The sequence below is a fragment of the uncultured Methanobrevibacter sp. genome (genome assembly GCF_902764455.1).
Classification (GTDB): Archaea; Methanobacteriota; Methanobacteria; order Methanobacteriales; family Methanobacteriaceae; genus Methanocatella.
In genome coordinates, this window is record NZ_CACWVY010000021.1 from 1 (window position 1) to 47,330 (window position 47,330).

At 33.1% G+C, this 47,330-nt stretch carries 27 protein-coding genes; 4 read left to right on the forward strand and 23 right to left on the reverse strand.

Annotated elements, in window-relative coordinates; genetic code table 11:
- The 5 genes from QZU75_RS07910 to QZU75_RS07930 form a co-directional block, all read right to left on the reverse strand.
- The coding region (locus QZU75_RS07910; RefSeq protein WP_296882836.1) for a right-handed parallel beta-helix repeat-containing protein at window positions 1–6,372 on the reverse strand (6,372 nt) is incomplete at its 3' end.
- Window positions 6,373–6,745: 373 nt separating this feature from the next.
- Window positions 6,746–7,513, reverse strand: coding sequence for an Ig-like domain-containing protein (locus QZU75_RS07915; RefSeq protein ID WP_296882838.1), 768 nt, complete (start codon window positions 7,511–7,513; stop codon window positions 6,746–6,748).
- Window positions 7,494–7,850, reverse strand: coding sequence for an Ig-like domain-containing protein (locus QZU75_RS07920; RefSeq protein ID WP_296882839.1), 357 nt, complete (start codon window positions 7,848–7,850; stop codon window positions 7,494–7,496). Before QZU75_RS07920 ends, QZU75_RS07915 begins: the two co-directional genes overlap by 20 nt.
- Window positions 7,784–13,990 (reverse strand): Ig-like domain repeat protein, encoded by a 6,207-nt coding sequence (locus tag QZU75_RS07925; RefSeq protein ID WP_296882841.1) that lies wholly within the window; start codon window positions 13,988–13,990, stop codon window positions 7,784–7,786. The genes QZU75_RS07920 and QZU75_RS07925 overlap by 67 nt, the downstream gene beginning before the upstream one ends.
- Before the next feature lie 128 nt (window positions 13,991–14,118).
- Window positions 14,119–22,311, reverse strand: a complete 8,193-nt coding sequence (locus tag QZU75_RS07930; RefSeq protein WP_296882843.1) for a C1 family peptidase — start codon at window positions 22,309–22,311, stop codon at window positions 14,119–14,121.
- A gap of 80 nt (window positions 22,312–22,391) precedes the next feature.
- On the opposite strand from QZU75_RS07930, the gene QZU75_RS07935 reads away from it, so the two are divergent.
- A complete protein-coding gene (locus QZU75_RS07935) occupies window positions 22,392–22,814 on the forward strand; it encodes a DUF123 domain-containing protein (protein WP_296882844.1) in 423 nt (140 codons plus the stop codon).
- Here QZU75_RS07935 and QZU75_RS07940 read toward each other — a convergent pair.
- The 14 genes from QZU75_RS07940 to QZU75_RS08005 form a co-directional block, all read right to left on the reverse strand.
- Window positions 22,804–23,295, reverse strand: coding sequence for a hypothetical protein (locus QZU75_RS07940; RefSeq protein ID WP_296882846.1), 492 nt, complete (start codon window positions 23,293–23,295; stop codon window positions 22,804–22,806). The genes QZU75_RS07935 and QZU75_RS07940 overlap by 11 nt on opposite strands.
- A gap of 8 nt (window positions 23,296–23,303) precedes the next feature.
- Window positions 23,304–24,905 (reverse strand): helicase HerA-like domain-containing protein, encoded by a 1,602-nt coding sequence (locus QZU75_RS07945; RefSeq protein ID WP_296882847.1) that lies wholly within the window; start codon window positions 24,903–24,905, stop codon window positions 23,304–23,306.
- A gap of 6 nt (window positions 24,906–24,911) precedes the next feature.
- Complete coding sequence (locus QZU75_RS07950) at window positions 24,912–27,503, reverse strand: DEAD/DEAH box helicase (protein WP_296882849.1); 2,592 nt, start codon at window positions 27,501–27,503, stop codon at window positions 24,912–24,914.
- Between the two features lie 483 nt (window positions 27,504–27,986).
- Window positions 27,987–28,124, reverse strand: coding sequence for a hypothetical protein (locus QZU75_RS07955; RefSeq protein WP_296882851.1), 138 nt, complete (start codon window positions 28,122–28,124; stop codon window positions 27,987–27,989).
- Between the two features lies 1 nt (window position 28,125).
- Window positions 28,126–28,779 (reverse strand): SHOCT domain-containing protein, encoded by a 654-nt coding sequence (locus QZU75_RS07960; RefSeq protein ID WP_296882852.1) that lies wholly within the window; start codon window positions 28,777–28,779, stop codon window positions 28,126–28,128.
- 308 nt (window positions 28,780–29,087) lie between these two features.
- Entirely contained in the window at window positions 29,088–29,906 is an 819-nt protein-coding gene (locus QZU75_RS07965) for a DUF368 domain-containing protein (protein WP_296882874.1), read from the reverse strand.
- A gap of 147 nt (window positions 29,907–30,053) precedes the next feature.
- Entirely contained in the window at window positions 30,054–30,827 is a 774-nt protein-coding gene (locus QZU75_RS07970; protein WP_296882853.1) for an MIP/aquaporin family protein, read from the reverse strand.
- Window positions 30,828–30,836: 9 nt separating this feature from the next.
- Window positions 30,837–32,336 carry a DUF2193 domain-containing protein gene (locus QZU75_RS07975; RefSeq protein ID WP_296882854.1) on the reverse strand — a complete coding sequence of 500 codons (1,500 nt, stop codon included), beginning with the start codon at window positions 32,334–32,336 and terminating at the stop codon, window positions 30,837–30,839.
- A gap of 216 nt (window positions 32,337–32,552) precedes the next feature.
- Window positions 32,553–32,891 carry a P-II family nitrogen regulator gene (locus QZU75_RS07980; RefSeq protein ID WP_296882856.1) on the reverse strand — a complete coding sequence of 113 codons (339 nt, stop codon included), beginning with the start codon at window positions 32,889–32,891 and terminating at the stop codon, window positions 32,553–32,555.
- Window positions 32,892–32,908: 17 nt separating this feature from the next.
- Window positions 32,909–34,117, reverse strand: a complete 1,209-nt coding sequence (locus QZU75_RS07985; RefSeq protein WP_394350237.1) for an ammonium transporter — start codon at window positions 34,115–34,117, stop codon at window positions 32,909–32,911.
- A 124-nt stretch (window positions 34,118–34,241) separates the two neighbouring features.
- Complete coding sequence (gene uvrA, locus QZU75_RS07990; RefSeq protein ID WP_296882858.1) at window positions 34,242–37,130, reverse strand: excinuclease ABC subunit UvrA; 2,889 nt, start codon at window positions 37,128–37,130, stop codon at window positions 34,242–34,244.
- Between the two features lie 117 nt (window positions 37,131–37,247).
- Window positions 37,248–39,215, reverse strand: a complete 1,968-nt coding sequence (gene uvrB / locus QZU75_RS07995; protein ID WP_296882860.1) for an excinuclease ABC subunit UvrB — start codon at window positions 39,213–39,215, stop codon at window positions 37,248–37,250.
- 5 nt (window positions 39,216–39,220) lie between these two features.
- Window positions 39,221–39,511, reverse strand: a complete 291-nt coding sequence (locus QZU75_RS08000; RefSeq protein WP_296882861.1) for a hypothetical protein — start codon at window positions 39,509–39,511, stop codon at window positions 39,221–39,223.
- A gap of 1 nt (window position 39,512) precedes the next feature.
- Window positions 39,513–40,427 (reverse strand): ribose-phosphate diphosphokinase, encoded by a 915-nt coding sequence (locus tag QZU75_RS08005; protein WP_296882863.1) that lies wholly within the window; start codon window positions 40,425–40,427, stop codon window positions 39,513–39,515.
- Window positions 40,428–40,517: 90 nt separating this feature from the next.
- On the opposite strand from QZU75_RS08005, the gene QZU75_RS08010 reads away from it, so the two are divergent.
- A complete protein-coding gene (locus QZU75_RS08010; protein WP_296882864.1) occupies window positions 40,518–41,036 on the forward strand; it encodes a hypothetical protein in 519 nt (172 codons plus the stop codon).
- Between the two features lie 14 nt (window positions 41,037–41,050).
- On the opposite strand, the gene QZU75_RS08015 is transcribed toward QZU75_RS08010, so the two are convergent.
- On the reverse strand, window positions 41,051–41,425 hold the full coding sequence (locus QZU75_RS08015; protein ID WP_296882865.1) for a zinc ribbon domain-containing protein: 375 nt from the start codon (window positions 41,423–41,425) through the stop codon (window positions 41,051–41,053).
- Window positions 41,426–41,454: 29 nt separating this feature from the next.
- Window positions 41,455–41,964 (reverse strand): GNAT family N-acetyltransferase, encoded by a 510-nt coding sequence (locus tag QZU75_RS08020; protein ID WP_296882867.1) that lies wholly within the window; start codon window positions 41,962–41,964, stop codon window positions 41,455–41,457.
- A gap of 88 nt (window positions 41,965–42,052) precedes the next feature.
- Here QZU75_RS08020 and QZU75_RS08025 point away from each other — a divergent pair, with 88 nt between their 5' ends.
- Together QZU75_RS08025 and QZU75_RS08030 are read left to right on the forward strand one after the other, a co-directional pair.
- Window positions 42,053–42,958 carry an ADP-ribosylglycohydrolase family protein gene (locus tag QZU75_RS08025; protein WP_296882869.1) on the forward strand — a complete coding sequence of 302 codons (906 nt, stop codon included), beginning with the start codon at window positions 42,053–42,055 and terminating at the stop codon, window positions 42,956–42,958.
- Window positions 42,945–43,430 carry a hypothetical protein gene (locus tag QZU75_RS08030; protein WP_296882871.1) on the forward strand — a complete coding sequence of 162 codons (486 nt, stop codon included), beginning with the start codon at window positions 42,945–42,947 and terminating at the stop codon, window positions 43,428–43,430. The genes QZU75_RS08025 and QZU75_RS08030 overlap by 14 nt, the downstream gene beginning before the upstream one ends.
- On the opposite strand, the gene QZU75_RS08035 is transcribed toward QZU75_RS08030, so the two are convergent.
- Together QZU75_RS08035 and lonB are read right to left on the reverse strand one after the other, a co-directional pair.
- Entirely contained in the window at window positions 43,420–44,844 is a 1,425-nt protein-coding gene (locus QZU75_RS08035) for a Mur ligase family protein (RefSeq protein ID WP_296882873.1), read from the reverse strand. The two genes, QZU75_RS08030 and QZU75_RS08035, sit on opposite strands and share 11 nt — an antisense overlap.
- 108 nt (window positions 44,845–44,952) lie before the next feature.
- Window positions 44,953–46,833, reverse strand: a complete 1,881-nt coding sequence (gene lonB / locus QZU75_RS08040) for an ATP-dependent protease LonB (protein WP_296882877.1) — start codon at window positions 46,831–46,833, stop codon at window positions 44,953–44,955.
- Window positions 46,834–47,330: the final 497 nt, after the last annotated feature.

Consider the following 47,330-nt stretch of genomic DNA (forward strand, 5'->3'; position numbering starts at 1 on the left):
TCCACCATTTTCAAAGTAACCGTTTTTAACGAGAGTGTTATAAGCACCAGTGTGGATAGACAAGAATCCAGTACCAGAACCGACACCACGTTTATTAGCGACAATACTGACGCCATCAACAGTTACGTTAGAAGCACCTTTAATGTATAAACAATAGTTAATAAAGTCTAATCCAGTTATATTAGTGTTATCTCCACCAGCAACAATATTAAATGAATTAATAGCATTACCAGCATAAGAAGCACCACAATCGAATAAAGCATCACCAGTAGATGAAACAACATTAACAGATTTATCAATATATACAGGATATTTGCCTAAGAACAATCCTTGGAAGTCCAAAGTAACTCCATTAGGAGTTGGCAACAAGTAACCATTTTCATCGAAGTAATTATAGAATGTAGAGTTAGTAATTACACCATCAAGAATTATGAATGTTGCATTAGCTTCACCAGGGTTGACAGCTTCACTACCTCCATAAAATGCAGATACATTGTTAATTGCACCTTCAACCAATTCAGCAAAGTCAACTACTTGAGATACAGTACCATTTACAATTTGTAAATCTTTGTATTCTTTTTCATTTACTTTTAAAACGACATACCCTTCGGTTGCGTTAGTAACAGTCACAGTAATTACATATTCATGTCCTTTAAATGCATTTGGAGCGTCAATGATTACTTCAGCAGTATAAGGAGGATAGTTGTTTCTGATTACATTACCTTCACCTTTTAAGATAGTAGCTGCATCATTACCCCATAATTCATGAGCATGTAAATTGTTTGCAATTACACTTGAATCTTTTGCATATGGGAAGTATACTGTATATTTACCATCAACAAATATTTCATTGTCTCTTATATCATATGTATGGTCATAACCACCATATGCTTCATCCCATTGAGCATAGCTTATACCAAATAAATAGTTGGTATCATCATAAGCACCGATACTTTGTGCATATATGGTATTTCCATATATATTAGCAACAGTATCCTGAAGTTCCATACCTGAAACTAATGCCCAATTACTACTATTAGTAGCTAAGCCTGTTACATTAATGGCATTATTTGTTATATTAAGTTCAGTTGCACCGTTATAGTTTTGTGAATAAATACCTAAAGTAGGACCTTTACTAATTGAAGTTAATGTATTTCCATCAATTAAAACACCAGTGTAAGGACCAGTAAGTTGAACTGGATATGCACTACCATGTCCGTCTACACCAGCAGTGGAATTTACTAAAATATCATTGTTTAATATTTTTGCATCATCACATAAGTATAAGTCTACAGCATTTGAGTATCCTGCACCGTCATTTGAGAAGTCAGTTTGAACTATGGTATTTTTACTGATTTCCAAATTAGTTACACCATTAGCCATAATTGAATCAACGGTTGGGAAATTACCATAAGTAGCAACTACATCAGTATTTATTTCACTGGTTGTGACTTTATTGTTTTCTCCACCCTGAATAGCAATAGCTAAAACTAAATCTTGGTCAACACCAGTTGCCCCACTATAATAATCCACATCACAAGCAGGCAATTTAGCATTTATTGTGCTTTTAGTTACTGCAGAATTGGTACAGTCACGGTATTGAACAGCGTGTTGGGTGTATCCAGGAGTTCCAATAGAATTACTATTAAAGTTGACATCTGAGGATAACAATCTGAAGTTATCAACATCATATGCATAAACTGCATATGCATTAGTGTCTTTAACAGTATCATAATTAACAGTTACATACTGTAAAGTTACATCATCACCAGCAATATTGAAAGCAGCACCGTGGTCACCTTCAAGATTTAAAACAATATACTTGATTGTAACATCATTTCCGGTAACTTTAAATGTAATATTATCAAATACACCAAAGTTTGAATATGTATCAAAGGTCATTGGAGCTGTAATAGTAATTGTGTCAAGACCTAAACCGGTAGCGTTGAAATCATCACGGAATAATAATTTTGAATATGGAATATCTTCATACATGTATCCGTCTTCATCGAAGTAGTCGTGGAAGTTGGAGTTGTAGATGTAATCGTTTCTTGTGCTTGAAACTGTTAATGTAGCAGTACCGAAGCTTTCTTCAAATAATCCTGCTTCATCAGTATATTTAGCAAGAATTTCATAAGTTCCTGCTGCTAATGATACAACAAATTTACCTTTAGCAGTACCGTTTTCAACATCTAAAATACCCATAGATACCTCGTTAATGAATAATTCAACTGCACCTTGGTTTACAATAGTTCCATCAGCTGAAGTCACATTAATAATGTAAACAGGTCTTTCAGCTTTTTTAGCAGAAACATTGTTAAGTTTAACAGTGGTTCCACTGGAAACCATGAATAAGTTTTCTTTTTGATTGTCAACAGTTACATCAACGAATTTTAAATCAGCAGGAACAGTAAATACAGTAGAGAATGCACCGTTTTCCAATGTGCCTTCAATATTTCCAGCTGAAGTTTCAATGGTTACATCACGTGCTATACTAATAGGTTTTGTTAAAGTTCCAACAGCAGATCCTGTAGTGTATGAGTTAATGTCTGCTGTGATTGTTACGTTTTTACCTTCAACAAATGCAGTATCATTTGAAACTGTTAAAACAGCCCATCTGTTTAAGGTTACTTTATCTGAAACAGAGGATTTAGGTGATTCACTGGATCCCCACCAGTTATCGTTTACAGTTACACTTGGAGTGACATAATTAGTGATTCTAGCATAAATAGTATAATTTGAATCATCAATGTTACCAATTAAAACTGAACTATCAACATTTACAGTGGAAGCTCTTGCATAAATAGCTCCTCCACCAAGACCATCAACAGTATTTAATTCAAATAATGAATCAGAAACTGTTAAGGTTTCTTTTTTATCAGAGTATGCTCCAACAAAGCTAATAGCTCCTCCACCATAGTTACTTTCAGAGTCTTCACCTTTAGCAGAGTTTGCTACAAAGTTACAACCTGTAATAGTGGCTACATTTACATTTACGATTTCTACAGCTCCACCACCTGACTTTTCAACATAGTTTGCAGTGAAGTTTGAGTTTTCAATGCTTAATCCGTCAGCAGCTTGTTGAACAAATATAGCTCCTCCACCGAAGTTACCGTTTCCTGCAGCGCCATTGTTGGTAAATGCAGAGTTAGTAACAGCTAAAGTAGGAGTTTGACCAGTTCCAGCATTTTGAGTAAATATTGCTCCACCGTTTTGGCTAGCCTTATTGTTTTCAAAAGTAGAATCAGTTACAATTAAATTACCTGCATTGTAGATTGCACCACCGTTTTTGGAGGAAGTGGAATTAGCTAAAATACAGTTAATTATTGTTAAGTTTCCGGAGTTTCCAAAGAGTGCACCGCTTTCATCGGAAGTGTAACCGTTGATTAATGTGATTCCTTCGATTACAACATTTCCGGAGGTGCCAACGTATAAAACTCTGTTGTTGTTTTGAGCGTCAACAATAGCATCACCCTGACCGGAAATGGTTAAGTCTTTGTAGATTGAACCTAAATCACCGGTTTTGTGAGTACCATTTAATAAAACGATTTTTCCTTTAGGTGCAATGTCAATAGCATGAGCAATTGTTGCAACAGGTTTTGATTCGGTACCAACATTAGTATCATTTCCTTCAGGAGATACATAAATAATTCCAGCAACTAACGGGACAGTTACATCTCCAATGACAATAGCATCATCATCAGCATCAATTGTATAATTTACACTTGCTTTACCATTTTTAGTAGTTACTGTTTCATTTAATTTTCCACTAGTGGAAGTGAATGTTACAATTATTTCTGAAGGTAAAGTACCTGCATATTCACTGACAGTACCATCAGCATGTTGAAGTTTATCGAAAGCAACATCAATAGTGATATTATCTCCTACTTGAGCTTCATCAGGAGATACTTTAGCATCCATGATTACCCAATTTTCAATATTGATGTTTTCAGACACTTTACTTGCAGGATTATCATTACCAGACCAGTAGTTTTCGTTGATATCTACAGTATAATTAGAATTATCAGATACAATAATGCCCTCATTTTCATCATAGAATATTGAATTTTTAATATCCAAGATATTTACCTCTTCTGGACTAACTATTGGAGAAGAAGTAGTACCATTATAATATTTTAAATATAATTCTGCGCCTTCTTCAGCAGCATTATTTTCAAATACACATCCAGTTAATGTAATATCACCAGCAGAAGCAAAAATTGCTCCACCTTTACCAGTTTGCCCATCACTAATAGCAACGTTGTTTTTAAATAATGAATCTTCAATACTAACAGTTACATTGTTGTTTACATAGATAGCTCCACCGTTACCGCCATAATATGTACCGCCAAAAGCAGTGTTATTAATAAATTCACAGTTTTTAACTATTAAATTAGAAGCAATACCATCAGTAATTTTACCAGAAGATTTACTTTGGGTAGTAGAAGTACCACCTACATAAATACCAGCACCAGAACCTCCAGATGAGGAAGTAGCATTATTTCCAATAAATGAAGAATTGTATATTTCAGCTTGAGATTGAGTAATATAAAATACTCCATATTTATTGTAGTTGTTAGTGAAATTACAGTTTTCCACATATAAATTTCCTCCAGATACATAAATGTTTCCGTATGAAGTACCTGTTTTATGTGCAGTATTTTTATCAAATACAGAGTTAATAATTGTTAAATTACCATTTTTATTTTGAATTAAAGCTTGTCTGTTTTCTCCACCATTGTTTGTGAATACACAGTTGTCAATAGTTACAACACCATAATCCTGACGGATTACAGCACCATTATAAGTCTCATTACCATTAATAAATGTAATGTTTGAAAGACTTACCTCAGCACCATCTTTGACATATAATGTTCTTTTACCATTTGCATCCCAAGTTACAGGACCGGTGGTAAGGAAAATAACACTATCTCCAATAGTAATTGCATTTTCAACATAGGTTCCTTCTTTAACGATAATTTTGCAGATATCCCCTTCATCCAAATCATAGGATAAATCACTAGCTAATTCAACAGCTTTTTCAATGGTTTTAACAGCAGCAGCTTCAGTAAGACCATCGTTAGTGTCTAAACCAGTTATAGAATCAACATAAACAGTATCGTGAACTGTTGGTTCAGGAGTTTCTCCCCCATCAATTCCAGGAATTTCTTTATCTATCGCTTCACCATTATTGAATTTGTAAGTACCATCTGGTTGTTCAACAGCCCAAACTGTAGCATTTACACCTTTAGGTAATGTGTTAGATCCCCAGTAATTTTTTTCTACATCTGCAGCACCATTGTTAGTTTTAAAACCAGATTCATAAGTTGCATTGAAAGTGTTATTATAAATGTTATTATAATTCATGGTTGCCTTAGCGGAGGAACCTAAATAAACTACATTTTTAGCAACAGTATTATCAGCAATAATAGATTGTTCCATAGTCATTTGTCCGCTAGCACCAATATAGAATAAACTTTCTCCAACATAACCTGCAGATGATAATTGAACAGTATTATTTACAAATTTAGATTTTTTAATGTCAACAGTACCGGTTGAACGTACAATACTGTTTGCTGGTGAAATACAGTTTTGAATGGTTACATTATCCATATTTAAGACAATATTTCCATTTGTCAAGTAAATGACACCTCCCATTTGACCGGAAGCAACACTTAACCTGCAATTGTCAAATACTGTGTTTTTAATGTTGATTGTTCCACCATTACTAGCATATATTGCACCTGCACCATTTGTAGTTGAAGATTTAATATCTGAAAAAGTACATCCGTCAATATTTATGGTTCCAGTTGATGCGAATTGCATTACACCATATTTATTTGTCATATTTTCAAAAGTACAGTTGTTAAAGTCAATATTCATTACTTTTCCACCGGTGAATCTTAAAATACCAGTTCCACCAGTTTTTGAAGAATCTGCAATTTTTAAATTAGTAAATGAAAGTACAAGACCATCATCAGTACCAACAAAGATTTCAGAATTCATTGTTGATTTGACAGATACTCCGTCTTTACTTTCACCAAGTAAATTTACAGATTTTGTAAAAGTTATTGTTTCATTTACAGAGTAGTTTCCATTTTTTATAAAAATAGTTTCCCCACCAGTAACTTTGTCTGAGTTAACAGCGGCAGAAATTGTTTTATAAGGATTACTCTCTGTTCCTTGTTCGTCGTCAGTCGTAGAAGAACTATCCACATAGATAGTATCTCCACTTGCACCTAATTCAACACTAGCATCATCACTGGCTAGCGTATCATCAGTTGCATCGCTTGCACTAGCCGCACTGACGCATAAAAGCATCATTACGACCAATATTGCGCAAATAAAAATATTTTTTTTATTTATCTTCATTCAATCACTCGATTCAATGTTATTTAAATATAAAGTTAACATAAATAAAACTAAATTTAACTTTACATTCTTAATATATATGCATACTAATATATAAATTAATTTGTAATTGAAAAAAAATAAAATTTATAAGATAAAATTTAAAATGAAAAAAAATTAAGTATAAATTATAAATGAATAACCTCCTAAACAATCATTTTTACATATCATTTAGAAAAAGAATACTCTACAGAAATTGATGAGAAAAAAAGAAAATCAGAAAATAATTATCCATTCCATCAATATAAACATAGTTACATCATATTTTAATATTTAATTTAAAGCCAGTATATATGCAAAAAAAGAAAAGAACGAGAAATTACAAAATTCCCATTTATTTAAGTTTAATAGTTTTCTTAACTGTACTTTTTACATAAGTAACCTGATAAGAGTATTTTTTACCAACTTTGAGTTTGTTGTACACATTCTTTTTGATAGTGAATGTAACAACACCTTTTTTATTGGTTCTGGCCTTAAATGTCTTTTTGTTGAATTTTAAAGTCACTTTCTTGTTTTTGAGATACTTATTATTAACTTTTTTCAAGGTAACTTTGATCATAATGCTCTTAGCGGATTTTTTAGCATTGATATTTTTAGCGGAAATTATGCTTTTTACAACTACTTTATTAGTCGCCTTTAAATCACCGTAAAATGCCTGAGCTTTGTATGTTTTTGGAGGCAAGCTGATTTTAACTGAAGCATAACCGTTCACATCAGTAGTTCTTGTATAGGTTTTACTGTTGATGATTATTTTAACCTTTTTACCTGCCAATGAAAGATCACCTTGTGTTAATCTAACCTTATAGTACTTACCGCTTGTATAAAGCATTGATAAATTAGACCCTGCCAATTTAACCGGAGGTGCAATAGTTATCACAGAACTTTTAACTATAGGTGAATATTTGGCATCACCTGAATAAGTTACGGTAATGTTATGGCTACCTTCAGACAAATCAGAAACATTAACACTTGCCTTACCATCAACTAAAGTTGCAGTGTAATTAACACCATCAACACAAACAGTAAAAGTACCAGTAGCATCAACAGGAAGAGAAATACTATAAACAGAAGAATCACCAGACTCACCTAGCAACAACAACATACTCCCCAACACCTAAACCAGAAATATCAAGATTAACAACACCATTATCAACAACAACAGAATAATCCCGATTATCAACAGTTATAGTTATATTTCCAGTAGCATTTTCAGAAACCTTAACATTAACGGAAGCAACATCACCAACAAAGATATCACAAACACCAATAATTAAATCAGAAGAAATCTTCTCAGCAGTACCATTATCCTTTTTATCAACATAAACAACAGCACTTTTAGAAATTGCCGAATACTTACCATCACCAGAATAAATCACAGTAACATTATGACTACCTTCAGACAAATCAGAAACATTAACAGAAGCTTTACCGTTAACCAAAGTTGCAGTGTAATTAACACCATCAACACAAACAGTAAAAGTACCAGTAGCATCAACAGGAAGAGAAATACTATAAACAGAAGAATCACCAGACTCATATCATTAGTCACAGGAACATCAACCTTTAAAACACTGAAAGAAGTTGTGTTTACACAAGGATTGTATGTATCATCACCGGAATATTGAACAACAACAGCATAGCTACCTGCTTCCAAATTAGATACAGTTAATGTTGCAAAAGCGTTTTCTATGGTAATATCATAAGTTTTATTATTCAATGTTAATGTTATTTTGCCGGAATTGACAGATGCTGTAACATTAACAGTTAAAACATCACCCACATAAATATTATAAGCAATAACAGATATTTCAGAAGGCAATTTATCTATATTTAATGAAACATTATTGAAAATAACAGATTCATATTTATTATCACCAGAATACATAACAGATGCAGTATAATCACCAGGATGCAAATCAGATATGCTTAAAATAGCATTACCATCAATTACTTCCTGAGTGTAAGCCTTATCATTTACATTGACAATCAAACTGCCTTTTGCATCAGAAGGAAGTGAAATTGCAAATATTGTTCCGTTAACATTTAAAACATCCTGAGATAGCTTAATTTTAGATACTATAAATGAAGTGATATTTTCACAGTCAGCATAGTTTTCACTTTCAAACTTAATAGTTACTGCATACTTTCCGGCTTCCAAATCTGAAATAGTTATATTTGAAATACCATTATTAACCTTTGCAGAGTAATTTTTACCATTAATTACACATGAAACATTGCCTAAAACATCATTCGGCATTATAATGCTGATTGTTTCATTTTCACCAACAAAAATATCCTCAGAACTGACATTTAAAGCAGTAACAGATTTTTTAACTGTGAAGTTAGATGATACTGATTGACCAGTGAATCTGGCATCACCATTATAATACACCTCCACTGTATGAATTCCAACGTTTAAATCAGAAAGGGTTTTAACAATGATTCCTTGATTATTTATTGAATCAGTATAAGTTTTTCCATCAATTTTAATGATGACATCACCAATGCATTGGTTATTTATGCCAACAGTAATTGTAACGTCTTGTCCAACAGACACATCAGTAACATTAATTGTAATATCAGGACTGATTAATTTAGCTGATGATAATGCTGCAATAGACCCATTTGTAGCAACATAAATTAAGCCATTATTACCTATTATAGGAGTGCCGATTATTTCTAATCCCATATCAGACTTCCACACTACATTACCTTCACTATCAAATGAGTATAACATGTTATTTGAACCAACGTAAATATTTCCATCATTTCCAACTAAAATACCAGAAGTGAAAGTCAGATTGGAAATTAATGATTCACTACCATCAATCAAATCATATCTGTACAGATTTCCTTGAGAATTGATGGAATATAATCCCCATTCATCATCCAATGCAAGATAACTACCAGAACCCCCAGTTATTTTAGTTTTCCAGATTTGATTTCCGTCAGGAGTAATCTCAACGATATTGTCATCCAATACTGCATAAATCATATTTCCAGGACCCATAACAGGACGAATTCCATTATTTTTACCAGGAATACTAGACATGACTTGTTTGTTATCCAAATCAATTATTTTAAGACCGTCATCACATGAAACAACTGCAGTACTCTCACTAACAATTACAGGAGAAGAAACAGGTTGGGATTTTCCAAGACTTATTATTGTTGGATTTCCACCGTTTTCCCAGAGAGAATATGGAATTATAACCAGTTTATAGTCAGATGATGAGACTTGATATTCACTGGAAATGTATATATTTGCATTTGAATCAATTACCGGTGCAAATAAGCTGGAACCCTGATAAATATTGGATCTGCCGAATTTTTCACCTGTTGTCTGATTGATGAAATGAATAGTATTTCCGTTTTCAGGCACGATAATCACATCACGACCAATAGCTACACCATAGAAGCTGCCATCAAACTTTTGAGTATAATTCCATAATTGAACTGCATTATTTAATGCATAAACAGCAGTTGAGGTAGCTAAATAGATATTGCCATTACAGTCGATTGCCAGATTTCCAGTGATTTCACCACTTACATTATAACTCCAAAGGATTGCACCATTTGAATCAGTATCATAAGGTGATTTTCCAGTGTTTTGAATATCATATCCCTGATTCGGCCATAATGGAGTTTCATAATCCAAAACATTAAATTCTGTTGTATTTTCAACATTGAAATAATTATCACTTATTAAAATAGCGGAAATGACATATTTTTCCACAGGCAGGTTTGAAAGTTTCCATGAAACTTTTCCAGTACGTGGAATTGTTTTAACAATACTTTGGCCGGCACATGTGATTGTAATGTTTCCATCAACACCATTTTCAACAATCACTTCAATATTTTCATCATGTCCAATCATTATGTCATTTGCATTAATTGTTAATGTAGTAGAGGCTTTTAAAACATTAAATGAAGTTGTGTAATTTATAGCATTGAAAACATTGTTTCCACCATAATAAACGAATAATTCTTTATTTCCTACATTTAATTTAGAAATATTGAATAGAGATTTTCCGTTTATAATTTCTGATGTTGTGTTCTCATTATTCATAGCAATAGTCACATTTCCTGTTGCATCATCATCCAGAACAACTTCAATTATTGCATTTTGCCCGTAAACAATATCTTCAACATTAACTGCAATTGTAGTGTTCAGTTTGTCTACAGAGAATTTGATGGAGTCCTGACTTGTTAAATATTTATAATTTCCATTATACAATACTTTAATATCATAATCCCCTCTTGTTATTGAGTTAATTGTATAGTTTGCTTTTGAATTAACAAGAGTTAAAGTTTCTTCCTTATTGTTAATGATTAAAGTTATGTTTCCGGTTACACTTGGGGAAACATTGATTGTTAATGTTACATCACGGCCAACTTCAATTTGACCGGCAGACACTGCAGTTGTTGAATTATATTTATTTACACTGAATTGAATTGATTTTTCAGCTGATTCATAAAATTTATTACCGGAATATGTTATAACAGCAGTATAATCACCTGCAGATAAATCAGATAAAGTAAATGTTGTTTTTGGATTTGTAATATCTTGAGTTCTAGTAGTATTTCCAAAAGTTAATGTTAAATTACCTGTTGCATCATCAATTAAAGCAACAGCAATTATTTCATCATCATCAACTGAAATGTTATTGAATGTTACTTCCATTTTTGGATCTAATCTGGCTTTTGTAAAATTAATTACATCTTCAAAACCATTATAACTTGCAATTAACTTGCCTTCTACTTCATTTAATGTATAGATTGTATTTGCCATTCCATAAATAAGAGTAACATATGATTCACTGGATTTTCCTCCAACTGTTGAAATGGATAAATCCACAGTTGGCAATTTACTTGAATCCCAGTATGACGCTTCGCCATTTTTATTATATATATTATTTAAATCAAAACTGACCTTTGCATTTTCTCCTATAAACATCTTTGTTGTATTTGCTGATGCATTCAAGTACAGCCAATAGCTGCATTTTGATGAAGAACTGATTTGTGGAGAAATATTATAATTTTCCTGAGTATTTCCAAACCAATTACCGTCACAATAAATATTCTTTAAGTTGGCAGAAGATTTAGCATTGATTAATGCATTGTTTGAATTTGCTATAGTATTCTGTAAAAATATTGAATCTGTGACATGGACTTCTGTTGATGTTAAAATCAATGCACCTGTTCTGCTGGAATCAGTATTGTTAATGAATAATGATGATTTTACATCAAGCAGCCCTCCTGAATAAGGCATTAAAATACATGAACATCCTTCATTAGCACTATTTCCTATAAATGCTGAATCAGTTACTGTTAATATATTTTGAGTCGATTTTGCATAAAAATAAACACATCCGTCAATTACAGTATTATTTGAAAATCTTACATCTGAAATGAATGCTTTTTGGCCATTATTGGATTTAATCAATGTAGACATTTTGGTTTTTGTATTGGCAACATTACTGTCAAAAACAGAAGAAGTGATTTTATAATCATCAGCTAAAATCAATATTGCATTATTTTTTATGAATTTTAAATTATTAGCTTCAATTGATGCAGAAGACTCAATAAGAGTATTATATGAATTTGATTCAAATGTACAGTCTTCAAGATTTAAAAATCCTCCACTCTGTTTTATAATTCTTTCAGATGAAGATGATGCCTGTTTAGAATTTTTAAATGTTATGTTTTTAAGTGACAGCTCAACATTGCCAACATTAAAAACATTTCCTTTAGATGAAACTACAACATTATCTTCACCTGCAATAGTTAAATCATAATTAATTTCAAGATTTTTTTCTGAGAATGTTCCATCCATGACTATAATATTCCCAGTTGCATTTGCAAGTTCAATTGCTTTTGCGAAAGTTTTTACTGGAGCATTTTTAGATCCGTTATTGTTGTCATTACCTGATTTTTGTGATAGATACATATACTCTATAGGCATACCAACAGAAACTTCGCTACTTTTACTAATTGATATAGATGGGACTACATAAACTTGGGCTTTTTCAATGTTTTTTAAATTTATTGTAAAATCTTTTGAATTAACAGTCTTTAAATATTGCCCATCCATGTAAACATCATAACCAGATTTCTCTAAAATATCTGAATCATAAAAATCAGGATTTTTTAAGGCTACATCAACATGTAAAGTTACCTCATCACCAACACGTTCATCAGCTATAAGTTTAAGTTTTGCAAATTCTATGGAATTTGCCAAATAATAATTATCCCTGATTTCACAATCAGAATTATAGTTTAATTTGATATTTAATACATCACCTACACGAGTATGATTAATAAACCTGTTACCTATAATAGTAACATCAGGTGAACCATATTGACCTTGTGCAATGGCACATATGGCAGTACCTATTGAAGCACTATTTTTTATAAATGTAGTATTTAATACAGTTAGTGCACCTTCATCCATTAAAGATATAGCACCACCACGACCAGTACCTGTAGTAGATAGTTCATCCAATCCCCAACATAGATTCTCATTATCTTCAAATAGGGAATCTTCTATATGAATATATGGGCAATGTAAATACTTACTTGCACCTATTGCACCACCACCATTATTAGTAGTACAGTTATTACCAATAAATATAGTATTATAAATTTGTAAATAACTATATGTATATAGTGCACCACCATTCCAACCTGCTAAATTATCAGTAAAGTTAGAATCATATATAGTAGTATTTGCACCACCATGAGTATGTATTGCACCAGCCCATCTTGAAGCAGTATTTCTATAGAAAGTGGAATTAGTAACTGTCAGTACACCACAATTATTAATACATCCAGGTTCAGTTCTAGCATAGTTACCTTCAAAGTAACAATTACTTATCTCACCACGTGCATTAGTACATACATCCATAGGATTATCTTTAGGGTCATATAAACTTACACATCCAAAGTCAGAGAGAATATTTTTAAATGAACAATTATTTAAAGTAACATCTCCTCTCAATAAATATACAAGAGAGGAATGTCCTCCTGTCAGTGTACAATTTAAAAAGTCACAGTTTTCAATAATGTTATTTGCATTTCCTGCCATTTGCAAAAATACTGCATCAGGCATGAAACTTGTTGAAATCCATTTAAATGTAATGTTTTTTAAAGTGATTCCAAAACCTGAATTTTCAGGCACATTTATAGCCAAATAACTGATAGATCTGGCATCAGGAGATGAATCTCCAAAGTATGCACCGGAACTTCCCAATATTGTTACATTATTATTTACCTGAATTTGATAACTGGAATCTTTTAAATCAGTCGGATAATAATTAGTATTTTCTTTCAGTTTCAACACATAATTTTTATCACTTTTAGAACAATATTCCTGCAAATCATCCCAATTATCAACAGTAATTTCATCTAATGTGTCTCCAATCACATTATCACTATTTTCTGATAAAACAACTGTCCCATTATCAGGACTAATGTGATTGAGAGTTGTATTTTCAAAATCGCTCGCAGATGCACTTCCTATAGAAAATATGAAAATCAGCAAAACCGCTGCGATTAAATATTTATTATATGACCTCATAATTACAACCTTTATTGATAAAATATAAAATATATGCTAAATATTTATGTAAATCAAATTATATATACTTTTCAAATAAATTTGATATCTTTAAAAAAAAATAGTTAACAGGTTTAAAATTAAACCTATTATTTTTTGATTGTAATTTTATTTGTGGCTTTTGATTTGCCGTAAGAAGTATATATTTTATAATTTCCAGCTCTTAATTTAAGTTTAAGTGTTAATGTAGCATAACCCTTTTTGTTAGTCTTTACAATGTATTTTTTGCCTCTAAACTTGAAAGTGATTTTTTTATTCTTTAAAATCTTACCTTTCTTATCCAATAGTTTAACTTTAAAGGTGATTTTTTTACCATATTTTACAGCTACATTTTTAGTAATCAAAACCGGTTTAACGGTGATTTTATTTGATACAGAATATCCTTTATATTTAGTGGTTATTGTGTATACTTTATTTTTCAAATTAACTTTAAGTGAAGCATAACCATCAACATTTGTTTTTACATTATATGTCTTGCCGTTTAAAATCATTTGAACGATTTCACCTGATTTAACCGGATTTCCGTTATCATCAAGGACTAAAACTTTATAGTATTTTCCAGCATATTCATACATTACCAGATTATTGTTCTGAGCAATTCTAGGTATAACAGAGATATTTTTAGTCAGGGTTTCATTATTGATTGGATTTGTTAATGTTAATGTATGATTACCCGGAGTTTGTAAAATATCTGCAGATAAATATCCCTGTGCGTCAGTGCTTTTTACATAGGTCACATCATCTATAGTGTAGACAACATTTGAATTTCTCAAAGGATTTCCTGCATTATCAAGGAATTTAACCATATATTTAGAGTTGTATGTCTTTGTTGTTGAATCAATTTCAACAATTGCACTTTTAACAATGATTAAATTGGAAACTGAACTGGAATAATACTGATAAACATCACCGGAATAGCTGACGTTAATATAATATGTTCCAACAGGAAGCTCAAACTCAAAAATAGCCTGACCATACCCATCTGAAAGCACACTTGTCCTTACACCATTTAAATCAAATGCTACAAGTTTACCTGCTAAAGCATTACCATCCAAATCAGTTAATATGATTGAATAAGTGGATTTGTAATTATGATAAGCTGTTAAATCAGCTGAAATGATTTTAGAATCCTTAATGTCAATGACAAATTGAGAAGTAATATTTTTGAAATATGGATCATCAGTGTCATTCAAGGATATAGTTACATCATAAATTCCATTTGAAATATTATTCAACGGCAGGGCTTCAGTGAAATTGTTAACATCCACAGAGTAGATTTTATCATTAATTGTTACTACAAATGTTTCATTTGGGAATGAAGAGTTTAATTTAATTATAGTATCCGTGATGAAATTATCAGGACTGGCAGTAGTGTTTTTAAGAGCTTCAACCATGATTTTATTTGTAATAGAGAATTTGGAATAGTTATCATCGCCTCTGAATTGTGAGATAATATCATAGATTCCTTCACTTAAATAAACCAATAATGATGCTTTACCGTTCATATCAGTAGTTTTGATATAATCTTTTCCATTCAAGTTAAATTCAACAGAACGATTAGTTACAGGATTTGAATTTTCATCAATCAAGGTTATATTGAAAATAGCCAATTCATTTTCCGTAACTGTCAAATCATTTGCAATTATTCTTGATTGTTTAAAATCAATTATAAACTGAGATTCAATATGATTGAAATCATAGAAATCCTCATCTAAACTGATATAAACATCATAAACTGAATTTTCGAGATTGGATAGACTTAAAGAAGCCTGATTATCATCAACAGTAATTTCATAGGTTTTATTATTGATTACAACAGTTAATGTATCATTTATGGATTTGGATAAATCAATAGTCATACTGAGATTATTTGCTGATTTTTCAATGCTTAAATCAATTGAGACTTTGCATTTGACATTAATAGAACTGACATTGCTGGTTTTGAAATGAGAATCATCACCCATAAATTCAGCTTTAACTTCATAACTACCAGGTTTTAAGTTAACTGGAATAATAACCTGACCATTACTATCAGTAGTTAAATTATAATATTGCTCACCGATTGTTAAAGCAACAGACCTATTTAAAAGAGCATCACCCTCCCCATCAGTTAGAGAAATTGCGTAATTGATGAAATCCTCATCATTAATAACTAAATCATCCAATAAAATCACAGTTTCCTTAACATCAACAACAAACTTATCACTTACAGTATCATAATCATAAACCTTATCATCTAAAGCTGCATTAACATCATAAACCCCATTAGCCAAATCAAACAAACTTAAACAACCAACACCATCAACAACACTAACAACATAAGAATTATTGTTTAAATTAATAGTCAAAGTATCATTAACAGCTTTAGACAAATTAAATACCAAATCAACATTATTTAAAGAAATACTTCTATTTAAGAAAATAACAACTTTAGATTTAACATTAATAACACTACTGTTCATAGATTTGAAATAAGAATCATCACCCATAAATTCAGCCTTAACTTCATAACTACCAGGTTTTAAGTTAACTGGAATAATAACCTGACCATTACTATCAGTAGTTAAATTATAAAATTGTCCACCAATAGTTAAAGCAACAGACCTATTTAAAAGAGCATCACCCTCCCCATCAGTTAGAGAAATTGTGTAATTAATGAAATCCTCATCATTAATAACTAAATCATCCAATAAAATCACAGTTTCCTTAACATCAACAACAAACTTATCCCTTACAGTATCATAATCATAAACCTTATCATCTAGAGCTGCATTAACATCATAAACCCCATTAGCCAAATCAAACAAACTTAAACGACCAACACCATCAACAACACTAACAACATAAGAATTATTGTTTAAATTAATAGTCAAAGTATCATTAACAGCTTTAGACATATTAAATACCAAATCAACATTATTTAAAAACATATTCCAATTTAAATTAATAGTTACTTTAGATTTGACTTTAACAACGCTGCTGCTACTGGATTTGAAATAAGAATCATCGCCCATAAACTCAGTTGTAACTTCATAATTTCCAGGTTTTAAGTTAACTGGAATTACAACTTGACCATTCATGTCTGTAAATAAATTATAAACAGTCCCATTTAAATTAATTATAATTGACCTGTTTTTTATGGAATTTAAATCTTCATCTATGAGAGAAATTGTGTAATTGATGAAATCCTCATCATTAATGAATAAATCATCCATTATAATCTCAGTTTTTCTAACATCAACAACAAACTGACCACTTACAGCATTAAAATCATAAATATTATCATCTAGACCAACATTAACCACATAAATTCCATTAACCAAATCAAACAAAGTTAAATAACCAACACCATCAACAACACCAACACCATAAGAATCAATATTAATTCCAACAGTCAATGTATCATTAACAGCTTTAGACAAATTAAAAGCCAAAGTAACATTATTGGCAAATTTATCAATACTTAAATCAATAACAACTTTACTTTTAACATTTATAACACTGGAGGAAGTGTTTTTGAAATAAGAATCATCACCAGCAACATTGACAGTCAATGTATAAATTCCAGAAGTTAAATTAATTGGAATAAAAATCTGACCATTACTATCAGTTTTATTATTAATAACAGCACCATCCAATATAATTTCAGCTTCTTTACCAACAATTAACTGATTATTACCATCAATTAAAGTAACATTATAAATGAAATAATCTTCATCATTAATAACAATATCATCACACAAAATGTTAATTTCTTTCATATCAATTACAAATTGAGCTTCTGCAACATCAAACTCATAATCATCTTCGTCTAAATTAACACTAACATCATAAACCCCATTAACCAAATCAAAGAAACTTAAATAACCAACACCATCAACAACACCAACAAGATAAGAATCATCATTAATTACAACATTTAAAGTATCATTAACAGCTTTAGACAAATTAAAAGTCAAAGTAACATTATTGGCAAATTTATCAATTTCCATACCAAGATTTACTTTTGTTTTGACTTTAATTGTTGTTGAATTATTTGATCCGATATATTTATCATCACCTTTAAATGCAATGTTTAAAGCATATATGCCTGATTTGAGATTTAAAGGAAGGATTATTTTACCGTCATCATCGGTTTTTTGATTATAATAACTTCCATTCATATTTATTTCAAAAGACTTATTTAAAACAGGATTGCCATCATTACCCATCAGATAAATTGTATAATTTAGAGTACTTTCATCATCAGTTATTAAATCCTCTGCTAAAATCTGAGTATGAATAACATCAATTTCAAATTCTGATAAAACCTCATTATACATGTAAATATCATTATTCAAGTTAACGGATAAATTATATATACCATTTTCCAAATTGAATAATCTGTGTCTTGCCATTCCGTTAATGACTTTAACTGTGGTTGTATCATTATTAATGATTAATGTCAAATAGTCAGTAATCATTTTAGATATGTTTATTGAAACCAGGACATTATTCTGAGTGACCACAGAGGTTAAATTTATATCCACTTTTGTTTTAACCTTGAAATTACTTGAAGAATCTGATTCTATATAATCATTATCTCCATTAAAGTTAATGGCTGAAACATAATCTCCAACATTTAACTCAACTAAAAATACTGCCTGACCGTTAATGTCAGTGAATGCATTATAAGTCATTCCATCCACAACAAGTTCAACAGACTTATTTGACAGAGTATTGTTAAATTCATCCACTAATAGAACAGTATAATTTTGACCTTCATCTGATATTACTGCATCATCTGCAATAATTTGTGTGCGCCTTACATCAACTATAAAACCGGTTGAATCATTATCATAAACATAAAATAGACCATTTATATCAACAGTAACATTATAAACATCATTATCCAAATTAATTAAATTTAATGAAGATGTACCATTTTTAACTTCAATTATTTCTGTTTTATTGTTAATTACAACAGTTAATGTATCATTTATTTGTTTTGAAATGTTAATGTTTAAGGTTATGTTATTTCGAACTTTATCAATTCCTAAATCAATTAAAACATGTCTTTTAAGTACAATATTTGATGTTGCATTTGAATTGAAGTAATTATTGTCCCCTTTAAAATTAATGTCAACATTATATGAGCCAGGATTTAAATTCAATGGCATTACAGCACGACCATCACCGTCAGTTGTCAGATTATAGATTTCACCATTCAGAATTACTTCAAGAGTCTTATTTAAAAGAGGATTATCATTTTCATCAAATAAAAATACTGTGTAATTCATTTCATCCTCATCTGTGATTAGCAAATCCCCTGCAAGGATTTTTGAGTTTTTCATATCTATTACAAAGGTACCGTTTACAGTGTTATTTTCATATATTGATTCGAATGGGAATGTGATATCTAATGTTAAATTATATATTCCATTTTCCAATTCCGTTAAGTTCAATGAGTATTTTCCGTCAGCAAAGGTAATTATATACTCCTGTTCATTGATAAAGAGTTTAGCTGTATTGTTGATTTTATCCATAGCTATTATATCAAGGACGATATTATTCAATTTTTGAGTTATATTGAAATCAATGCCTAATTTATATTTCTCAATGAAGAAATCTGTGTAATTTTGTGAAGATATATAGCCGTCACTTTCAAATAGTGCGTAGATATTGTTAAAAACTTCTGAAAAAGCATAATGAAGCAGGGCAATTCCATCTACAACATTAACACTGTAATAATCATTATTTACATTGAATGTTACTTCACCGCTTTTTAGAGGATTTCCGTATTGATCTAAAACTTTTGCAGTGATATTTGCAGGATTTTGATTGTTGAATTCTACAGTCAAATTCAAAGTGGTTTTAATTTCATCCAAAACAGTGAATGCTTTAATGCATGCCACCTGTGAAAGATAGTAATGTCCAGGATATGTCCAGGAAAGCTCAAATAAATCCTGCCAGTTTTCACCGTCATAACTCATATAAGAAATTCCTGGTTTATATATTAATTTGTTAAAGTTAGTTGCCTCAGATATTGGAAAAGCAGCTTCACTGTCAACTTTTATATTGAAAACAACTTCAAAAACATCTCCAATATTTAACGGAATGAGACGATTCAGGTCAATTGTATAGTAACCTGGATTGGATTTTCCTTCTTTAACAAGTTTTAGCTCATCATTTACATAAATATAAGCTGTCCAATTAGTATTTTTTTCAAAATAAGTTGAAACTGCAGCAAGATATTCATCATCTGTTGCTTCAAACATATTTTTATACCAAACAGAACTGGAAGAGTTTAAAAAGTAATCACTCATTCCGGAAATATCATACTGATAGTTTTTATCATATTTTATAGTGTCATTAAAGATTATTGTATAAGAAGCATCACTAACTCCAGGTCTTGCAAAGTTCTTATCATAATATGAAACGTAGAAATATCCTTTATTTCCCCAATTCGGACCCCAGCTGTTTTTTACAATCCATGCACCATCACCTTCAATAGAACTTCCCCTGTAAAAGTTTGATTTAGAATAGTTATCATCCCATCCTACAATGGTTACTGCATGATTACAATCCATGACATTATAGCAATAATAATTATTATTCCTCAAATAACTGTAATAAAAAGCAAAAGAAGTTGAAACTGCACCATACTGCATTAACGCTTTTTTAATTGCATCATTTTCAGTGAAATTGTCACGTTTTAAAAATAGGATATTTTGAATATGCAATATACTGTCAATTACTGGGGAAACTGCTGAATTGTCATCATGCAAATCATCGATTTCCAAAACAGGACCTAACCAACTTGTAAGGTATCCCCGAACAAGATAATCATTACCTCCTGAATTTACATCATAATTCCATCCATAATCTGAGTATAATGCCATTAAATTTTTCATGTTTTCTTCTGAGAGATCTATGGAAGTACCGTTTGCCTTTAAAATACATGACTCTATAACCGCTATTGCAGCAAATGCCCAGCAATTACCTCCTGATTCCTGGTTTTTAACAGGTGTTGTGTATCCTTCATCAATCAGATTATATTTTGAAGGCAGAACTTCAATTTCAACAGGATTTGCTTTATACATACTATAGTTTCCATTTCCAATTGTCAAATTGAGTTGGGATGTATCAAAGATGTCATCCATATAATATGCAAAGTTATCCTTAAAAATGTTATATGGTTCAATAGGGCTTTTTAATTTATTTAAAAGAGAATAAATAGCCCCTGCGGCATAAGATGCTGTGTTGTTGGTAAATATATTGGATCTCATATATAATGAAGTTGAATTATCAATAAATAATGCACCCCCGTTACGTGCTGAGTTATTTGTGAACTTGGAACCTGTTAGGGTAAAATCACCGTACATGTGATAAACTGCACCACCGTCCCATTTAGCAGAGTTATTTTCAAAATTGGCATTTGCAATTGAAACCGCTGAGTTAAGTGAAGTAATAGCTGAACCGAATGTTGAAGAGGAATTTACAAATTCAATGCTTTTTCCTGTAAAAGGAGATAATCTTAGATAAATAGCTCCGCCGGCGTCATCTACAGATATTGAATTATAAAACTTGGATTTGGAAATAGTTACATTTTTTGCTTTTTCACAGGCTATCGCCCCACCGTAATTATATGCCATGTTTGAATTGAAAATTGTATCAATTACTTCAAGATAACCGTTACCCATATAGATTGCACCGCCATAAACTGCAAAATTATGTTCAAAAGTACAGTTATTTAGAGTTACATGGGCATTCGGGTAACTTTCATGAGAATATATTGCTCCTCCGAAGTTATTTCCATAGTCATCAGGCTTAGAACCAGAACCATAGCTAAAAACAGTATTATTTGCAGTAATATCTCCATAATTGGTAATTGACATGTCTGTAAAAGTCACATTTTGAATTGTCAGACTGCTGCTTACTGTAAAACCTATACCATTATATTGTATTATTGTTTTTTCAACATCACTACCGTAAATATTGACTTTATCAATGGATTTTGCTTTGTCCAATTGATATTCACCATTGGAAAGATGAATATTGCAATTAGCTTTGATTCTATCAGCAGTCAGATATTTAAAAGGATTATCCAGTGACCCGTTACCGTCTGTTTCAGCTGATGCATTGAAATAATAATCATTTGAAGCTTTTAGGACATCCTCTGAATTAGGAACGACAAGTGAATCATCACTATCAACTGTCAGTGCTGTTTCATTATCCGCTGCAAAACTCAATGGAATAATGAGAAGCAGCAAAAATGCAAAAATGACATACTTTTTGTACAAAACTTTCCCTCCAACAATATATAATATATAATTTATGTAAATAATATTATAAATAATCAACTTTACTTAAATGAATTACTATGAAAGGAACATACTGTCTGATAATCAATTTGAATAATACCTCAAAAATTAAAATTGGTAAAAAATTAGGTAAAATCGAGTTTGATAAAGGATATTATGTCTATGTCGGTTCAGCTATGAATTCACTTGAATCACGAATAAACAGACACTTGAGTGATGAAAAAAAGATGCATTGGCACATTGACTATTTTTTAAAAGAATCTGAAATCGAAGAAGTAATATTCAATGAATCAACAAAAAAGATAGAATGCAAACTGTCACACTACATTTCAAAAAAAGCAACCTGCACACAAGGCTTTGGATGCTCTGACTGTGAATGTGAAAGCCATCTGTATTATTTTAAAAATAGAAAAGAAGCTATTGAATGTGTTGAAAATGCATATGATTCAATAGCTATGGAATTCAAATATTTCAGAAGATAAATTCCCTGTTTTTCTTGTGTTTATATGAAATTTCAAAAGAATCCAGTGCCAATTTCCTTAAAACTTCCAAATCTTCATCGTTAATGTTGACTACACTTTCCCAATCTTTTTCCAAGTCGGCAATTTCTGCTAAAATTTCCAGTCCCTTGGAAGTCAGTGTGCAGTCATACTCTAGGCCGTTATCAGGATTCAGGTCAATTTCAATCAGGCCATATTTTTCAAGTTTTTGATATTTTTTCAAATACAAACCCAAATGCAGATTAAACAAATCATCCTTTTTAGCCTTTTCAAACTGTTTAATTCTAATTCGTTTGTGATGAGGTTTTTCATGTTTTTTAACCTGTTTCAGGAGTTTAATTTGACTTTCATGCAGGAATATGCTTAAATTTTCACGGACATAAGTCATTTTAGACTCTTCAATTATGCCGATTAAAGATGAAGCTGACATTTCAGCTATTGCATTCTTGTGAGGATGGGGCATTTTATCACCTATTTCATTTGTCCGAAGATTCCTCTCATGATTCCTTTTGTAACTTCACGTGCAACAGTATTTGCTGCCTGTGAGGCTGCTCTTTCAGCCATTTTTTGGGTTTCAGATTTTTTAGCTCTTTTTCCTGTGGTCTGTTGACCCCCTCCTAATACAGTTCCCAAAATGTCGCCTAAACCGAATGCAGGCTGTTCAGGAGCAGATTCTTCAGCTTGAGTAGATTGTTCAACAGGTGCTTCATGATTTTGTTCTATTGCTTCTTCAATAGCTTCCTTGGTTTCAGGCACCACTTCGCTTTCAAGATTGGAATCCTCTTCAATTTTATTCAACAACAGTTCATATGCAGACTCAGGGTCAACCGGTTCCCAGTACTTGGATTTAAGTTCAGAGAGATTAATTAACTCAGTTCTCATTGAATCATCAATGGCTCCAATATAACTTTGAGGAGGTACAATGTCGACTTTTTGAACAATTCCAGGAACACCCTTCTCATCAAGTACAGATACCAGTGCTTCCCCTATTCCAAGTTCAGATATTACATCAGAAGTATTAAAGTCAGGATTTGGTCTGAATGTTTCAGCAGCTACCTTTACAGCTTTCTGGTCTTTTGGAGTGTATGCATGAAGGGCATGCTGGACTCTGTTACCCAATTGTGCCAAGATATCATCAGGAATATCTGCAGGAGACTGTGAAATAAAGTACAATCCCACACCTTTTGATCTGATTAGCCTTACAATCTGCTCTATTTTTTTACCGAATTCGGCAGACATGTCATCAAACAAAAGATGTGCCTCATCAAAGAAGAATACAAATTTAGGTTTGTCCATATCTCCTACTTCAGGTAAATTCTCAAAGAGTTCGGAAAGCATCCATAAAAGAAATGTTGAGTATATTTCAGGAGAAAGTGAGAGTTTTTGAGCATCCAGTATGTTAATGATACCTTTTCCGTTTTCATCCACCCTGATAAAATCATTCAAGTCAAGTGAAGGTTCAAAAAAGAAGTCATTTCCGCCCTGGTCTTCGAGAGTGATTAAGCTTCTCAGAATTGTATTTGCTGATTTTTCAGCTATTGCACCATATTCGCTTTCATACTGCGCTTTATTTTCAACAACATGATTAATCATTGCTTTTAAATCTTTTAAATCGATTATAGGTAATGAATTATTATCAGCAACCTTAAATACAATATTTAAAACACCTGATTGTGCTTCAGATAAGTTTAAGATTTTGGAAAGAAGTGTAGGTCCCATTTCAGATAATGTTACACGTACAGGAAGGCCTTTTTCGCCAAACAAATCCCAGAATTCAACAGGATATGCCTGATATTTAAATCCCATATCTGCAAGCCCATAATTTTCAACATTTGTCTTGATTTTTTCAGTTTCAGAACCGATTTTGGCAAGACCTGAAATATCTCCTTTCATATCTGCTAAAAATACAGGAACTCCCATGTCTGAAAATGATTCTGCAAGAGTCTTTAAAGTAATTGTTTTACCTGTTCCGGTTGCTCCTGCTATTAGTCCGTGTCTGTTAGCCAGTTTAGGTAACAAAAACACTTTTTCATTCTCATTACAGCCAATCAATATTTTATCTTCTGCATACATTCGTATTCACCCGTTTTCTATTTTTTTAATTAAATAATTAGTTTTTTTGACAATATTCTGTCTGTTATAAGCTTTAGCTATTCTTTTTATTGCATCCAAGTTTTTTACAAAATTATCAAGCCATGAAAAAATATCACCAGGATAAACCTGAATCTGATACTTTCTAAATAACTTATTTGATATATCTTGAGGGTCCTTGCCTTTAAGTCTTTCGTGAACTATAACTTCTGAAATTCCCCTTTGCATACAGCTGCAGAATGGCCTGTCCTGACATCTGCACTGCATGAAATCACTTTGAAGACCAATCAACGCATCCTGGAATTTTTTATCAACTTTTTCTATTGCTTCACCTGACGAAATTATATCAAGAGTGGATTCTGCAAAGAGTCTTGTTGAAAACTTGATTTTAAGGGCATTTGCAATCTGATTGTGAATAACACTTGAAAGATACGCATTTTCAAACATTTCCAAATCAAGTGCCATTGCCAATATTAATACTTTTAGCTTGTCATACTTATCCTTTTTCTTATACATCGGCGACAAGCCAACATAACGTTTTAAATAGTTATAATCATTCAATGTATTTTTGATAAACTCTGCATCATCAATTGATAAAAATGAAACTGATGTGGCTCTACCATACTTGGTAACTTCCAGTTTGTTGTTGAAACTTTTATTTATTAATCCCAAATCATCCATTTCATCAACAGCTATTTTAATACTGATGGGAACATCAATGTTTTTGTAAAACTTGTTCAGCTCATCCATTGACTTTATGGATGTTGACGAAATATCTGCAAGAATCTGTTCATATGCTGAATCCTCATCATACTCTATGTAGACATCTTCACTATTGCTTTCAAGTAAATCCAGTGCCATTGCCTCTTCAGATTCTCCTGCAAAATCATTTCCAACTTCAGGAATTAGATAAACAATTCCCCGGTCGTGATAGGAAGGCCTTCCTGCACGCCCAAGCATCTGTGAGAATTCATTCGGATTAATCCATTTGTTTCCCATAACCAGAGAGTCAAATATTACCTGTGAAGCCGGAAAGTCAACACCTGCTGCAAGAGCTGCAGTCGTTACAACACAGGATATTTTACCTTTATCAAAATCCTTTTCAATTTTTTCCTTTTTATAATAGGACAAACCGGCATGGTATGCCTTTGCATTAACACGTTTATTATTTAAGAAATTAGCAATTTGATGAGTCTTACGCCTGGAATTTGTAAATATTATGGTTTGACCCCTGTAACCCTTTTTGGATTTTGTATTGAATTCCCTTTTAGCAAGCCTTTGCATGAGATGGCGTTTTTGAGACTCATTTCTCACATAAACCAAATGTCTCTCCAACGGAACCGGCCTTTCATCATATTTAACAAGTTTCATGTTGAATTCAGAAGCTAAAAATTCAGGATTTTTAACAGTAGCTGATAGACCGATAATTTGAGTCTTAGGATATAAATGCTTTATACGTTTTATCAAACCGTTAAGACGGGTCCCACGGTCTTCATCATCAATCATATGAATTTCATCAATCAAAACAACTCCCAAATTAGACAGGGATGATGAATTTCCATTTCTTAAAAGATAATCTATTCCTTCATAGGTTGCAACTACAATATCCGCTTTGGACACATCAGAATCCGGCAAATTCAGCTCACCTTTTGCCTTGACTCTGTTTCTTCCAACCTTAATTGCAACTTTAAGACCCAACTTTGAATACTTCTTTTTAAAATCACGGTATTTCTGATTTGCAAGAGCAACAAGAGGTGTGAGAAATACGAACTTTTTACCTTTTAGAGCTTCTGTAATACCTGCAAGCTCTCCAACCAAAGTTTTACCAGATCCCGTTGCACTTACGACAAGCAAATCTTCACCCTTAAGAAGGCCTTCCTTAATGGCCAGATACTGAACAGGCAGCAATTTTGTGTTGCCGGAATCCAGAAGAACCTGCTTAAAGTCTTTAGGTATCTTAAGTCTTTTCATATCAACTGGAGGTATGATATGCTTTGATTTTCGGGTCTTGTCAAACAATGTTAAATTTCTGTTTTTTATTGCATCAAAGTGAGGGTCCAGAACAGATAAAGTCTTTTCCAAACTTCCTGTCTTTTCCAGGGTTTTTTTAAGGTTTCTGAAAATGCTTGTATCAAATCCCTGAAGTTTAAGCTCTTCTTTTATTGTGTCATGCGCACAGTCCTTACAGATCAGCTGACCGTTATACTTATAGGAATATGATGAGTTTACAATTGTAATGTTTCCTTCAAAGGCACAGTAATCACATACCTGAGTTTTTCTAACCTTAATGTTATAGGACCTTAAGAATTTCTCAACCTTTTCATCGGGAGTTGCAAGAAAAACAGCCTGAGACCTTAATAATTTAATTACTTCCCCCGGCGGAAGCAGTTTTTCATTTAAAGTGGAATTATCCTTAAAATTATAATCTGCAACAAAGCGGGAAATAGCTAATGAATCTCCTTCATGAGAAAATTTGATATTTCCAACAAATTCAGGTTCTCTTTTATGATTTAAAGCTCCTTTTGGAGAACCTATTGGATATAATCTCCACTGTTTTTTTACTTTCTTTAAAACTAGCATTATATTTAAATATATTTCTAATTGTTAATATAGTTTAAAAAACAATAAAAATAAAAAAATAGTAAAAGATTGATTAGTCAATGTAATCCGCTGCAAACATGTTTGATTACGATAAGCTTTATATAACATCATGGGCATGAAGAATACGCATGTCAAAAAAGGTGAAATTTTCAAAAACAGACACAAAAATGAAACAAATGTTAGGCCGCAAAAAAAGATATAACCAAAAAGAATTAATACATATTATTTGGTATTTAAAGAAATACACGGATTAACAGGACTTACACCAAGTCAAATAATAGAAAAAGCAAAAAAAGTGTTTTGTGAGTTGTTATTCTATCATAATAATAAAAATAATTTTATAGTATACTATCATAAAATTTGGCTGATATCCACATACACCACATTCTGATTCTAAACCGGATATAATAAGCCACATCTTGGACATTCAACCATATTACTACAACATTTGAATCAGCAAAATCATTTTTTTCTTTCATCAACAAGCTGTGGCCTGTCACCAGACTTGTCCCAGTACTTGTTTAGCTCCATTCCACAGTTGATGCATCGTGTTGCATTGTCTTTGTTTGGATAGCTGCAGTAAAAGCATTGTTTGGTCATATTAATCACCCCCAAGTAATTTCTTCTTTGCTAATGCAAACTCATCATCAGTCAATAATCCTTCCTTGTACATATTTCCAAGCCTTTCCAGTTCATCCAATAATGAACCATTTTCCTGTTTAGTTTCCTGCGGTTCTGCTGTTCCGTGTTCAAGACCCCATCCACCTTCTTCGTATTGAGCACCACATGCACGTTCGTTGATTATATTTGTTAAATGATTTCTTACATATAATGGTGAGTTAAGCTCTCCTTTTATAGAAAACAAATGCACATGAATTTCTTGATTTTCAAGTAATAATATTGTGAATTCAAACATACCCTCCTTACGATTGGCTTTTACAATATTATCATAAGGTATTCTTAAATCCTTTTGGTCCCTAGTTGATTTTTTAAAAACAATTCCTTTATTAACAACCTGTAATTCTGTTTGTAAAACACGATTTTGTTCTGTTTGTTTTATACCACTAGTTGCGGCCCATCCAACAATACCTAATGTTAATGTAGCAACACCCCTTGTAAAGCCATCATGTGTAGATATTTTCAGGTCAGTGACTGGAAAAACCACTTTGCAACTTACACCCTCAAAAATATTATTTTCTGCCAATGCTTCTTCAAATATCTCTTCTTCTGATTTATTGTTACTAAATAATCCCATATCAATCAATAGTATATCTATCCCACAAAGATAATATAAGTTGTGTATAAATTCACTAATGCAGTACACTAGTAAGCAGGAATGTAACTTTGTATTGTCTTGCTTTCATTATTAACTGGAAGCAGGAGTATATTGGTGGGAGTTTGTGTTGGTATAATTAAATTAATGTTAAATCAATAAAAACAGTGATTATTACCTAAAAAAATAAAATGTTAACTGATAAAATATAAAAAAAAAATAATTTTGTGATAAAAAAAACTTACCAAAATCCAAAAAAATTTTTAGTAAGGTGGCAAGTTTTGCACACCCTACTCAATGTAATCAAATTTGGTTTCCATAATTATAATAATTACAAATGCAATAACTGCAACAACAAGGCAAGGTAATAAACTTGCGAAGTTTAAACTAACTGAACTCATGATTTCATAACCCGGAACCCTTAGTGATCCAAGCATTACACCAATAAGAAATGCCATGGTTACTTCTTCATGATTTTTAATAAGGTAATTTAAGATTTTTGAAAATCCAAGAATACCAATTACTGCTCCAATAACAAAAACAACCAGTTCTGTAATACGAAGCTCATGAATTGCATCCAGCATGTATGCATATTGGCCAAGTAACAGTAATAAAAATGATCCTGAAATTCCAGGTAAAATCATAGCACAAATTGCAATCATTCCTGAAATAAATATAACTGGCAGAGCGTGATTTGCTGCAATCGGATTAATACTTACGAATATATAAGTTAAAATTAAACCGATAAATGCAAATAAAATATTTTTAAGGCTGATTTTACTTAGCTTTCTAAATAAAATCACAGCAGATGCTATAATTAAACCAAAGAAGAATGAATATGTTAATGCAGTGTGCACTTCCATACAGTAAGTTACAACTTTAGCCAAGGTTAGAAATGCAATACCTATACCCAATACCAGTGGAATAAAGAATTTAAAATCTATTTCTTCCAACAAAGCATTTTTAAAACCTTTGAAATCCCCTTTAAAAAGAGGTTTTATAAAAGCAAATTTAATTTTACTGATAGATTCAATCAAATGACCATAAATTCCAGTTATCAGTGCAATTGTTCCACCTGAAACACCGGGAACAATGTCTGCAGACCCCATCAAAAGCCCGCGAATAAATATAAAAAAAGCTTCCCTAATATTAAAACTCAAATTATCACCCAATAATTAATTACTATATATATTAGTAATACTTAATTTAAATAGCTTATTGAAAAAAAGAAAAAAATTTGAATAATTCAAAAAGAATTATTCATCATTAAATGGCTGAGGAAGTTCACAAACTCCACTGCCTTTTGCAAGGTATGCGTATGCAAATGCCGCACAGATTGCACCGAGAATAGGTCCGACCAGATATATCGGGAAGAATCCCCAGAGGTTTTGACCTCCTAAAATCATATCCATCAAGTATGGTCCAAATGTACGGGCAGGATTAATTGAAGCACCTGTAAATGCACCCAGTACCGCAATTACTGCAGCTACGGTCATACCTATTGATATTCCTGCAAAGCCAGGTTCGGCTTTTTTATCAACTGCTACACCCATTACGACCATCATCAGGAAGAATGTTCCTAAAAACTCAGCAAACATTGCCTGCATGTAGCTTACTCCAAGTCCCGGAGCAGTTGCACCTAATCCTCCAACAGCTACTGCCGGAGCACCAAGACATAAGAATAAAGATAAACTTGCCAAACATGCACCTATAACCTGTGCAACTATATAATAGATACTGTCAACCAAAGCAATGTTTTTGGTTACAAGAAGCCCAATAGTTACAGCAGGATTCAAGTGTGCACCGGAAATCTTTCCAAACACATAGATACATACCATTACAGTTAGACCAAATGTCAATGCAATAGCAATCCAGTCACCCAAACCTCCTAAAAGTCCGATTCCTGCAAGACCAGGAGTAACACTCTCAGAAATCAATAAAGTCACTACAGCTGATCCTGTACCAAAAAATACAAGGAAAAATGTTCCAAGAAGTTCTGCAAAGAATTTTTTTCTTATATTACAAGTCATTTACCTCACCTATACAGCTTCTCTCCATTGACAGTATTCATGTTTGTTATCCACAAGTGAAGCTGCAGCACAGTTTTTACAACCTCTTACAGGTGACCCTGGTGCCTCTTTGTTAAGTGCAATGATATTTGTCATCATGGTTGCGGTAATAGGTTCTGAAGTTAAAAGACATGGATAGTCTGCCAATCTCATAAGTGAAGAGAATCTTACTGTAATTGCGCATGCAGGATAAGTGTATCTTTGTGGATTCATTACAATTTCGCTTTCTAAAATAGGACTTAAATCAACTGCAAATCCATTGATTTTTGGTACTAATTCTCCGCCGGTGCCTGCTCTGAATTTTCTTGCTGCACTGATTGCATTGAATCCTCTGTAAATCATGTCCATGAAATCACAGTTGTGCAACTCTGCAGCCGCACCTCTTGTCGGATATTGCTGTACAAAGTTATGGAATCTTTTAGAAAATAAATCAACCACCATTGGTGCATTGAATCCATCCAATTCTAAAATGAATTCTGTTGCACATGCAGATGAACCTGTAGCTAATTTAAGCACATCAAATTCAGATTTATAATTATCCAAGTTGGATGTTAATGTGTTTGCAATAACATCTGCAGTTGAGCGAACAATAGCTAAAGTCACGTCATCCTTACACATGTTATATGTGGACTGGCCGATGTGGTGTCCGATATCTCCAACACAGTATGCAGGCACTGTTACAATGTTTCCGTAATGCACTCCATCATCCATTGCAGATTTGACAGCAGAAGTCATTGCCTTTTTGTATTTGTTCATATAATCCCTTACATCAAATGAGGAGTGGTCTGCATCATCCATCAATGTGGCCTGACCTTCAATAGGAGTTTTGTAAATCATTTGAAGTGCTGCAATTTCTTTTTCTGTTGCTTCAGCGGCAGTTGCACCGGCTTCAATAGCGTTTGCAAATGCATCTCCAATACCGTATGAAGTATTCATACCCCAAGATTTTGCAGATAAAATTGCCTGTTTATGAGCTTCAGGAATGTCTGTTTTTTGAAGTATTTGATTTACAACATTACTGGTACTTCCAGGCATTAATGCAAAGTCCACGACACATGTTGGTCCATAAAATCCACCATATCTTCTAATGGATTCCTTTGCAACAAGAGCTTCATTATCGGCAATGGCCTGAATGAATTTGTCTACACTGTCAGCAAATTCGCCGTCCTCTTCACATAATATTTCCAATACAGGAGGAGTTTGGAAGTGTTCTATGAAAGGATCGTCTTCACATTTTAGAGTGTCTGTAATGGAAGATAAAATCTCGTAGTGGTTTTTAACAGATTCCTTGTGCAGGTTAATTACTGATTCTGCCTGATTGTCCAATGCTTTCATGCCTGCTACTACATCTGCATAAAGTTTTGCATCAGTAATTTTAAAGTCGTTGTACCTGTTTTCTGATATAACTGCAACGTCCGCTTTTTGAGCAGAAATTGACTCGTTAATCATTTTCTCATATAACTCTCTCATTTTTATCACCTGATAACAAAGGCAAATCAAGTATAATTGATAAAATACTTTTCTACCTTTAGTTAATAAATAATTATTCATATTATTACATAAATATGTTTAAATAATTTTTAAAAAAAAGAAAGTTACTAATTAATATATAACCAAATAAAAAAAGAGTTAAACAATATTAAAAAAATAAAGTGGAAAAATAACCACTTCAAAAAAATAATTCAGCTAAACTGCATTGGAGCCTCGCTCACCTGTTCTTATCCTAATCACTTCTTCAACATCAGAAACGAATATTTTTCCGTCCCCAACATCACCTGTTCTGGCGCTTTCAAGAATTATGTCAATGATATCCTCCAAATCCTCTTCATTAACAATTAATTCAACCCTTGTTTTTGGAATCAAATCTATACAGTAGCTTGAACCCCTGTAGGATTCTTTAGTACCTGTTTGTCTGCCCCTTCCTTTTACAGTAGACACATTCATTCCTTCACAACCTGATGTTAAAAGTGCATGTTTAACATTTTCAAACATTTCCTCACGAATAACCGCAATAATCCTTTTCATAATATCACCAATAATTTTTAAATCCTGTAACCTGATTCCTTGTGCAATGCAGAATCAAGGCCCCTAATTTCTTCTTTATCTTCAACTCTTAAACCTATGACCTTATCCAATATTTTTGCAATAAGCAAGCTTACAACAAATGAGTAAACTACAGTTGCCACAACCGCTATCAGCTGAATTATCAACTGGTTGGGATTTCCATAAAATAGCCCGGCCACTCCATTAATGGCAGGACATGCAAACAGACCTGTAGCTATCAATCCCCAGACACCTGACAGTCCGTGAACTCCAAATACATCCAAAGCATCATCATAACCAAATCTGCCTTTAAGATTGTAAACAGCCAAATAAGATATTACGGCCGCACCGATTCCGATAACTATTGAACCTGAAAGAGTAACAAAACCTGAAGCTGGAGTAATAGCCACCAACCCTGCAACGGCACCGGTAATTGCGCCCAAAACTGTTGGTTTTCCGATTTTTATAACATCAAAAATGACCCAAAGAATCATTGCAACGGCCGCTGCAGTATTTGAAACAAGAATGGCAGAACCTGCAAGCCCGTTAGCGGCAAGAGAAGATCCTCCATTGAATCCCATCCATCCAAACCATAAAAATCCTGCTCCTAAAACTGAATAGCCCATGTTATGAGGAAGCAATGAAGGGTCCTTTCTTTTTCCCAATATTAATGCCAATGCAAGAGCGGAAACTCCGGAATTGACCTCAACGGCAACTCCTCCTGCAAAATCAATTGCGCCCATGTTCATCAGCCATCCTCCACCCCAAATCCAATGACATATCGGGATGTAAACTATGCTGACCCATAAAATAATGAATAAAATCCATGCTCTGGACTTCATCCTTCCAACAATCGAACCGGAAACGACAGCTGCAGTCAATGCAGCGAAAGTTAACTGGAAACCTGCAAATACAAATGTAGGAATAGTGCCTGTTAATGAATCAACACCTATCCCTTCCATAAACAAGTTTTGAGGGATTCCAATTATACCTGCATAACTTTCAGGAGCAAAAGCTATCTGATAACCATATAAAATCCATATTATGCTTGCTATCGCAAATGCAATAAGCGACAGAAACATCGAGTTTAATACGTTTTTTCTTTTGGATAAACCACCATAAAAAAATGCAATACCCGGAACGCTCATCAGCAAAACCATAATTGTTGCAACAAGCATCCAGGCAGTATTTCCTGTACTTAACACCATAATAATCACTAAAAATAAAATTAATGAAATTAAAACATCGGAATACCTTTTCCGACATAAATATATTGTAAAAAATAGTATTTAAAATTTAAGAAATAAAAAAATAGAGAAAAAATAGAAGAGATTATTTTCCAATATCTTCTACCAGTTCTTTTGCATAAGGAGTTATATTTTCATCAAGCATACGCTCTAAAAACTCACCGGTGTATGTTCCGGCACTTGCAATGTCTTCAGGAGTTCCAGTAGCAATTACCTCTCCACCACCGTCTCCGCCTTCAGGACCAAGGTCAATGATATGGTCAGCAGTTTTAATAACATCCAGATTATGTTCAATGACAACTACAGAATTACCCGCATCAGTAAGTCTGGCTAAAACATCCAATAATCTTTTAATATCTGCAAAATGAAGACCTGTAGTAGGTTCATCCAAGATATACAATGTTTTGCCGGTACTTGTTCTGGACAGTTCTTTTGCAAGCTTGATTCTTTGTGCTTCACCACCGGACAATGTTGTTGCAGGCTGACCGATTTTCATATATCCTAGTCCCACATCATACAGTGTCTGGAGTTTTTTGGTGATTTTTGGAATGTTTTCAAAGAATTCCAATGCCTCTTCAACAGTCATTTCAAGGACTTCATAGATATTTTTACCTTTATATCTTATATCCAAAGTCTCTTCATTGTATCTTTTACCGCCGCAGACTTCACATGGAACATAAACATCAGCCAAAAAGTGCATTTCAATTTGAACAATACCGTCACCGGAACATGCTTCACATCTTCCGCCCTTGACGTTAAATGAGAATCTTCCAGGTTTATAGCCTCTTGCTTTTGATTCAGGAGTGTTTGCAAACAAATCACGAATATCTGTAAATACACCAGTATATGTCGCAGGGTTGGATCTAGGAGTTCTTCCAATAGGTTTTTGATCTATTGCAATAACTTTATCTATATTTTCCAAACCTTCAATTTCATCATATTTTCCTGCAAAAGTGAATTTTTTAGCCAGTTTTCCCTGAGCCCCTTTATATAGGATTTCATTTATTAAACTGCTTTTACCTGAACCGCTTACGCCTGTTACACAGGTAAATTTGCCCAATGGGATTTCAACATCTATATGCTTGAGATTATTTTGAGAAGCACCTTTGATGTTGATAAACAATCCGTTACCTTCCCTTCTGGTTTTAGGAATATCGATTTTTTTGGCTCTTGAAATATACTGGCCGGTAATGGAGTCGGGATTTTTCATAATGTCAATAGGTTTTCCCTGAGCAACAATCTTACCTCCGTGCTCACCTGCACCTGGACCAATATCTACAACATAATCTGCAGATAAAATAGTTTCCTCATCGTGTTCAACGACAACCAATGTATTTCCCAAATCCTTAAGCCTTTTAAGTGCTTCAATAAGTTTAATATTATCTCTTTGATGAAGTCCAATACTTGGCTCATCAAGAATATATAAAACACCAACCAGCCCTGAACCTATTTGGGTGGCCAGTCTGATACGCTGTGCTTCACCACCTGAAAGAGTACCTGAAGACCTTGACATTGACAGATAATCAAGTCCAACCTCAACTAAAAAGCTTAAACGTTCTTTAACTTCCTTTAAAACTTCTTTTGCAATGAAATTTTCTCTTTCAGTCAGTTCCAAATCCTGGAAGAATTGATATGAATCCTTGATTGCCATATCACAAACATCAATGATTGATTTTCCGCCAACAGTAACTGCCAAAATTTCCGGCCTTAAACGTTTTCCGTCACAAACATGACATTTTCTGTCACTCATGAATTTTGAGATGTATTTTCTTGAATAGTTTGATTTGGTTTCAAGATATAATCTTTCCATTCTTGGAATGACCCCTTCAAATTTACGGTTTACCATGTAAGACTTATTTCTTCTTTTAAAAGTAAATGGAATCTTATCATTGCATCCATAAAGAATTGTATCCTGATATTCAGGGTCCAGTTCATTGAATGGAACGTCCATACTGAAATTGAAATGCTTTGAAACCGCTTCAAGCATTTGATAATAATAATTTTCCCTTTTTGAAGACTTTGACCAAGGTGCAATTGCACCTTCATTCAATGTTAATGTCTTATCAGGAACAATCAAATCAGGGTCAATCTCCATTTTGGAACCGATTCCATTACATTCAGGACAAGCCCCCTGAGGAGCATTGAATGAAAACATCCTAGGAGTTAATTCCTCAAAATTTATTCCACAGTCAACACAGGCAAAGTGTTCGGAGTATTTTTTCTCATATTCTTCTTCACCGTTATCAAACAGGACTGAAACCAAACCTTCAGTAAATTCAGCTGCAGTTTCAAGAGAATCAACAAGCCTTCTTTTGAAATCAACATCCTTTCTGGTTTTTAATCTGTCAACAACCACATCAATATTATGTCTGTATGTTTTTGCAAGCTCTATATCTTCATCCAAGTCCCTTATCTCACCATCGACTCGGACTCTTACAAAACCTTTATTTCTTAAATCTTCAAGAACATCCTTGAACTGTCCTTTTTTATCACGAACAATAGGAGAGAGAATCTGGATTTTAATTCCTTCCCCCTCTTCAATTATAGAATCTCCAATCTGACCTAAAGTCTGTTGTGAGATTTCCTTTCCACAGTTAGGACAATGAGGAATTCCAATTCTTGCAAATAATAATCTTAAATAATCATAAATTTCTGTAATTGTACCTACAGTTGATCTCGGGTTTTCTCTTGTGGTTTTCTGGTCTATTGAAATAGCTGGTGACAATCCTTCAATTGATTCCATCTCCGGCTTTTTCATTTGACCCAGGAATTGTCTTGCATAAGCTGAGAGTGATTCCACATATCTGCGCTGTCCTTCAGCATAGATTGTATCAAAAGCCAATGAAGACTTTCCGGACCCACTGAGACCTGTAATTACAATGAATTCATCACGGGGAACACTGACATCAATATCCTGAAGATTATGCTCACGTGCACCCTTAATGACAATTTGTTTTTTAGAATCTTCTGCCATAATAATCTCCTAAAATTAGTTATATAATATTAGAACAAACTCACTTATAAAGTATTTGAGAGAGCATCTGATAAGTAAAATGTTAATGTGAGCGTATGAAAAAACACAAATAAAAAATTATTTTTCAAAACCTTTAAGGGCATAAAGCTTGTTTCTTAACTCTGCTGCTCTTTCAAAGTCAAGTCTTGCAGCAGCATCTTTCATGTCCTTTTCAAGGTCTTTGATTAACAACTGAAGTTCATCTTTAGGCATTTTTTCAACATCAGATCCTTTAATGCCTTTGTATTTCTCATCTTCTTCAGCCAATTTCTCTTTAAGAGACCTTTGAGTTGATTTTGGTGTAATTCCGTGAACTTCATTGTATTTCATCTGAAGTTTACGCCTTTTAAGTGTAGTGTCATATGCCTTTTGAACAGAATCAGTCATTTCATCCACATACATTATTACACGACCGTTGACGTTTCTTGCAGCTCTTCCGATAGTCTGTATCAGTGAAGTTTCGTTTCTTAAAAATCCTTCCTTATCCGCATCAAGAATAGCAACGAGAGACACTTCAGGCAAATCCAGTCCCTCTCTTAGAAGGTTTACACCAACCAGAACATCAAATTTACCTCTTCTCAAGTCATCGACAATATCAATCCTCTCAAGAGTATCGATTTCAGAGTGCATATACCTTACTTTAACACCGATTCTTGCATAATAATCTGTCAAATCCTCGGCCATCCTTTTTGTTAATGTAGTAACCAGCACTCTTTCGTCTTTTTTGGCAGCTTTTCTTACTTCTTCAAGCAAATCTTCTACCTGACCTGTTACAGGCCTGATTAGCACTTCAGGGTCAACCAATCCTGTTGGCCTGATGATTTGCTCAACTACATTTCTTGATTTTGCAAGTTCATACTGTGCGGGAGTAGCAGATACATAAATGACCTGATGGACTGATGATTCAAACTCATCAAATCTTAAAGGACGGTTTTCCTTAGCTGACGGCAGTCTGAAACCATATTCGACCAGAGTTTCCTTACGTGCTCTGTCTCCATTATACATTCCTCTGATTTGAGGAACAGTAACGTGTGATTCATCAATTATTGTTAAAAAGTCATCAGGGAAATATTCCAAAAGAGAATAAGGTTTATCTCCCCAGTTACGTCCTGAAAGGTGCATTGAATAATTTTCTACACCAGGACAATATCCCATCTCCTGAAGCATTTCTATATCAAAACGAGTTCTCTGTTCAAGCCTTTGTGCTTCAAGGAGCTTTCCGGTTAGGTTCAGTTCATTTAATCTTTCATCCAATTCCTGTTTTATATTGGCAATAGCAACATCCATCTTATCCTGGCCGACAACAAAGTGCTTTGCAGGGAAAATCATATATCTCTTAAGAGACTCCTGTTTTTTACCGGTAATCTTATCAATTATGCTTATAGCATCAATTTCATCACCAAACAGTTCAATTCTTATTGGAGGTGTTCCATGAACCGGATTGATTTCAATAACATCACCGCGTACCCTAAACTGACCACGGTCAAATTCAATGTCATTTCTTTCATACTGCATGAACACCAGTTTAGAAAGGATTTCAGATCTGTCGTAAATATCGCCAACATTGATTCCAAAAGCAAATTCACCATAGTCCTGAGGTGAACCGATACCATAAATACAGCTTACACTGCTTACAACAATAACATCATCTCTTGAAAGCAGAGACTGAGTTGCAGAATGCCTCATTATATCAATTTCTTCATTAATTGAAGCTTCCTTGTCAATAAAAGTATCTGTACGGGGCACATAAGCCTCAGGCTGATAGTAATCATAATAACTGACAAAATACTCAACTGCATTATCCGGGAAAAATTCTTTAAATTCTTCATACAACTGTGCAGCCAAAGTCTTGTTGTGAGAAATAACAAGGGTTGGTTTTTGGACTTCTTCAATGACATTAGCCATTGTAAAAGTCTTTCCCGAACCTGTAACACCCAAAAGAGTTTGCTCTTTTAGGCCGTTTTTTATGCCTTCAGCTAATGAGTTAATGGCTTTTGGTTGGTCACCTAATGGTTTGTAAGGTGACTTTAGCTTGAATTCTTTCATGATATCTAATTTGAAATAGTGATATTAAAACTGATATGAGTATAACTTGGAGAACAGCACGGAGTGACTCTCTGGTCTCTTATTACCAGCTGTCCATAGCCTTTCAGTTCCTTTTCCAAATCTCTCATAATATTTGGAATTACTTCAGTTCTATAAACTTTAAGAGACCCCAAAAATACTGTTTTTACAGCCATATTCATAACAGAAACGTTTTCTACAACATCCATTTCATCATATTTTGCTAAAATATTATTAGATTTATCCATTAATTCAGATTTGATATGTTCTTTATCCATCTTAATCCCTCAATGCATCCGCAATAGCTTTTGCGATAGATACACGTGAAGTATCAGAAGATAAACTGTTAGTTCCAATGATTTTATTAGCACCTGCAGCATATATTCTTGTAGCACCATTATTGGTTAAAATCGGATGAACGCAGCATACATCAATTGATGATGCACCATATTGTTTTAGGATGTTTATTGCATTGACAATGGTTCCACCAGTTGCAATAATATCATCAATAATAATTGCATGCATGCCTTTTACTGAATCCACATTAACAGTATTTTCACTTTCACTATCACATCTAACATCAACAATCTTGGTTTCTACTTTATCAGGACCTAAACGAACTTTAGTCAAATAAGTACAGTCACAGTCGAGGATTTCTGACATTTCCTGTGCAAATCCATATGCACCTTTATCCGGAGCAATGATTAATGGTTTTTTATCCTCTTTTTTAACGTATTTTTTATTTAAATACTCTGCAATGGAAGGCATCGCTGAGATGTTTCTTGCAGGAATATCAAAGAAGTTTAAAACACACTGTTCATGAATATTGAATGTAATAAACTCATCAGCACCTGCTGACTGAATCAATTCGCAGATGATTTTAGCAGAAATTGTTTCACCAGGATTGAAACGTTTTTCCTGTCTTGCATACCCCATATATGGAACTACAACTCTTACTTTTTTAGCACCCAAATCCTTTAGATTTGCTATTATAAACAATAATTCCATCAGATTTTCATCCTGAGGATATCCAGTAGACTGAATAACAGTTACCTCATCAGAAATTTCACCGTCTATCCTTAAATATCTTTCACCATCCGGAAACTTGCGAGTTTCAACGTAACATAATTCTTCTCCAAGCTCACGGGCTACATGAGCTGCCAAATCTTGTGAAGCTGAACCACCTATAATCACAATATCACCAAAAATTTATATAATTTTATTTATGTTGGTGATAATTAAAAAAGTTAAGTATTAATATTAAAATATTTAATAAGAAAAATTATGGGAAAAGGAAAAATAATATTAGGAGCGATAGCAGCAATTATTGTTTTGTTTTTATTATTTACATTAACAAGTCCAATATTGATTGTTGCTGAAGATACCGACGAAGGAACACCCGGAATTGATATGGCTGCTAAATTCAGTCCAATTGGAGGTTTTGAGTGGATTTATCCCGGAAGTTCAGTTAATGCAAATGGACAGACACTTCATAATGTTCATTTAGACTCCCCAAATAATCCTTACGGAGCGGCACGTGACATAATGACATATACATATAAGTTTACACCGCATTTGATTGTCAGTGTAAATCCCGAAGCCGCAGAAGACATTTTTGGTGCAGGCCTGATTGACAACATCAGAGCCAATGACGCCTACAACGGTTATGCAGGAAGCGAAAATGTACAGGGAACAATGTCAAGAGGAGATGCTGTGAGTACAGCTATGGGAGGCGGCACTTTTAATCCGTTAGCTATTCCATTAAATCTTCTAATGGGAAATATTAGATTAATTCCAGTCTAATTTTCCTCACTTTTTTATCTTAACTGAAGCAATGTGTAAAAGGATAATGCCACACCAACTACAGAAATAACAATCATTATCAGTCCATGTTTTTTAACTGTAGGATTTCTTGACTGCACCAAATAAAAAGGCAGGAAAAATCCGAAAAAAGTAAAAATAGAAAATCTTGTGCTTTTAAAAAATGTACCTATTATGAACCCGCTCCAGGAGAGAAATATTGTAAGCAAATATGATACAATAATGACTTTTTTATTAACTGGAGGAGCCTGATTTTTAAAAACTATAACATTTTTAGGTTGCAGACCTTCAACTAATGGTGTTCCGCATTTTGCGCAAAAGTCATAATCATCCTGATTTACAAATTCACAATTTTTACATATTCTAGTCATTAGTTAAAGTTAATATTTCTTAATATAAATTATTTTTCCAAAATCATTGCAATTTCTTTAAAAAATTCTCCAAGATAATTTTCATTGACCAAATCAGCATAATATTTAAAGCCTAATTTTTCTAAAACTCTTTTTGACTGTGAATTTTCAATTCTATAACTCGCATAAATCTTTTCAACATTTAATTCATCAAAAGCCCTACTGATTAAAACCTCAGACGCTTCAACAGCATAACCATTTCCCCAGTATTGCTCCGCTACCCAGTAACCGAGTTCGCAGGCTCCTTCACCCCACCAGTGATTTGTATCAGGATGAAACAGAAGACCCGCACATCCAATGGGAATATCATCTTTTACTATCGCATAGGTTTCTTTTTTGGAAAAAACTGTTTTAATAATATGCAAACTATCTTCAATGCTTTCATGAGGAGGCCATCCTGCAATCGGACCAATATTTGGATTTTTGGCAAAATGATACAGGCATTCCGCATCGGAATCCAACCATTGCCTTAATGTGAGATTTTGAGTTTTAAAAATCATTAAAAAGATTATGTTTTTTAGATATTTAAAAATTTTGTAAAAAATTTTACACTAAAATTAATTACTTCAAAAAAATATATAGTTAACCATGAAAGTCAAAGACGGGATTTGCGGCTTTGTTGTAGGTGATGCTTTAGGAGTTCCTGTTGAGTTTTACTCAAGAAAAGAGCTTGAAGATGACCCGGTTACTGATATGAGAGAATTTGGAACATACAACCAGGTCAAAGGTACATGGTCTGATGATTCATCAATGACAATAGCCACTATGACAAGTATAGTAAATAAGAATGGCATTGATTACAATGACATAATGGAAGAGTTTTGCAAATGGGCATTTGAAGGTGAACACACTCCTCACGGTGAGAGATTTGATATCGGAAACACTACTCTCAGAGGATTGGAGAGATATATTGACGGAGCAGATCCGCTGGAATCAGGAGGAAAATCAACACATGACAACGGAAACGGTTCCCTAATGAGAATTTTGCCGCTGGCTTATATTCCTGATATTGATTATGAAACTATAGAAAATATCTCCTCTTTAACACATGCTCATCCAAGGTCAAAGATTGCATGCGTATTGTATGTTGAAATTGCAAGATCCATGCTTGAAAATACATTAACAATTGAAGAACATATAAAGTGTGCATGTGAAAAAATCAAAGAGTATTATGCAGATAATGAAGAGCTTCACCACTTCAAAAGAATATTTGAGGATGATTTAACCACAGATATAAGAAGCGGAGGATATGTTATAGACACCTTTGAAAGCGTTGTTTACTGTTTAAAAAATACTGACAATTATAAAGATGCGGTTCTAAAGGCCGTTAATCTGGGCGGTGATACCGATACAACTGCAGCAATATGCGGCGGACTGGCAGGAATTTATTACGGTTATGATGATATTCCTATAGATTGGCTTAATGAAATTCACAAACTTGATGATATAATTTCATTATGTGAAAAGTTCGAGGCATTTTATGATAGATATTAGCAAAACCATTGAAAATATTAGGGCTACATGCAATAATTATGTAGACCCTGATCTTGTTGCTACAGTCATTCATGACAACTACTACATGGGTTCAAACAACATTCTTGAAATCGAAAAATTTGACATTGAAAAAGAGGATTCTTTTGAAGAAAGGATTGTAAAAATTTTAAAATATGAAAATGTATTTTTAAACATTGGAATGTATGCATTTGTTCCCGTAATCAATGAATGCGACATATATTCAACCGAAGACTATAATCTGAAACTATCTAACGAGGAATTTGAAAAATATGCCAATGAAAAAGAACGTGTTTTTGGAATATTAATTAAAAAAGAGTCTGAAGATTATATAATCGGAAGCTGTGATTTGTGCGGATGCAGTATAGATGCAGCATTTAAAGAAATAGAATCCTCCGATTTACCATTCTATAAAAAATTAAAGGAGATAATAGATAGTAAAATTATCTATTAATCATTTTCTTTTTAATTTCTTCCCACATTGCCTGTTCTTCACCACAGCCGGTCATGATAACATATTTATAATCAGAATTTCTGGCCATTTCATTTAACCTTTCAATTCTAACATCCATTTCATCATAACTCAACGGATAGAAATCGGCATCAGGGAAATCCTGTTTGATAATGTTGCAATATTCCTCTGCTTTTTCAATTGATTTTCTTCCAGGAACAACAATAACATGATCAGGATTCATGCTTTTGATGACTTTATAGTGGTCTTCAAAGATTTCTTCTTCTTTTTCATCAGGTGTTGTGTAGATAAACTCAAATGGAGCATCAATGAACTGCTTCATAAACATTGCATTTATTTTAAGAGCATCACCGTTATCTCCCTGACCTAATCCAACAAATTTTCCACCAATATCAACGACTTCAAATCTTCCAGGCGGAATAAATGACATGTCCAGATTGTTGAATACATCTTTAACAGTGGATTCTATGTTTTCCACCTTAGGAGTGAATGTTGCATAGGCAGTAATTGAAGCAAGAGTATTGTAGATATTGTGGAAACCGAATGGAGGTACATTAAGTTTTAGATTAAATTTAACATTCTTTTTGGCAAAATAATTATATAAATCTCCTTCGATATCCAAAATCCATGAATCTGAATTGAACTCTGCATTCACTAATTTTACATTAGGTTCAGGACGTTTAAATCCGCACTCACAAGAATAAATTCCTCTGTGATTTAAGAAAAAGTGAGAATAATTAAGTTCTTTACCGCATTTAGGACATTCTATTGTTTCAGCACCAATATCTTCAATTACATCAGTTTCTATTCCATAATAGTTAATGTCAACATCTTTGGATTTATCAAGACCAATCAGTGCAGTTCTTGGATCATCACTGTTAGTAACGATAGCCCCCCTTTCCATGCCTTCTGACAGTAATTTTTTAGCCTTATAATATGATTCAAATGGATTTTTTACACCTGCAACCTGAGTATGTTCCTGTGAAATTGTAGTATAAACCACACCTACAGGATTTATCAGTTTCTGAACGGTATCAGGAATACCATATGTCATATCACGAATTCCGTATTCAAATATTCCCAAATCACCTTTTTGATTTAAAAGAGCAGTTACAATAGAGTTTAAAATGTTGTTTTCATAACTTTTCCTAATCTGAATATCCTTTGACATTAACTTTATCAGAAGAGTAGTTGTAGTAGTTTTACCGTTAGTTCCAGTAATCAGAACAGAACCTAACTTCAAATCAGAAGCTAATTTTGGAATGGACTCCTGACCACCAATCTTTGTAAAAACATGACCTGGATAAGTTCCACCGCTTCCAGGACCATGTTTTGCAAGTTGACATGCAACTTTTCCAGATAATTTTGCCATATTAAATTTAAAAAAATTAACCATGATAAATATATTGTAAACATATGATATATAAATATTATTTTATTGAATAATTTAAAAAAATGAGTTTATTTTAAAAATAAAGAAAAAATAAGAAAAATAATAATCCAATTAGTTGGTTGTTGGATTATTAATTGATGTCTGCGGTACTTTTTCGGCGACTCTAGAACCGATATTTTTCATTTTTTCTATGAGTACATCTTTTTTAGAACCGCTGATTAAAATATTTTCAAGTACATCACTTAAAGTTTCAGTTGGAATGATTTCAATCATGTCTTCGTATTTCTTCTCAATCATAACGTCTTTTAAGTTAGATTTAGGGATTAATACTTTTTTCATTCCGGCTTCTGCAGCAGCTTCAATTTTTGCTGTTGCACCACCGATAGGCATTACGTCTCCACGAACATTGAGTGAACCTGTTAATGCTACGGTCTGGTCAATTGGAATATCTTCAACAGCTGAAATAACCGCAGTAGCAATACTTACACTGGCGGAGTCACCTTCAACACCATCATATGTCTGGATGAACTGAACGTGAATATCATAATCGGAAATGTCCTTGTTAGTGTACTTTTTAATTAATGCACTTACGTTTTGTACTGATTCCTGAGCGATTTCTCCAAGTTTACCAGTTGCAATTATCTGACCACCGTTTTTGGATTGGGTTGGAGCGGCTTCTGCTGCAATTGGAGATACAATTCCGCTTCTGTCACCAATAACTGCAAGACCATTTACAAGACCAACTCTTCCACCTTCAGAGGAAACCATACTGTAGTCTTTTCTTTGGATAATAGACCTGTCTGCTATTTGCTGTTCTAAGGTTCTTGCAAATCTTTTGGCTTCAGTAACATGAGCTGCAGTAACTATTTCTTCTCCTTTTTCGATAGCTACATCTCCAGCAGATCTGACCAATCCGCCTAAGTCTCTTAATTTTAAAGTTAAAGCGTTTTGTTTTCCAGATCTTCTTTTAGCTTCCATGATTATTTCATCTAATGCATCAGGAGCGAAGTGAGGAATTCTTCCATCGTTTTTAACTTCCTGAGCTACGAATTGAACTAGTTTTTCACGATTTTCAGTTGTATCATCCATATAATCTTTCATGAAAACTTCATAACCATATCCTCTGATTCTAGATCTCATTGCAATATGCATTCCTTCCAATACCTGAAGGTTTCCTGATGCTACAAGAACAAAGTCACATGGTACTGCCTGAGACCTTACCATTGCACCACTTGAGTTTTCGCTTTGACCTGTGATTGCATATTGTTTTTCCTGCATTGCAGACAATAACTCCTGTTGAGTTTTCATACTCATTGTACCAATTTCGTCAATGTATAAAACTCCACGGTTTGCCTTGTGAATCATACCTGCTTCTACACGTTCATGTGCAGGAGTACCTAATCCTCCGGATTGGTATGGGTCGTGGCGAACATCACCGAGTAATGCTCCTGCATGAGCACCTGTTGCATCCATAAATGGTGCAAATCTAGATTCTTCATTGTTAACTAATAATTTTGGAGACAAATTACTATTTTTTGGCTTAATCTGTATTGAAATAAGTAAAATTAAAGCGGCAGCAATAATGGATTCAAGCAGTCTTCCATACATGAATCCAATGACCAAAATTCCACCGATGGCAAACATGGTAATGATAGTTTTTCTTTCCTCATGACCTTTAGCTGACCCTTTGGTTGCTTTTACAATTTTCTTACCTTCACCTGCAGGAACTGTTCTTACTAAAGGATGGTTATTATCTTCCACATTCGGATATACCAAAACATCTTGTAGGGTTTCATGAGGCAATATTTGCGCCATACCTTTTGCAAGCATAGATTTTCCCACACCAGGGTCTCCAATAAGCAAAACATTCCTTCTTTGTTTTGCAGCCTTCTTAATTGTTTCAATGGACTCTTCATGTCCAATAACCTGATCAATTAATAAAGGTGGAACTTCAATATCTTGTGAGCTTTTTATGTTATCATAATTCAACATATGTTTGCTTTCCTCACCAGCAGTTTCTTCTTCTACCGGTTTTTCAACAACATTTTCTAAAGAATCATCAATTGATTCCTGTTCTTCAAAATTCATAAAATTAACCTCACTGCTTGTAATAAATTCATCATTAAAAAGATAAGTTTCACATACTATTTAATATTATTTAAATTTAGGATATATAAAAAGCTTTCTATTTTAGTAAATAAAAGTAACTAAAATACAAAAATTTTTGAACCAATATATTTGACGAATACAACAACTCAAAAATACAAATACCATAGTTCAAAAATGTCCAAAAATATAATTTACATCTAGAATTTTGATGACAATGGATTAGATATCGAAAATATCCAAAAATTCGGATACAAATCATAGGTTAAAATTCTTATTTTTTAAAAAATATAATCAAAAACTTTATATATTATGTTTCAACGACTGCAATTTTTCAAAATGGCTTCAACAAGCTATTTATACCCTGTAAACTAAAAATAAAG

Coding starts and splice junctions, on each gene's coding strand:
- QZU75_RS07915 (WP_296882838.1), bottom strand. CDS start 7,513: ATGTTGTTGTTGCTAGGTGAGTCTGGTGATTCTTCTGTTTATAGTATT.
- QZU75_RS07925 (WP_296882841.1), bottom strand. CDS start 13,990: ATGAGGTCATATAATAAATATTTAATCGCAGCGGTTTTGCTGATTTTC.
- QZU75_RS07935 (WP_296882844.1), top strand. CDS start 22,392: ATGAAAGGAACATACTGTCTGATAATCAATTTGAATAATACCTCAAAA.
- QZU75_RS07940 (WP_296882846.1), bottom strand. CDS start 23,295: ATGCCCCATCCTCACAAGAATGCAATAGCTGAAATGTCAGCTTCATCT.
- QZU75_RS07945 (WP_296882847.1), bottom strand. CDS start 24,905: ATGTATGCAGAAGATAAAATATTGATTGGCTGTAATGAGAATGAAAAA.
- QZU75_RS07950 (WP_296882849.1), bottom strand. CDS start 27,503: ATGCTAGTTTTAAAGAAAGTAAAAAAACAGTGGAGATTATATCCAATA.
- QZU75_RS07955 (WP_296882851.1), bottom strand. CDS start 28,124: ATGACCAAACAATGCTTTTACTGCAGCTATCCAAACAAAGACAATGCA.
- QZU75_RS07960 (WP_296882852.1), bottom strand. CDS start 28,779: ATGGGATTATTTAGTAACAATAAATCAGAAGAAGAGATATTTGAAGAA.
- QZU75_RS07965 (WP_296882874.1), bottom strand. CDS start 29,906: ATGGGGTCTGCAGACATTGTTCCCGGTGTTTCAGGTGGAACAATTGCA.
- QZU75_RS07970 (WP_296882853.1), bottom strand. CDS start 30,827: ATGACTTGTAATATAAGAAAAAAATTCTTTGCAGAACTTCTTGGAACA.
- QZU75_RS07975 (WP_296882854.1), bottom strand. CDS start 32,336: ATGAGAGAGTTATATGAGAAAATGATTAACGAGTCAATTTCTGCTCAA.
- QZU75_RS07980 (WP_296882856.1), bottom strand. CDS start 32,891: ATGAAAAGGATTATTGCGGTTATTCGTGAGGAAATGTTTGAAAATGTT.
- QZU75_RS07985 (WP_394350237.1), bottom strand. CDS start 34,117: ATGGTGTTAAGTACAGGAAATACTGCCTGGATGCTTGTTGCAACAATT.
- uvrA (WP_296882858.1), bottom strand. CDS start 37,130: ATGGCAGAAGATTCTAAAAAACAAATTGTCATTAAGGGTGCACGTGAG.
- uvrB (WP_296882860.1), bottom strand. CDS start 39,215: ATGAAAGAATTCAAGCTAAAGTCACCTTACAAACCATTAGGTGACCAA.
- QZU75_RS08000 (WP_296882861.1), bottom strand. CDS start 39,511: ATGGATAAAGAACATATCAAATCTGAATTAATGGATAAATCTAATAAT.
- QZU75_RS08010 (WP_296882864.1), top strand. CDS start 40,518: ATGGGAAAAGGAAAAATAATATTAGGAGCGATAGCAGCAATTATTGTT.
- QZU75_RS08015 (WP_296882865.1), bottom strand. CDS start 41,425: ATGACTAGAATATGTAAAAATTGTGAATTTGTAAATCAGGATGATTAT.
- QZU75_RS08020 (WP_296882867.1), bottom strand. CDS start 41,964: ATGATTTTTAAAACTCAAAATCTCACATTAAGGCAATGGTTGGATTCC.
- QZU75_RS08025 (WP_296882869.1), top strand. CDS start 42,053: ATGAAAGTCAAAGACGGGATTTGCGGCTTTGTTGTAGGTGATGCTTTA.
- QZU75_RS08030 (WP_296882871.1), top strand. CDS start 42,945: ATGATAGATATTAGCAAAACCATTGAAAATATTAGGGCTACATGCAAT.
- QZU75_RS08035 (WP_296882873.1), bottom strand. CDS start 44,844: ATGGTTAATTTTTTTAAATTTAATATGGCAAAATTATCTGGAAAAGTT.
- lonB (WP_296882877.1), bottom strand. CDS start 46,833: ATGTTGAATTATGATAACATAAAAAGCTCACAAGATATTGAAGTTCCA.